Below are 51,293 nucleotides of genomic sequence, written 5' to 3'. Positions count from 1 at the left end.
GCCTTATAAAAAATGGTGCTTATTATCTGCCAAGAAATACAACCCGGATGTGAATTTTACCTTTACCTAAGCTACCAATAATGTAATGCTGTAGTCAGACTAACGTAGTAGGTGTTTTATAAAGCACCGTTAAGGTTTTGTACACGGTTTAACTGGAAAAGGGGACGTTGAGGACACCCTGTTGCACACTATGCAGAACTATCGACGAGGAAGAAAATAAAGCAGTTCAATTAAGGCTGCAAGAATATTGGGAGGTGTAAGATGAATAGACTCACTAAACTATTGCAGTTCCAGCATATAATTCGGAGGTTTAACGAGAGAGGAAGATATCTTGTGAAAAAAAAGGTCTTTATCGCTCTGCCGGTTCTTGGCTTAGTGTTCTTCCTGGCAGGGTGTGTTGATCCGAACGAATCGGGCGTCCCCGACGGCATTGACTTCAAAAGCTCAACCGTTACTCACAATCGCGTTAATGTAATAACCGATATCGTCTTCTACAGTAACTACTCATCAATGGACTTCTTCTACTATTTCGATCATGACAGTGATGGGGATGCGGATTTTTTAGTTCGCTGCGGAGCCGGATCCTTTACAGTTTCCAAAGAATCCAGCCCCGGTCTGTACGACATCCTGAAGTACTCGGGGACACCCGTTGTAAGTGGTGCTACTTACCATATCGAGTTCCCGCTTGCGGCACTGGAGCTCAATCCCGCGGTTGAGTTCAATACACGTTACTGGTTCTTCGAGATGACCAAGGGAGACCGGATGCCAGACTCTGGCTCCAAATTGCTGGCTAACATTCTCTAACTATCGGGGCCTTTGAAGGGGACGAACTTTGCGTGACATTCTACTGACGAAGAAGTATGGTGTTAAAGATGTGTTCGAATTTGATTCGAAGGTAAAAGAGGGTTTTATAAGTGAAGAGGCTGCTTATGATGACTATTTTACTTTTGACAACAAAAGAAGATAGCAAAAATGGGATGATTGTTTGGAGTGGAAAGGATATGAGAAGGTTCTGCAAGGGCTGCTCCAAATGAAGGAGTTGAGAGTGTTGACATAACCCTGATGATATGTCATAGTAGCTATAAATGTAGCTACATAGAGGTGAAAGATGAAGTTTGCAAATGTAAGGGAACTTAAGAATAAGACGTCCGAGATACTCAGAACAGCTGAGAAGGAGGCAGTGATTATTACATCAAAGGGTAAGCCAAGGGCAATAATAACAGCAATTTCGGAGGAGGATTTCGATGATTATTTGCTCGAACAAAGCCCGGAACTTCTTGATGTCCTTGAGGAGGCACGGCAAGAGTATAAACGTAAAGATGGTATAAAACTAAAAGACTACCTTGCCAACAGAAAAAAGAGGCATGGATAATTTCGAAATTATCCTTTCTCTCAGGGCTGTAAAAGACCTTGATGGTTTCAGCGACCGCATTTGTACACAAATTACAAATGGCATGAACGTTCTTAAGGAAAACCCTTTTCCGAAGGGCAAATTAATCAGGAAGATTAAGGGAACAAATGCAGATTTTTACAGGTTGAGAATTGATAAGTACAGGGTATTTTATATGATTGACGGTAACGAGATTGTTGTTTTAAGAGTTCTAAGCAAGAAAGACGTTGCGAAATTTATCAAGAAGCTGAGCTAATTTGAGCAACTTCCGTTGATACCCACTATGCAAACCAATTGACGGGTCAGAAAAAATAAAATTAATAAAATTCCATGAGATTATCTCTCAGATTACCTGAAACCAAGATGTGGATAGATTATGACAAAGAGGCAGATTTCCTGTATATCAGCTTCAAACGGCATCAGAAGGCAACCGATTCTGAGATGCTGACAATGGTGTATTGCTAAGGCTCAAAGGGGGATGAACTTGTGGGCATAACAATACCGTAGGCCTCAAAGAGAGTGGTTCAAAATTAGAGAGTTTATTTCAAAAGAACGCCTGATGTTGTCAATATTAATGTGGTGCATCCGGGGTCACTCAGTTCAAGTATGATTTGACGTTTTTATTAATCTTCGTTAAACTATATATGAATAGGAGGATTATATCTTGCTGATTAAATTCCTGAGAATAAGAACTCTAAGAAAATCCCGCCTTGGTCTCATGCCATGAGACAGATAAAGATCTGTCCTGATTGCTCCACCGAGTACTTTGCGCATATCGAGAAGTGCGCCGACTGCGGCACTCTTCTTCTAAGCCCTGAAGAGAACAAGGCGGCTCAGGAGGCAAGGGCGCGGCTCATGGCGCAGACCGTTCAGAATTCCGTAGCAATCAGGAAGGGCGACCTGAAATGGATTGATGAGCTCTATCATGTTGTCATCGATTCGGGTATCTCCTGCACCGTTCATGCTGAGGACTCATGCAACAAGGGTTGCTGCGGTGATACCTGGGAGTTGCTGGTCTCTGAGGAGGATGCCGAGCGGGCACAGGAGTGCATTGAGGAATACTTTGCCGAGGTCCATCCGGAGATCAGGGAGTCACAGGAACTGGTCAGCGAGGGGAAATGTCCTGCATGCAGTTCTCCCGTGGGCGCCAATGCGGTTGAGTGCGGTGATTGCGGGTTGACACTGCTCATTGTGGAAGAATAAAAACTGTGCAAGGTGCGAAGGTATTTGGTATCAGGTTTTTTGGCCCTTGAATCGTGACAGAATAGTGATTCTTTTTGGGGGAGAAGATTTAATAGAGGAATCGACAGGGATTATGTTGAACAGGTGAATGATTTTGTCAAAAAAAACCGTCCTGCTCTCGATGAACTTGCAAAAAGCGAGATATCTCTTTCATACATGGCAGGCCGATTGATGGAAAAGGGGGTAAAGTATGCTCATTTTTATCAGTGACCTTCATTTTGTTGATGGAAGTGCCGGAGAGCATAACGTTCCGGCAGATGCCTTTCGAATCTTCTTTGAAGATATTAAAGGTGCAGTTGATTGGATGACTAAAAAAGGAAGGCCGGTAGAAGAGATTAAAATTGTCTTCCTGGGAGATATCTTTGACTTGCTCAGGACGGAAATGTGGTTTAAACATAAGGGCAGAAAGATTCCTGTCAGTAAGAGGCCCTGGGGAAATGATGAAAAAGGGATTGAAACCCATGCAAATACTATATTTGATGAAATAATAAAGAAAAATCAGCAAACCTTTAATCTTTTGAAGGGTGAATTAAAAGAGGAGTTTGATCTTCCGGTTGAACCGGAGAGAATCTATATTCCCGGAAATCACGATAGACTGTGTAACAAATATAAAAGCCTGAGGAAAAAGGTAAGCAAGTGGCTTCGAATCCCCTCTCGCAATATCCCGTTTGAGCACTGCTTTGAAGATATCTCCTATGGTGTCTTTGCCAGACATGGTCATGAATATGACAAATTTAATTATGAGGGAGGGGTTTCTTATAATCATGAAGATTACATGAGGATGCCCATTGGTGATCCTATAACTACAGAACTGATAGCAAAGCTTCCGTGGAAGATAATGAACAGGAAAGAAATCAAAAAATTACCGAAAAAGGAGCAACATGCCTTAAAAAGAAACCTGCAAGAGATTGAAAATGTCAGGCCGTTTTCAGCTACCCTGGAATGGCTGCTCTACCAGGTAAAGAGGAACCTTTCTTTAAAGGAAGTTATTGAGGATGCAGTTGATGAAGTGATACGGGAATTTAATGATTTGGAGTTCGTAAAGAAATGGTATGACCATCATGATAAATGGTATGACTTTCTGGATGAGGCGGATAAAATCCAGTCTGCACTATATCTTCTTGAAAAATTCAAGATATTTCCTCTTGAAAAACTAATGCCCCTTTTAGAGAAAGTGAAAAACAGTCTTGTCGGGGATGACCTTTTAGAGGCCGCACCAAAGGAGTATCTACACCTGGATAGTCAGATAAGATATATTGTCTATGGTCACACCCATGAACCCCTCCAGGCACCTATACGTGTTATAGAAGGGCCTGCTCCAAAGGAACAGGTCTATTTAAATACAGGCACATGGCGTACCAGATACCGCAAAAGCAAAGAAGGCTTGGGTTTCATTGGCTGGAAAACCCTTACCTACACTATTTTTTATAGAAAAGAGGAAAGAAAAAAAGATTTTCCTGCCTTTGAAACCTGGACGGGGACATTGAAGTCAGTTTGAATAGGGGGCAGGTCTCAACATTCAACATAACTAACTGCTTTCACACCTCCTTCCTGTCTTCATCCCTCTTACATGCCTGAGATACAGCAGCATGGTCCAGCCGGAACATTTCTTCCCCTCTCTATTTGAGACCAGGAGATGAATATCTTTTCAGTAAAGGGTAAAATAGAAACATGATTCATATCACTGAAGGCATCTCGATTGACGAGAGCGAAATTCATCTGAAGTTCATCCGTGCTTCAGGGCCGGGTGGGCAAAAAGTTAACAAGACCGCTACGGCCGTTCAACTTCGGTTTGATGTTAAAAACTCTTCCTTGCCCGTTGATGTTCGGGAGCGTCTTATCCGTCTTGCCGGAAGGAGGATTACCGCAGACGGCACCCTGGTCATTGATGCCCGGCGGTTCCGTTTACAGGAGCAGAACCGCCAGGACGCAATCGACAGGCTGGTTGAATTGATCCGCAAGGCAGCAGAGAGGCCAAAAGTCCGTCGCAAGACAAGGCCGACGCTTCAATCAAAAAAACGCCGTCTGGAGGCCAAACAGCGCCGCAGCAAGAACAAACTCCTGAGAAGGGCAGTTAGACGTTTTGAAGAATAGCAGCGCAGTTGGGTGTTGCCGGGTCATGGCCAAAATCCAGCCATGAGACAGATAAAACTGATATAATAAAACCATTCCTACGTTTACAACGTAGGGGTATGACAAGGAGACCATGTGAATAAATCCAGCATTGATATAGCCTCATTCAGGGAGAAATTACTCAAAATCCGCAATGAACTGCAGGAGATAGAACGAATGGGCAATGAGGGGGCCCAGACAGTAGAACTCGATCAAACCAGGGTTGGCCGTCTATCAAGAATGGACGCTTTACAGGCACAAGCTATGTCCATTGAATCCAGGCGCCGGAGGAGTATTAAACTGCAACGGATAGAGGCTGCTTTAAAAAGAATTGATAAAGACGAGTTCGGCTATTGCCTTCAATGCGGGGAAGAAATTGCCCTTAAACGCCTTGAATTCGATCCAACATCTTTTTTGTGTATTTATTGTGCAAATAAGGCAACGAAATAATTTATGGCTCTTCTGGTTTTGAAGGTCATGCCGGGTCCGTTGACATTTGGATTAAAGCCTGATATCCTGAATATATGGAACAAAAACACGGGACGGGATGCGGCAGGGTATTTTGCCACCTGAATTCCTTATGTAACCAGGGGCAGGAAATATACTGAAATGCAAAGCAAAAGAAATAAAACATACAAAAAACAAAGGCCTGAAAAGATAAAGAGCAACAAGTCTGCTGCTGATATTGTCAGGGAATTAAAGGAGAAGAGCTCCCCTGCCACCAGTTACAGGGAACGTTCACTGAAGATTCACGGGCTTATCTGCGCCAAATGTGCAAGAGAGTTTGATTATAAAGACAGGCATCTCCTGACCGTCCACCATAGGGACGGAAATCCCAGGAATAATCCACCGAATGGTTCCAACTGGGAAAATCTCTGTGTTTACTGCCATGAGGACGAACACTCCAGGGGACTGCTTGGTGATTATTTCAGTGATAAAAGATAGGCCGGAATCTGCATTATCAAAAAAGCATGTTCTGTCCCTTAATCTCTTCCCTCTCGACCTTCTCAAAAATCCTTATTTTCCCGAACTCGCCATCAAATCCGGGAGCAATATAAACATCTCCCGAGCGTACTCTCGAGATTGCCTCCCGAAGAAGGGGTGAGCCAGCCATTCCGATATCCTCAAGAGATGTCTCCATAAGGATCCTGAATTCATTGCCGAGGCTCTCCAGGATGCTGAAATATTCCTTATTCACCCTCTTGCTGTTAACACCGACCTTTACGGTCTCGGATATAATCTCCGGCAGGGGGATGATGGAGTGGAAGCCCGGTGAGCCTGACAGGCCAAAACCGTCTTCCCTGTCTGCAAGTTTTTCAACCCTGTGCATTACCCCTACCGTCACCCTTTTACCGCATACAGGGCAGAGGTAGTTATACTTTATTGTCTCCTTCGGGGAGAGACTCACACGGCAAACCCTGTGACCGTCATAATGATATTTCCCCTCTTCAGGAAAGAACTCTATGGTTCCTGAAAACCCCTTTTTTGTTCTGATGGCTTCCATTATGGATTTGTAGGAGACGTCTGTGTCGAAGATATTGGCCTCACGACCGATTTTCGCGGGTGAATGGGCATCGGAATTGGATATGAGGGTTATACCGTCAAGCTGTGAAAGCCGCCGGTTCATCCGGGGGTCTGAGGAAAGCCCGGTCTCTATGGCATGAATATGCGGGGTCAACTCCTCAAAGCATTCTTCGAGAGAGTCAAAGCCGGACATTGCGCCGAAGACTGAGAAGTGGGGGGTCCATGCATGGGCAGGGACGAGCATGGCATCAGCGGATGCATCCATTACGATCTTCAGGAGTTTTCTTGCATCCAGCCCGAGTATCGGTCTTCCATCGGCATTAAGGTTTCCTATCTTTGACAGGGCGGTGTTTATTCTTGCTGCAGCACTAAAGTCAGGGACAAATATAATGGAATGTATCTTCCGTGTCCTGCCGCCTTTACCGTAAATGCAGCTTATCTCGGCAGAGAGGAGAAACAGGACGTCTGCCCTGCAGGAGTCAGGAACGTCATCTGTCCTGAACTCCTCTTTAAGCCTGAAGAGGCCGTTTTCTGCCGGTTCAAGCTTCTCCTGCAGCTCGTCAAGCCATTTTGGATGCGTAAAATCACCTGTGCCGATAACGGTGATACCCTTTAATTGCGCCCACTTCCAGAGCCTCTCAGGGGACATCTCCCTGCTGGTTGCCCTCGAATGTTTTGAATGAATATGCAGGTCTGCAACAAAACGCATGTAATACTATAACATGAATATCGGGGGGATTTCGCCTGGAAAACAGCCGGGGTTCCGGATTCCCCCCAATGCACGGTGCATAACAAACTATTTTATTGCCGGGACTAACAAAGTATCCACTACATGTAAATCTGCAGGCCTGCCCCTTCACCTTCCTGCATACTAAATCCTGCAAGGGGGCAGACCCGTTCAGACTCCGTACTCAGTCTTTTTCCTGCTTTATATACTTTTCAGGATTCTTTTCGAACTCTGCCTGACACAAGGGGCAGCAGAGATAATATTTCCTGCCCCCGTGCTCAATTGTGATGTGGGCCTTGTTGGGATTCATCTTCCTTCCACAAACCGGGTCTCTATGCATAATGTATTACCTCCTTTGTTATTCTTCAACTATGAGTTTACCTCTGATCATACCCATCTGACAGGAGAAGTCATACTCTCCGGGCTTCTCCGGCAACAACTCTACCGCTACCTCCTTATAAGGGGGTAGTTTTGCTGACTTGTTAAAAGCCCCGAAAACAACCATCTCCGTACAGGATGCCTCTTCCTCCCGTGTAAAGAGCAGCCTGAGGGGTTTTCCTGCCTTTGCAACTATCAAGTCCGGGGTGTACCCTCCTTTCACTTTTATGCTTACTTCCTGAACACCTGATGATACTGCTGCCCTGTACTCCTTTTTTTTGGAAAACAGAAAGAACCAGATGACCCATCCTATGGTAAAAATACCTGCTGCTGTTACAATTATTTTATCCATATCTCACCTCACCTTCAAAAATCTGAGTCTGTTTGCATTAGTCACAACAGTCAGAGAACTCATGGCCATGGCTGCACCTGCAAGGATGGGATTCATGGTAATACCCCACAGGGGGTAAAGAATTCCCGCAGCTACGGGAATGAGCGCTGTGTTGTAGAAAAAGGCGCCAAAGAGGTTTTCCCTTACGTTCTTCATCGTGGCCTTTGAGATACTGAATGCCGCCTGTATTCCCAGGAGCGAGCCCTTGATAAGGGTTATGTCTGATGCTTCTATCGCCACATCCGTACCGGTACCGATCGCCATTCCCACATCCGCACGGGCAAGTGCGGGGGCATCATTGATCCCGTCACCTACAAAGGCGACCTTTCTGCCTTCCAGTTGCAGTTTCTGTACCTCCCTTGCCTTGTCTTCAGGCAGGACTTCTGCAAGCACCCGCTCAATCCCCACTCTCTTGGCTATGGCCTCTGCGGTCCGCCTGTTGTCACCTGTTATCATGACCACATCTACCCCCAGCTTTTTCAACCCCTGTATTGCCTCGATGGAATCCTCCTTCAGGGGATCAGAGACTGCTATGACGCCGGCAGCCTTGCCGTCAATGGAAATAAAGATAGGGGTTTTTCCTTCATCGGCAAGCGTATGAGAATCTTTTTCAAGAACACCGAGGTCAGCCCCGATCCTGTCCATAAGTTTTCTGTTGCCAAGGTTTATCCGGTGCCCGTCCACAATGCCTTCTACCCCGTGTCCGGGTATGGCCTTGAAGTCTTCCGGATCAGAGGGGACAATGTCCCGGATTTTGGCCCCCTGAAGTATCGCCTCTGCCAGTGGATGCTCGGAGTTCTTCTCAAGGGCTGCCGCAAACCTGACAACATCCTTCTCATTGGCTTCTCCTGTAACTATCACATCCGTAAGCGCCGGCTTCCCGATGGTGATGGTGCCTGTCTTGTCAAGCACCACGGTGTCAAGTGCGGAAGCAACCTGTATGGCCTCACCGTTTCTTATCAGTATCCCGTTTTCTGCAGCCTTTCCGACCCCTATCATCAACGAAGTCGGTGTTGCAAGACCGAGTGCGCATGGACATGCCACTATCAATGTAGTCACCGCCCCGAGCAATGCCAGGATGATACGCGGTTCGGGGCCAAGGTCATACCATAAAACAAAACTCGTCACTGCTATAACCATCACCGCAGGAACAAAGTATCCGCTGACTGTATCGGCCAGTTTCTGTATAGGGGCCTTGGAGCCCTGTGCCTCCTGCACCATCTTGATAATCTGGGCAAGGGCCGTGTCTTTTCCGACTTTTGTGGCCTTAAACTTAAATGCCCCTGTCTTGTTGATTGTTCCGCCTATAACCTCATCCCCCTCCTGCTTCTCAGCAGGCAGGGGCTCCCCGGTGAGCATGGATTCATCCACGCTTGATCGTCCCTCAACAAGCACTCCGTCTACGGGTATCTTCTCCCCTGGACGTACTATCACCTTGTCACCAACCAGGACTTCCTCTATCGGAATGTCCATCTCGTTGCCGTTCCTTACTACCCGTGCTGTCTTGGCCTGGAGTCCCATTAATTTCTTTATGGCCTCTGATGTCCTGCCCTTGGCCCTCAGCTCCAAAGCCTGGCCCAGCACTACCAGGGCGATAACCACAGAGACAACGTCGAAATAAGGCTCCCGGGCATTCTCGGGAAAGAGCCTGGGAAAGAGGACCACAACGGTCGAAAAGAGCCAGGCCATTCCTGTGCCGAGAGCGATTAATGTATTCATGTCAGCAGAGCGGTGTCTGAAGGCTGCAACTGCACCCTTGAAAAAACTGCTTCCGGAATAGATAAGGGCAGGTACGGTAAGAATACTCGCACCTATCCAGAGCAGCCTCAAAGTATCCATGTCCATATCCTTGAGCACCGGGAAGAATTTGGGGTAGCTGACCACGATTACGGGCAGGGATATAATAGCGGCAACCATGAACCGCCTGATAAGTGACCTGTATTCCCGTGCTTTTGAGTCCTCCTCTTTAGACTGCGACTCTTCAGTCCCAGTCTTGTACCCAACGGATTCTATGGTTTTTTTCAGTGATTTCATATCCGTCATTGAAGGCAGATATTCGATAGCAGCACTTTCGGAGCCAAGGTTTACCTCTGCCCAAATGACCCCGCGCGACCCCTTTAAGGCATCCTCGATCTTCCTGACACAGGAGGCACATGTCATCCCGCTGATCTTCAGGGTGACCTTTTCCGAGCCGACATCGTACCCGCTATCCTTGATTACCTTGATAATCTGCCTTATCCGGACACGGTCGGGATCATATGAGACAAATGCCTTCTGAGAGGCAAAATTGACATTTGCCTGACTGACGCCGGTTATTAAGGCCAGCGCTTTCTCTATCGTTGCCGTACAGGAGGCACACGTCATTCCTGTTATAGGCAGCTCAATCCTGACCTCTCCTTTATGTTCTCCACTTACCCCGGTTGTAGCTGACGGGACAATTGCCTGTTTCATCTCTCTAACCTCCTGCTCCCCACCTGCGGTTAATAAAATTATATACCGGTACAAAGACAACTCCGGTATATATTCCGTAAAGAAAGCTCTCAACAAGACCGAGAATGAATCCACCAAAAGTCAGCCACTTGAAAGCAGGAAGCATTGCCTCAAGAAACATCGCCATTCCGTGCAGGCTTTTGGGAACTATCAATCCGTAAAGGACACAGAGGGTGAATGAAATTGCCGTAAAGATACCCAGAGACCAGCTGACCACTCTTATATTTAATGGCATCCTCCACCCCCTTCCTTTTTTGCCTGTGAACCGGCGGCATGTCCTTTGTGTTCATCCCCCTCTTTTTTCCCTCCATGGCCCCCATGCGCACCTCCGTGACCAAAGAGGTGTATTCCGATAAATACCGCAAAGAGTATTATCCAGAACCAGTTTGCCCTGACCCATTCCATAACTTACCCTCCTTTATTCCCGCTTTCCATCTCTACAAGGGAAAACCAACCTTTTGGATCTGAAAACCATTTACTGACATTCAGCCCGGCATTGAAGGCCATCCGGTCCACACTGCCTTTAGTGAATTTCCTGCAAACCTCGGTGAGAATGCGTTCACCCTCCTCCAGCTTGACAGTTAAGCCGAGGGAACCTATCTCTGCAGCCACATCAACGTTAGCCTGCAGATACATCTCTATCCGTTCTTTTTCTGTATTAAAGACTGCACGGTGATCAAAGTGGTCTAAATCAAAATCAGCCCCCAGCTCCCTGTTTAAAACATTAAGAATGTTTTTGTTGAATTCTGCCGTAACGCCCGAGGAGTCGTTATAGGCGCGTTCCAATATGTCCCGAGGCTTCAACATGTCAATCCCGAGCAGAAAACGGTCCCCCTCCCCCATGGAGCCGGCAACATTTTTCAGGAAAAGGTCTCGCTCATCTTCCTTGAAATTACCTATGGTGCTGCCAAAAAAGACGAACAGTTTCTCCCGGCCATGAGGTATCATCTCCATATGTCTGGTAAAATCGGCAACTATACCGAGCAGATTCAGTTCGGGATACATCCTCAGTAATTCTTCAGTTGACGCCTCCAGGGCTGCCTCACTGACATCCACAGGCACATACCGCATGTTTGATAATTTGTTTTTCGGGACAATATCCAGCAGCGTCCTGATCTTCCAGTTTGCGCCTGCCCCCAACTCAACAATATCACCATCCGTGAAATAATGCATTATAGACGGAGCAGCGCTCTTTAATATAGACAGCTCCGTACGTGTTGGATAGTACTCGGGCAAACAGCAAATCTTTTCAAAGAGGTCTGAGCCCCGGGCATCGTAAAAGTATTTGCTGGGAATAAACTTTTGTGGTGCTGTCAAGCCGGACAGGACATCCTCTTTTAAATCGTCATGATATGTAGGATTTATATAATTTACAGTCTCCATTATGGACACACCTTTTTTGTTCCGCACCTGCACCATACACATGTGCAGTCTTTACGGCTGCAGCTCAGGTCCCTGACCCTGCTTTCATATCTCCTTTTTGCAAGTGGAAGCAGAAGATTCTTTAAAAAAGAAGGGTTGTAATGTTTTTTGAGAACTTTTGCGGGATCACCCCGGCCAAAACATTTAATCAGATACCTGTAACCGGCATGGCCAATCCTTTCAAAGAGATAGCGGTTAACGAGGGATGTTTCAAGCATGGGCCTAAGTTCCTTTTGCCAGAGCAGGTCGTAATCCGAGTCCTCTATAAAGCTTTTTGCAGCTATATAGCCTGACAACATCGAGTATCTCATCCCAAATCCCCAGAGACAGTCCTGAAAACCGGCAGCCTCACCAATATAAATTTTTTCATTACGTGTCTGCTTGTCACGAATAAAGAAGTTTCCATAACCTCCAAACTTTTTCCTGTTTTTGATACCCAGATCCATCTTGTCCCCGAAAAAAACCAGCATCTTTTCAAAGTAATCATCTGCTTTTTTAAACTCCCTGTAAAGGACGGTGGCCATTGTTGCATACCCCTGCTTTACAAGAAGATAGGCATAGCCCTTTGGGGCTATATTGTCATCAAGTACCACAACTGCCTTATCCGGCATCTTTGTGTTAAAGGTTATACCAACAGCAACGGCATCAGCCCCCTTGGGTCCGGTTCCCACTATGGCCTTTCCTTCAAGGTTATCGAGGCGGTGGTTGAATATAATCTCTACCCCCAGCGACAATGCCTGTTCCTTTAATCCCCAGTCAAGTGTTCCGGGCATGCTGCCCCTCCTGACAAGATAGAAGATTGGCCTGCCTGATTTTACTTCAACGGGGTTCATTTCAGGCGCATATACTGTTCCCTCGTGATAGGGCATCCACAGGAAATTTATCCCGATTCCAATCTCCCCGAGTATTTCCGTAACGTCTTTTTCAGAACTCCAGTTTTCAACACCCTGAAAATCCCCGCTCAGACGGTGTCCGACATCAGGCGACATCTCAAAAACCTTCACGGCAAACCCGTGCCTGCGAAGGACAATAGCTGCCACCAGTGATCCGGGACCGGCGCCGATGATGTTTACACTCTCTTTATCCTTCATTCCAACAACCCCGAATCTTTAACCTCGAAATCTCTGATGAATGCTGCGGTCTCCTCCGGCAGCGCAACGTTGATAGATATACCTGAACCCAGCTCAAACCCTGCTGCCAGGGTGAGGCGCGGGATTATCTGAATGTGCCAGAGAAAATACGATTTATGTTCGTCATCCACAGGGGCCGTATGAATAACCAGGTTGTAATCCGGGTTTTCAAGGCTGGCATAGAGTTTCATCAGAACGTCTTTCAGGACACGTGAGAGGTCTTTTATTTCCTCGTCCGAGATGTTCCCGAAAGATGAGTTATGCACCTTTGGCATAAGCCATGTCTCAAAAGGATAACGTGACGCAAAGGGGTGTATTACAACAAAATAATCTGTTTCAGCCACAATCCTCTCTGATGCCTCAAGCTCATTCTCCCGCAGATCGCAATAGATGCAACGCCCTGTGTTGTCGTAATGCTGTATGGCTATCTCATACCGCCTGCGAACAAATGGCGGGACTATCGGGGATGCAACAACCTGAGAGTGTGGATGCTCAAGGGATGTTCCCGCCCCCCGGCCATGGTTTTTAAGGATAATAACCGTTCTGATCGCAGGGTCTTTTTTCAGGGCATGGTACCTGTCCCTGTATACCCTGATGAGTCCTTCTACGTCTATATCATTCATGAAAGGGATAAAATTGTCATGCCGCGGTGTTTCGATAATGACCTCATGGTTGCCGTATCCAGGGCTCTTTCTGAAAAGTTTCCACTCCTCTCTTACAGCATTACCCTCATGCGTTAATGCTGCAAACTTGTTTGGTACAACACGCGTTTTCCACTTGCCGGGTTCTCCATAAACAACCTTTGCTTCAGGTGTCCTGTGTTCATTTCCCGGACAGAATGGACAGCTCTCGCTGTGGGCCGGAAAGTAAGGCCTGGTTATATTGTCTTTTTTAAACTCATGGGGCCGTTTTGCCCGTTCTTTAGCTATGATAACCCAGTCGTTGGTAGTCGGATCCTGCCGTAATTCTGACATAAGAGTATCTCCTTGGTTGTCTTCCTTTGCTTTTACCTGCTATTTGCAAGCAGGGTACATCATAGGGATGCCCGGCATCACTTTAGCCGGCCTTCCTGAGGTCAAGTATGTACTGCCTTGCTGCCAGGGCCGCCTTTGCCCCTTCGCCGGAGGCAATAATTATCCGCTTGCCAAAGGCATTTGTAATATCTCCGGCGGCAAATATACCCGGACAGGAAGTTGAGCAGTCAGGCTTTATTTCAATCTCGCCCCTGTTATTAAGTTCAACAAGATCAGAGACGATCGAGGAATTTGGCTGTAACCCTATCGCAATAAATACGCCCTTGACAGGCAAATCAAGCGTTTCCTTCTCGGCTATCTTTCTGATCGTTATGTTGGATAGTGTCTTCTTTCCTGAAAATTCAACAACCTTGTATCCCTCGTAATAACGGATTGGATAAATGGCGGAGAAGGGTCCCTTTTTATGGGCGTTTCTGTAACGGTTAATCCTTTCGATTATCACAGGGTCTGCCGAGAGCTTGGTATCGGAAATAATATATATATTCCTGGCAACGGTATGCAGGTTTTCAACGATCTGCATTGCCGAGTTTCCACCACCGATTACTGCCACGTCTTCTCCCTGTACAAGCGAGATATCCTGGACATTCCCGTAAAAGACGCCTTTTCTCTGAAACTCCTCCTCACCCGGCACTTTCAGACTCCTTCTTGTCATCCCCGTAGCAATAAGCAGGGTCTTTGTGAAGTACTTCTTGAGCTCTGATGTAGTAACATTAAACCCGCCTTCAACAGGCTCTATCTCCTCAACATCACTCATGAGATGGTCAATATAGTGGGAATCGATAAGCTGATCCCTGAACTTTTTTATAAGTTCGGGACCTGTTATAAAGTCAAAACCCATATAATTTTCAATCTTTGTGCTGTCAACGGCCTGCCCGCCAAGGTCCCGGGTGATAAGAAATGCCTCCATCTTCAGTGTTGCTGCATATACTGCCGCTGTCAGGCCCGCAGGCCCGCCTCCAATAATTATGAGGTCATAGGATGTACGCGGAAGCTTGCAAACCCTTTCATTCAGAAACCTCTCCCTGCACCCTTCGGAACAGAAATAGTAGATCACACCGTCACATTCCGTTGTAATGGCATTCTTTGCATTGACGTCCATATTACATATAGGATCTTTTTTGATGTTCTTTTTTTTCATTTACTTCTCCTCCTTATTTTCTTCTGTCTGCAATACACGTGTTAATTGACTATGTGTTATGATACTGCTGAAGTTTGAACAGACTATGAAGAAAAAATGATGTTTTCGTGAAGACGGGGTCTCATGAAAGCTGTCTGAAGATACGATATGGATGGAATTGAGTAACAATTACAGCAGTAAAGGCATATTAAACGGGGGATTACCGGCAAACGGTGACTGGCTGTCATTCTTGAATATGTAAGGAAGAGACCCTTGTTTTCAGCTTACTTTTTCCTGAACGCCTCATAAAAGGGGTTATTTGAAAAGCGGCTTGGACTTTTTTCCTTTTTCTCACGCTTTGACACGGCCTTTGGAGCCGCCTTTACCTCTTCTTTTTTACGCAAAGCTTTTGTTCCGGGCTCTCCGTTCTTCATCGAGAGGGATATCCGTTTCCGCTGCAGGTCTATGTTCAGTACCGTAACAGTAACCTTCTGATGGACCTTCACTACATCCCCGGGGCTCTTCACAAACCTGCCGGAGAGCTCGCTGATGTGGACAAGTCCGTCCTGATGGACCCCGATATCCACGAAACAGCCAAATGCAGTGATGTTGGTAACTATTCCGGGAAGCTTCATTCCGGGCTTCACGTCATCGATCTTTTCCACACCTTCGGCAAACCTGAAGGACTCAAACTGCTCTCTGGGATCCCGGCCCGGCTTGGCCAGCTCGTCCATGATATCGAGCAGGGTCGGCATACCCACCTTGTCAGTCACATAGAGTGAAAGGTCGATCTTTTTCCTGAGCTCCTCGTCCCTCATAAGGTCGGATACCGAGCATCCCAGATCCCGTGCCATGGCATCAACGATATGATAGCTTTCGGGGTGGACAGCAGAGGCGTCAAGAGGGTTTTCGCCGTCCCGTATGCGGAGGAATCCTGCCGCCTGCTCAAAGGCCTTTGGCCCAAGGCGGGGGATCTTCACAAGTTCATTCCGTGCCCTGAATGGTCCGTGTTCGTTCCTGTAATCCACAATGCCCTTTGCAAGTTGTGGTCCCAATCCGGATACATAAGTGAGGAGCTGTTTACTTGCCGTATTCACCTCTACCCCCACCCGGTTGACACAGCTGACAACCACGTCATCAAGGCTTTTTTTCAGTGCAGCCTGGTCCACATCATGCTGGTATTGCCCGACCCCGATGGACTTGGCATCTATCTTTACCAGTTCGGCAAGGGGATCCATGAGCCTCCGTCCGATCGAGACCGAACCGCGGACGGTCACGTCGTGGTCGGGAAATTCTTCCCGTGCCGCCTCTGACGCCGAATAGATGGATGCCCCGCTCTCGTTCACCATCACCACGTTAATCTCCCCGGAAAGGCCAATGCCCCTGATAATAGACTCGGTCTCCCTTCCGGCAGTGCCGTTTCCAATGGCTATCGCCTCGATACCGAAGCGGCTGCAGAGGTCCCTGATCTTTTCGGCAGCCTCAAAAGACCCCTTATCGGAAAAATGGGGATAGATTGTATCGTTATGCAGCAGTTTTCCCTGCCGGTCAAGGCAGACCACTTTGCACCCGGTTCTGAAACCAGGGTCAATGGCGAGCAGGTTCTTTTTGGCAAGGGGCGGGGCAAGCAGAAGCTGTCTAAGGTTTTCAACAAAGACACGTATCGCTTCCTCATCCGCCTTTTTCTTGACTTCAAGGCGTGTCTCGGCCTCCATGGAGGAAGAGAGCAGCCGTTTAAAACTGTCGCGGACAGCGGATTTCACCTGCTCTGATGCCGGCCCGCTGCCTTTTACAAAGAGCTCCTCGAGTATGCTCAGGGCCTCATCTTCAGACGGTGTTATCCGGAAGCTGAGAAACCCCTCGCTCTCACCGCGCCGGATGGCCAGGACCCTGTGTGAAGGGGCCTTTGACACAGGCTCCTCCCATTCATAATAGTCTTTATACTTTATCCCCGCTTCCTCTTTCCCTTTGATCACCTTCGACCGCATGATGCCTTTAGCCCAAAAGAGTCCGCGCATCCTCTCCCGCGCCCTTTGGTCCTCGCTTACCCATTCGGCAATGATGTCCCGGGCACCGGCAAGGGCCTCGTCAACAGAGGCAACCCCCTTTTCAGCGTCCAGGAAAGCCACTGCTTCGGCTTCCGGGTCCATTTCAGCCTGTTCAAAAATCCTTAAGGCAAGAGGCTCAAGCCCCTTCTCCTTCGCTATAGTGGCACGTGTGCGGCGTTTGGGGCGGAATGGAAGATAAATATCTTCAAGTACGGCCATGGATTCCGCCCCTTCAATCCTTGCCTTTAAATCATCTGTGAGCAGTTTCCGCTCTTCAAGGGATTTTATAATGGATTCACGCCGCTTGTCCAGTTCCCTCAGCTTTTCAAGCCTGTCCCTGATGGCGGCAATTGCGACTTCGTCAAGGCTCCCGGTAGCCTCCTTCCGGTAACGGGAGATAAACGGCACCGACGCACCTTCATCAAGCAGCGCGGCTGTTGACTTGACCTGAGATGGTTTTACGGCAAGTTCTTTTGCGATTATCTGAATATGCGATGGGTTCAGTAGCTCCATTATTTGGGTCTTTGGACCTTTCGTCCTGTTACCCTTCCTCGCGTTGGCGCCTTTGCCCTTTTCCTCTGTGGCTGGGTTTCTTTCTTCCTGGCCCGCCCTGCTACTTTCCGGTAATCGGTGACGATCATTTCATCCGTCAGCGGCATGAGCGGTATCTTCTGCCTGATGTATTTTTCAACGTCAGCAAGGGAATGGACGTATTTCTCACAGGCAAGGGTTATCGCCATGCCGTCTGCTCCTGCCCTGGCGGTCCTGCCGATACGATGCACATAGTCCTCCGGGTTCTGGGGAAGGTCGTAATTGATCACATGCGTCACCCCGTCAATGTGCAGTCCCCGGCTCGCCACGTCAGTTGCCACAAGGATCGGCAGGGTGCCATCCCTGAACTGGGTGAGCACCTTCATCCGTTTCTTCTGGGGAAGGTCTCCTGTAATAGCGGCAGTTGGCAAACCATTGGCGTTAAGTACCCTTTCAAGGCGTTCGGTTGCCGCCCTGGTATTGCAGAAGATCAGATAGCGGCCATTGGGGTCACGCCTGAGGATTCCGATGAGAAGGCCGATCTTCTCGGACGCACCAACGTGATAAATCTCCTGTTTGATCAGTTCCACCGTGACATTTTCAGGCGTCACAGAGACCTTTTCCGGCATGTTCATGTGTTCATAGCACAGCTCAAGCACACGGGTGGTAAGAGTTGCGGAAAAGAGCATGGACTGCCGTTTGTCGTATGGAGACATCCTCCTGAGCATGAACCGGAGGTCGCTGATGAAGCCCATGTCAAAGAGGCGGTCAGCCTCATCTATTACAAGGAATTGTGTCTTTTTCAGACTATAGACCCGCTGCTTCAGATAATCTATAAGCCGGCCCGGCGTGCCTATCAGCACATCAACGCCTTTTGCGAGTTCCTCACGCTGCTTATGATAGTCGATGCCACCGAAGACAGAGACAATCCTGAACCCGGACGGACCTCCCAGCAGTTTCGCCTCTGCCTCTATCTGAATAACGAGTTCCCTTGTCGGTGCAATGATGAGTACACGGGGGGATGAGCCTCGTGCCTGAGGCGGCACTTCAAGCATGCGCGAGAATACAGGAATCAGGAAGGCTGCGGTCTTGCCTGTGCCCGTCTGGGCCTGTGCCGCAATGTCCTTGCCCTGCAGTGCCAGGGGCAGTGTCTGCGCCTGAACAGGGGTGCATTCGGTAAATCCCGCGGCCCTGATTCCCTCAAGGACCTTTTCATGGATGCTCAGTTCTTCGAATTTCACTACCTATACTATACCTTAAGCTCGACCATTTCATAAAGCGGCAACAAGAGAGATTGTTTTTATGTGTGAAAAAACCGTACCGTTCAGTCTCTATCATATCGCTTCCTTTCCAACTTCTGTGCTTTTGGCCGCACTTTCTCCTGCAAGATATCCCGTGCTCCAGCAAACCTGCAGATTATAGCCTCCGGTAGGTCCGTCCAGGTTCAGGATTTCACCGGCAAAGTACAGATTCTTTATTATTCTTGACCTCATGGTTTTTGGATCAATCTCTTTTAAACTTACACCCCCGGCAGTGATGATTGCCTTGCTGAATCCTGACAGGCCTTCTATTGTCAATGGGAATTCCTTTAAAAGTAACCTCAGTTTTTTACGTTCCTCCCTTGTTATGGAGTGACCCTTCTTTTCGGGTTCTATCCCTGCCAGTTCAAGAATTACAGGGATCAGCTTTTTGGGAAGCAGTTCGGGAAGTATATTCTTTATTGACCTGTTGCCGTACTTTTCCAGATCGTGCAGGATTCTCTTATCCAGGACCTTAAAATCCAGGGCCGGCTTGAAATCAATGAATAAATCCGCCTTGCCGTTGACGAGTATCTTTCCTGTTGACTTGCTCATATCCAGGATTATCGGCCCGCTCAGGCCGGAACCGGTAAACAGGGCCTCGCCAAAGCGTTCATCCTGTTTTTTATTACCCTGATAAACAGAGACCCGCACATTCTTCAGGCTTAACCCTTCCAGTTCTTTTACCCATTTTTCCTTTACTGATATCGGGGTAAGTGCAGGTTCGGGCTTTATTATCGTATGCCCCATCTGCCTTGCCCAGGTATAACCGTCCCCGGTAGAGCCTGTCCGGGGATAGGAAAGGCCCCCTGTGCAGAGGAGATAATTCTCTGCCTTAATCCCGGAATTATCAAGAATAATCTTTTCTATTCTGTTCTGTCTTTGAGATATTTTTTTAATCCTGCAGCTGGTAAGCAGGGTAATCCTGTTTTCTTTGATGAGTCTGAGAAAAAGCCCATGCACGTCCTTTGCCTTATCACTTTCAGGAAATACCCGGCCGCCGCGTTCGATCTTTGTTTTCAGATTGTTTTTATGAAAAAAATCAATCGTCTCCTCTATACCGAAATGATAGAGGGCGCTCAGGAGAAACCTGCCGTTTTTCCCTAAATTATCTGCAAATTTTCGAACATCGGGTTCGGCATTGGTTATGTTGCATCTTTCTTTGCCGGTCATTAACAGTTTTATCCCGGGGATACTGTTTTTCTCTAAAAGAACAACATTAGCTCCGCATTCAGATGCACGTAATGCGGCCATCATACCCGCAGGTCCAGCCCCGATTATTGCAAGATCATATTTTTCCGTCTGCATGGCCGTTATTTTTATTTATTGTTATTATGTCCATAGATTGTCTATTATTTTACCATTAATTAGGTTAATATACCTGTCATGAGAAAGATCATACTTGCATCAGCCTCGCCGAGGAGAAGGGAGATACTGGGAATAACAGGCCTGAAATTCGCCGTCAGTGAGGGTGATTACGAAGAGGACCTTGATCTGTCGCTGAGACCCCGTGAGCTTGCAAGATTTCTGTCGCGCAAAAAGGCGGAATCTGTTGCGCATAGATACAAAAACGCGATAATCATAGCGGCAGACACGTTTATCGTCTTCAGGGACAGGTTTTTAGGCAAGCCCCATACTGCAAAAGAAGCAGAAAAGATGCTGGGGGCGCTGAGCGGAAAGGCACATTCGGTAATCACCGGCTTTACCATCATGGATACAGGTGACGGCGGTAAAAGATTGTCAAAATCAGTGGAGACAAAGGTCTATTTCAAGAAACTCGACAGGAAAGAGATAATCGCATATGTGAGATCAAAAGAACCCCTTGATAAGGCCGGTGCATACGCAATTCAGGGTCTTGGAGCGGTTTTTGTCAGGAAAATCGACGGGGATTTTTTCAACGTAATGGGCCTTCCCTTGTATGCCCTGACTGAAAGCCTCAAAAAGTTCGGGGTTTATGTTCTGAAGCAGTGATGGATTGCCTTATTAAAGGAAAAACCTTAATATAGACCGTCCGATGTCTTGCTCCGGTATTCCTGCCGGGCATGGGAAAACCTGCCGGGCATTGAAAAAACAGAGAGGGCAGACAGAAAAACAAAGAGAAAAACAAAGAGGGCAGACACAGGGGTCTGCCCCTACAGGAAAAGGAAATATAAACATCCATGGATATATACACAAAACTGTCACGTCTCAATCCCAGGCAAAAGGAGGCGGTCATGCATACCGATGGCCCGCTTCTAATCCTTGCCGGAGCAGGCTCCGGCAAGACAAGGGTAATAACCATGAGGACCGCTTACCTGATACACACGGGTGTGAGGGCCGGGTCCGTTCTGGCTGTCACCTTTACCAACAAGGCTGCAAGGGAGATGAAGCAAAGGGTGAAGTCCATGGTAAGCGGCAGAAATGCCACACCCGTTATCTCAACATTTCATTCCCTCTGCCTCAGGATCCTTAGGCGGGAGATCGAACACATAGGATACAGAAAGGATTTTACCATCTACAACACCTCGGAGCAGGTTTCTCTGCTGAGAAGCATACTGTCGGACATTAAATTCTACGACAAGAGTTTTAAGGCCGAATCCTTCCTGGAGAGGATCAGCAGGATAAAGAATGATTTCGCCCCCCCGGATGCCGCTGTATCCGGAGATCCGATAGAAGAGGCCATGGCAATGATTTATCCCCGGTATATTGAGGCACTGAAGTCCATGAACGTCCTCGACTTTGATGACCTGCTCCTGCTCACCCTGAGACTCTTCAGAGAGCATCCAGACGTCCTCGAACGTTACAGGGAGCGGTTCAGGTATCTGATGGTCGATGAGTATCAGGATACGAACCGCGTTCAGTATGACTTTATCAAACTCCTCGCTGGAGAGAGAAAAAACCTCTGCGTAGTCGGGGACGACGACCAGTCCATATACGGCTGGAGAGGCGCTGACATCAGTAATATCCTCAATTTCGAAAAAGACTTCCCGGGCACTGTAACGGTAAGGCTCGAACAGAATTACCGCTCCGTCGGCCATATCCTCAAGGCGGCAAACGGGGTGATAGGGAACAACAGCAGGAGGATGGAGAAATCCCTCTGGACAGACAGGGGCGACGGCCCGAAGGTCAATATATTCAAAGCCGTTGATACAGAGGACGAGGCAGACTGGATAGTCAACAAGATCTCGATAATAATGTGTGAAAAGAATATGCCGGCAGAGGATATCGCTGTCATCTACAGGGCAAATATCTTCTCAAGACCTTTTGAAGAGGCCCTGAGGCGGCAGAGAATCCCCTACTCTGTAGTTGGCGGGACGAGCTATTTCGAACGTAAGGAGATCAGGGACCTCACGGCCTGGCTCAAGATTATAGCAAACCCCACAGACGACCAGAGCCTCCTGAGGGCAGCCGGCGCACCAAAGAGGGGAATCGGGCCGGCAGCCCTTGTACTGCTTCTGGATCACGCGCGGGCCGATTCCACAGGTCTTCTTGATGCCTTCGGGAAGGCAGCCGGAGTTGATGGCCTGAGCCAAAAGGCGGCCACCTCGGCTGAACTCCTTTTTGAACTTATCAGCCGTTACCGGGATATCTTCAGTAAGGGCAGTGAGATGGGCAAGACCCTCAAGGCCCTGATCGATGAGATTGATTACAGGGATTATATCATCAAGCTCTATAAAACCCCTGAAACGGCTTTCAGAAAGATAGAAAACCTCAATGGATTAGTCGATTCCATAACCCACTATGAATCGGGGGAGGACTCGCCCTCCCTTCACGGGTTTCTTGAGACAATGGCACTCACAGACCTGATTAAAGAGAAGGAGGAAAAGGGGGGTCGGGGTGTAACCCTGATATCTTTCCACTCTTCAAAGGGACTGGAGTTCCCCGTGATATTTATCGCAGGCACGGAGGAAGATATACTGCCGCACAGGAAATCAGCGGATAAAGGGATAGAGGAAGAAAGAAGGCTCTTCTATGTGGGAATAACCAGGGCAATGGACGAGCTCTACATTACGTATACAGCGCAGAGGTTGAAGTATGGAAAGAAGACGCGTTCTGAGCCCTCCAGGTTTTTAGAGGAGATACCTGAAGAGGTAATCAGCCGGATTGACAGGTTTGAGGAACTCGACCCCGAAGAGGAGAAGGCCTACGTGAAGAAGTTATATGCCAACCTGATGGCGAAACTCGAAGACTGAGGGCGGCAATAAAAACCCTTGCCAGAGATAGTGAGGACTCTGTCATATCGCTTCTTTTCCTGATGATAGCTTTTTATAAAAGTAACAACGTAAGAATGTGTGGTTCAAGGGGGGATTGAAATAGGTGAGGTGCTGGGAGTAGACTATAGTACAGCAGGACACAACAGCGGTTAATATATGACTGACATCAAGGAAACCATAACTGACAAGCTTAAAAGGCCGGAATGGAGATTCGGCATTGCCCTTTTACTCATTGTCGTCTTTTTATTCTTCTGGGGACAATTCTATCACCCGGAAGTCCCGGAACAGTATGAGATCAGTTACAGCCGCTTTATTGAACAACTCAATGCAGGGAACATAAAATCCGTAACCATCAAGGATCTGCAGGTCAGCGGGGAGTTTGTCAAGGGAATCAAGATACCTTTGCCGGGCCAAAAAGAATCTGCAGATGCAAAATACTTCCGTACCTTTCTCCCCTCCTTTCAGGGCGAGGGACTCCTTTCAGAACTTGAAAACAAGGGTGTGGTTATAAATGTTAAACCTCCGGAGGAGGTCTCTTTTTTCGGGAAGTTCCTGCTCGGGATCCTGCCGTGGGTCCTGATCATCGGCATCTGGGTCTTCATAATGAAGAAAGCACAACAGGGTCCGGGAGGTCCAGGCGGGCTCTTCTCCTTTGGTTCAAGCAAGGCCAAACTCTATGATGTCACAAAACCCATGGTAACTTTTAAGGATGTGGCCGGGATGGAGAATGTAAAACAGGAGCTGAAGGAAACGGTAGAATTCCTGAAGAATCCCTCTGAATACAAAAAACTTGGGGCAAGAGTCCCCAAGGGCGTGCTTTTAGTCGGCCCCCCCGGCACAGGAAAAACCCTCCTTGCACGCTCGGTAGCAGGTGAAGCAGGTGTTCCTTTTTACAGCAGCAGTGCATCCGAGTTTATAGAGATGTTTGTAGGCGTAGGGGCCGCCCGTGTCAGGGATATGTTCCATAAGGCAAAGGCCTCACAGCCAAGCATAATTTTTATTGACGAGATTGATGCCGTCGGGCGCACCCGTGGAACAGGCCTTGGGGGAGGGCATGATGAAAGGGAGCAGACGCTGAATCAGCTTTTAAGTGAAATGGATGGATTTGAGTCTCACGAAGAGGTAATTGTTATTGCGGCGACAAACAGGCCGGATGTCCTTGACCCTGCCCTTCTCAGGCCGGGCCGCTTTGACAGGCATATCGTTATTGACAGGCCCGGGTGGAGGGATCGTAAGGCCATTCTTGAGATTCATATCAGGGATAAGGTACCGGCGGACGATATTGACCTTGAAAGCATTGCAAAAGGAACTCCGGGCATGACGGGCGCAGACCTCGAAAACCTTGTGAATGAGGCTGCCCTTATTGCGGTACGAAAGAAAAAAGATAAAATAGATGCAAGTGATTTTGACGAGGCAAGGGATAAAATACTTATGGGAACTGTAAGGGAAGAACCTATCAGCAAAATGGAAAGACGGATAACCGCATACCATGAGGCAGGACATGCACTTGTTGCCTATGAGCTTCCGAATACCGATCCAATTTACAAAGTCAGCATCCTGCCTCGCGGAATGGCTATGGGTGTAACTCAGCTCCTGCCCGAAGAAGACAGGCATTATTATCCCAGGACATACCTTATGAGCAAACTGAGCGTAGCCCTTGCCGGAAGGGTTGCCGAAAAGACGGTCTTTAATGATGTGAGCACGGGTGCACAGAATGACCTGAAAGAAGCAACTTCCCTTGCAGAGAAGATGGTTGCCCAGTGGGGTATGAGTGATAAGGTTGGTCCCCTGAATCTTGGAAGGGGAGAAGAACATCCGTTTTTAGGAAGAGAGCTTGCCCAGCCTAAACGTTTCAGTGAAGAGATGACATGGCTTATGGACCAGGAGATACGAAGGTTCATAACTGATGCAGAATTAAAGGCCGAAGAAATATTACTGAAGAACAGGCAGGTCCTTGATGATTTAGCAAAGGCGCTTATAAAGGATGAAGTTCTGGACAGAGAGGATGTGGATCGCATAATAATGGAGTCAAAAGGATAAGAAACGGTGAATGGCCGGAGATTAAAAAAATGGCCCCCTCAGCGGGGGGGGGCCTGCAAGGATTTGGAGGGGAGATAACTCTATTCCTGCAGGTAAAAACCTGTTTCTGCAGGGTAAAACTTATATAAACAGCGTTATATCCGCATCAAGGGCAAAGTTTAAAAACTCGGCAGCCCCGGCAACTTCAACACCCTCAATAAGGTTGTCCTTGCTCACCCCTGTCATCTCAAGCGTGGGGGCGCAGGCTATCATCCTGACCCCGATATCCTTGCACGCATCAATAAGTTCAGGGATGTTTGGCCAGTTAATCTTCTTTATCATTCCCTTCATCATGGTTGTTCCAATCGAGGTCATGCCGGGCAATATGCCGAGTATATTAGGCACAGGTATTGGTGAAGGCATTGCGGGGTTTGCTATAGGGGCCACCTGGAGCTTGCCGTTTTTTTTCCTGTTCACTATATCCACACCATAGAGAGTAAAGAATATTGCTGTTTCAACATCCATAGCTGCAGCAGTGGAAGCAAGTATAAGTGGCGGATAGGCCATATCCATTGTCCCCTTGCTGGCAATTATCGCCATCCTTTTCTTCTTTTTTTCTTCAGACATTTCTGCCTCCTTAAAGTTTTATTCGATCGGGAAATCCCTTGACTATCCTGTAAGGGCACGCTTCTGCCACATTAAGGACAGCCCTTCTTTCAGGGTCATACTTTAATTATACTTCCGGAGAGTTAAAATGTCAATAGAATTATTAATTAAGAAACTATGCAATGAAGGGCGGGGTCTTGTTACATCTCAAAAAAGTTCTTAACAAGCGGGGATTCTTTTCTGACTATTGTTCCAATGTGTTCCATGTCTTCTTTTTTAAGACCGCTTTTATAAAAGAGCCTTTCCTTGTCCTTGCTCCAGAAACCGTCAGCCTCGTTTCTCGGACTAAGAAGAGATGAGAGCGCCTCGGCAAGATGCACAGTGATGGCTATCCCCTTGTGTCTTTCGCATCCCTTCAGGCTATGGTGATGCCTCACTGCAGAGATTATCTCCTCTGGAAAGAGGGAATACTCCAGAAACCATCCCCCGGCAGCGCTGTGGTCAGCGTCAAAGAGCCCTGTTTCTTTTTCGGTGACCGCTTCATCAAACATTATAGGCCTGTATTCAGGGGCATAAAGGGTATAAAAGATAACCCTTCCGATATCATGCAAAAGTCCACCAAGGAAGCATACAGCCCCTGAGGTAACAGGCACCTTATCGCAGAGGAGCCCGGCGATGATGCCGACTTCATAGCTGTGAGCCCATAGTTCCCTCATCCTTCTGGCCTCGTCCTTGTCAAGGAGATCGAAGACGGATATGCTGATAGCGATACTCCTGACGAGGTCGTAACCTAAAAGCAGGGTTGCCTGCTCAAGGTTATTTATCAAACCTGAATGCCAGAAATACGGGGCATTGGCTATTGCCACCACCCTCTCGGAAAGGCTCTGGTCATGTTGTATTATCTCGGAAAGTTCAACGAATGATGAATTCTCGTCACTGATAGTCTCCAAAAGCCTTTTCATTACAACAGGTATGGTTGAAAGGGTCTTCAGACCGCTGATATCTTTTTGTATATCTCTCACTGGGCATCTCCCGGCGAATTGTCAAACAGGGTTTTAAACCTTTCAATGCTTACCGGTTTTTCTAGTATCCTTATATTGCCTCTCTTCTTCAGCAACTCCACTTCAAATGAAAGAATATCACCGGTCAGCAGCCAAAGTCTGTCCTTATCAATAAATTCCTCTGCCTTTTGCATAAAGGTTATCCCGTTCATCTCCGGCATCCTGAAATCAACAAGAACAAAATCAAACCTTTCTTTAACCAGCAGATCAAGTGCCTTCAGAGGTGAGCACATAACCGTAGCTTCATGTCCCAGGAGTTCCAGAAACTCCCTGAATACATCAACAACAATTGCATCGTCGTCAACAACGAGGATCTTCAACGAGCCGTTCACCTTTGTGACAGGGCGGGTCTTGAATAACGGGAGTTCGATGCGAAAACTTCGGCCTTTCCCTGAGAGCTTTAAGGCCATCGCTCCCCCGTGAATTTTTATAATCCTGTGGGCAAGCGGAGTGCCGAGGCCTCTCATCTTTCCGGGAATATCGTGTGATTTAAAAATATCGAACAATTCGTCCGGGGAGTCAAGAATGGAGTCACTGAGGTTTAATACGGCTTTTCCCTCATGTTTGACAGTTGAGACCATAAGCTGTTTTTCTCCCTCATAGGTTTCAAAGGACTTTATGATACCCAGCAGCATATGGAGCAGGGCCTGCGATAAGAGATGGAAGTCACCTTTAACGAAAAGTGGATCCTTGTGCAGGCATACAGAGACGGGAATATTCCTGGCCCTCATCTGATACTCCAACAAAGAAACAGCCTTCCTGACCAGACCATTAAGGTCCAGGGTAACAGCTCCGGCGAGTTCCTTTTGAGGGCTAAATATCTTTAAGGGATTGCTCTTTTCCATCATTCTTACCATTATGCGCAATACAGTTACCATTTTAGCAGAAAATTGGAAAAATTAAAATTTCCGGGGTGGAGCAATTCTTTATTTCAGGATTAAAGGTTAAAGTTTATAGGAACTTTGTCCGATAGTAGCTGGGGTATAGACGGTATTCATACCTGGCACAATACCAAAAACTTTTCCACAAGGCTTGAAGTCAATATAATTATGAGGGTTTTGATATTTTTCATCTTGTTCCTTTCATGCCTGGCATTTCCTCTGATTGCCCGTGGCACAGGACCGCATAATGAGATTATATTGAATACAGCAATACGGTGTTCGGAATGTCACCAGACTCTTTTCCTCAACGAGATATCTCCGGAATTTAATGATGCCACTGACAGCATATGTTTGAGGTGCCATCAGGGAGAGAGAACGCTCTTTTCCCATCCGGTGGGAGTTAAAGTAATGCCTGCTTTGTCCGAAGACATGCCCTTAAGCAGTGATGGCAGGCTGATGTGCATTACGTGTCACACCTTTCACTCCACTATTTATATGCCCATCCTCAAGAAGAAGGTTTATTTAAGAAGGATTGTTATGGAGAAAAACTTCTGCCTCAGGTGTCACAGACAGGACCTTCCGGATAAAACTCTCGTCTCATATTGATATCTGTTGTGCCCCCGGTTGATTGAACAGCCACAATATAAATACCTTAAGAGTTTATGATATTATAGTATATTGAATAAGGTTCAGTACGACACATACAGTCGCTTTTTGGGCGGTTAGCTCAGCTGGGAGAGCGCCAGAATCGCACTCTGGAGGTCGGGGGTTCGACCCCCCTACCGTCCACCAGGCAAAAACCTGCTGTTTCAACAAACATCCCTGTAACTCTTGACCATATTTCCATCCGGACAACAACCTGCAAAAAACTACAGCATTGGAAGATAGGTCTCGATCTCGTACGGGAAGACCCTGACACGGTAGTCATCCCATTCTATCTTTTTGCTCAGGATAAGTTCATTAAAGACGTGCTCTCCAAGGGTCTCCCTGAGAAGATCACTCTTTTCGGCATGCTCGATGGCCTCTATCAGGCTTCCCGGGAGCTGCTCAATCCCCAACCCGAGCCTTTCTGTATCTGTAAGGTGGTATACATCCAGCTCTGCCGGTTCCCGCAGGGAATATCCCCGCTCTATCCCCTTAAGAGGGACTGGTGCGTATGCATGCCGCTGCCGTTCTGACCGAATAGCGGTTTTGGCATAAACGTGGCGTATACTCCGTACTTCCTTGCAATCTCCTTGACCGTTACTCTGTAGGTCATCACCGTATCCGCCATGGTGAGAGCGTCACTATATCTGAGGTCTATCTCATGCTGCGAATGGGCCACCTCGTGATGCGAATACTCGACCCTGATATCCATCGCCTCAAGGGCCAGGATGGTCTCCCGTCTCAGGTCCTCGGCAGCATCCATCGGATAGTCAAAATAACCGCCTGCATCAAGGATCTCGGGTGATTTCTCCGTTCTGAAATAGAAGAACTCAAGCTCGGGACCGAGATAAAACGTGTAACCCTTTTCACTTGCCTTCTCGATATTCCTTCTAAGGACATACCTGGGGTCTCCCTTGTATGGAGTTCCGTCCGGCTCATAAATGTCACAGAACATACGGGCAACGGCCTTTTCCTTAGGCCTCCATGGCAGGAGGACAAAAGTCGCAGGGTCCGGACGGGCAATCATGTCGCTCTCATCAATACGGGCAAAACCCTTGATTGACGAGCCATCAAACCCCATGCCTTCCTCAAAGGCATATTCAAGCTCCTCAACAGGCATTGCAAAACTCTTGAGCATACCGTGGATATCAGAAAACCAGAGCCTTATAAATTTCACGTTATGTTTCTTTACAAGCTCCAGTACGTCCTTACTGTCTCGTGGTCTCTCCATGGACTGACCTCCTTTGTCTTTAATCGGTCAGATCGGTCAGATCAGACCGATTCGACCGATCTCCTTTCGCTCCTGACCCTGCCTTATCACTGAGTCGTGATTTTCAGGACTGAGCTTCTGAGCTCTCCCAAACGGGTCAAAAAATCTTCCCTGCTCCTGTGCCCCATAAATATCCCTGCCAGCGCTGCAATCCCCGTATCCCTTACAATCACATTCTCCTCGTTTAATCTCAGGAAGGTCTCAAGCCTCCTGTAATACTCATATGCATTAAAGAGGGTCTCTCTCTCTTTGGCATTCAGTATCCCCTTTTTGGCCAGCCTGTTAATCGCCACAGGGGTGTTTTGAACCAGTATCTCCGGGCTTTCGCTCACATGCTGAAGCTGTAGAAACTGGACATGAAACTCTATCTCCTCAATCCCCCCCGGCCCGAGCTTGATATCCATGCCCGCTGCCTCCTGTGACAACTCGCGTACTATCCGCTCTCTCATTGCATGGATATCCTCCCTCTTTACCTCTTTTCCCCGCTGCATCAACACTTCCCTTCCCATCTCCATAAATGCCCTTCCTGCCCTCAGATCCCCTGCAACAGGTCTTGCCCTCAGGAGTGCCTGCAGCTCCCAGGGGTGGGCGCTCCTGAGATAGTAGTTCCTGTACCCCCCGAGATCCTTGATAAGGGCCCCCTTTGAACCATCCGGCCGCAACCTCACGTCCACATTGTAAAGCATCCCCTTGTCAGTGTATGTGGTGAGGGTCTTTATTACACTCTCTGCAGTCCTTACTCCACCCGGAATATCCGAGAGGAAGATTATATCGAGGTCAGAGCCAAAGGTTAACTCCCTTCCGCCGAGTTTTCCCAGGCCAATTATTGAAAAACCTTGATCATTATTTATTCTCTCAAGGATTATCCCTATGACAGCGTCTGCAAGGTGTGAGAGGTACCTCAGCAGGTCATGTATTGTCAGGACATCCATGAGGAAAAAAAGACCCAGACGGATATCTTCAGCCCTCCTGTACTCCCCGATAGCCTCCATAACCCCTTCTCCAAACCGGACATTCCTCCTTAGCTCTTCCTCCACCTGCTTCTTTGACTTCCTTATAATTAATCCCTCAACCAGCGTATCAAGGTACCGGTTACTGCTCAAAAAGACCCTTGTAAGGTATGAACTGAGGGAGAATAGCTTGACCATTGCATCAATCAGCCCCTTATGTTCTGCCACCCCTGTAAGGTACGCCTCTTTTTCTCCAAGCACTGCAATGAAACTCTCAAGTCCCTTTAAAACCCTGTCAGGACTCTCTGCATTAAAAGCCTTCTCCAGAAATTGCGGGACAACCCTTCTCAGGACGGCCCTTTCCTTCTGTGTTTTAAACGTCCTCATCTGCTCCCTCACCTTCCGCAGGTGTATAATGCCTGCCTGCGGAGCCTTTACTCCCCTGAATGACAGATACCCCATAAGCTCATCATCGGCAAGGTCACCCTCGAGCAATGCAAGGGCCTCGGCATGAAGGTCTTCTTCCGTGCCGAGCAGGGAGTTATACATATTCTTTACCTGCATACGCCTCAAACGCAGGTCTGCAAGAAATTCAGCGGCTGAGGGAAACCCCATCTTCCTCGCAAGCACCTCCGTCTCCTGCCCGGATGCCGGGAGGGTATGGGTCTGGAGGTCTTCTTTCATCTGGAGATAATGCTCAAGCCTCCTCAGGTACAGGTAATTGTCCCAGAGTATTGTAAGGTCCTCCTGCGGCACCAACTTCAACCATCTCAGCACCTGTATGGCGTTAAATAGCCGGTGGGTCCTGAGCCCCCTGTTGTCACCTCCATAGATAAGCTGAAAGGTCTGCACAAAGAACTCTATCTCCCGGATACCGCCATAGCCGCGCTTTATGTCATCCCTTGAAAATGTTGAATCTATCCTCTTCTTGAGCCCGCGTATCTCCTCTATCTCGGAAAAATCGAGGCTTTTTCTCCAGACAAAGGGAGTGATTGCCTCCATGAATTTCCGCCCAAGCCCCAGGTCTCCGGCTATTGGCCTGGCCCTGATAAGTACCATGCGCTCCCATGTACGGCCCCACGATTCATAATATGTCCTGTAGGAGTCAAGCGGCAGTGTCAGCTCCCCCTTCTGTCCCTGTGGCCTGAGCCTCAGGTCAACCCTGTAAGCAATCCCATCGTCTGTAGGGAGTGAGAGCATCCTGTTGAGGAGTTCTACAACCCTGCAATAGAATTCATGGTTGCTTATCCTGTTTACCCTTACCCCCGAAGGGTTCAGGATACCTGAGGTCTGATCATCTCCTTGGCTGTAGACAGCAATCAAGTCAACGTCAGAGCTGTAGTTGAGCTCAGCGCCCCCTAATTTCCCAAGCCCGATAACCGTGATTACTGCGTTTGCAGGCTCGCCAAATCTTTGGTGGTTAATCCTGAGGGACCACTGAAGGGATAGGGAGATAAGTGCCTCTGCAAGTGATGTGAGCTCATCCATTGAGGAGAGGATGCCGGTTTCACCTGCGAGATCCCTGAGGGTAATCCTGAGCAGGTAACGCTTCTTAAAACCTCGCAAGGCCTTCATCATGGCCTCAATATCCCGCTGCTCATCAGGTGCAATCTCCTCACCTATCCTTTCAAGAAGCAGGTCCCTTGAAATGGGCCGCTTTGTCTCCTTAAGAGCGGAAAGTAGCTCCTCCGGGTTGGCAATGCTATAAATTGCAAGAAACTGGCTTACAGCAAAGAGCCTGCAAATATCCGCAAGATATGGAAGAAAGGGCCCTGCCGGGGCACGTTCAAGGAGACTGAGGGCATTCCTCTCCGCCCTTGCCGGGTCAGGCGTATCAAGGGCGAGTGCCTCTATCCTTTTATGCAATCCTTCATCAATCGGCATGGCCTCTTATCCTTAACTATACATGAAGTGATAACGTCTGCATGAAGCGATAAAACCGGTATACCGGAATCGTCTTCCTCCATCTCTCCAACACTCCATTCCTCCAATCTTTTTTTTGCTCCTGATTGAATTTAGATTTCCTTAAATGCTAACATATTCAGTCTCTAATTGATAATTTAGATGAATCAGGAATTTTTTCCTGATACCGAAGAACAAGGAATTGATGCCATGACAGAAATTTTACCATTCAGAGGAGTCCTCTACGATACCAGCAGGGTCAAGGGTGAAGATGTTGTCTCACCCCCTTATGACGTCATCACCCCTGAATTAAAGGATGCACTTTATTCCAAAAGTCCCTATAACATTGTAAAAATCGACTTCGGAAAAGACCTTGAGGGAGATAATGATTCAGAAAATCGTTATACCCGGGCCGGCAAATACCTCAACGACTGGTTATCCGAGGGGATTTTGAAGGAGACCGAAACCCCCTCCTTCTATCTTTACGAGGCAGAGTACACTGTGGGGAATGAAAAAAAGGTAATGAGAGGGCTCTTTGGCAGGGTCAGGATAACAGAGCTTTGTGACGGTATATACCCCCATGAGGCCACCCACTCAAAGCCAAAGGCAGACAGGCTAACCCTCATGCACCACTGTAATGCCAACCTGAGCCCTATCTTCTCCATCTATAACAGCCAAAGGAGGGGATACCTCGATATCTTTGACAAGTGCCTTTCAACATCCCCCTACATAGCAGCCACGGACCTCACGGGTGCAGAGCACAGGATGTGGATAATTGACGACCCTGATGACGTAAGGATAATCTGTAAGGAGCTGAAAGGAAACGCCATATATATAGCTGACGGACATCACAGATATGAGACGGCCCTTACGTATCAGAAGGAGATGAAGGCAAAAAATCCTGCACATACAGGCACAGAGCCCTATAATTATGTCATGATGTACCTTGTAAACATGGCTGATGGGGGGCTTACAGTACTGCCGACCCACAGGCTTGTCGGGAATTTGGCTGATACCGGGACAGCCGGATTTCTGAGCCCCCTAGAGAAATTCTTTGAAATCAGGTCAATAGATGCTGACAGGGACATCAGCGCAGAAATAGCAGGGCTTGAGCATGCCATAGGGCTTGCAGTTCACGGTGTGGACAAACACTTTATCCTCCTTTACAGGGGTGAAGACCTTACGGACGTACCGGAACCTCTGAGAGGGCTTGACGTAACGCTTCTGCATGAATTAATCTTTAAAAAGTTGTATAATGTTGAGGGGGTTGACTATGAAATGGAGCCCGGAGTCTGTCTTTCGAAGGTAAGGGACGGCAGCTATCAGGCGGCTTTCTTTCTTAATCCCACAAGGGTGGAGGATGTGGAGAGAGTGGCGCTTGCCTGTCTGAGAATGCCTCCAAAGTCAACATACTTTTTTCCAAAAATACTAACTGGTTTTGTTATAAACAGGCTTCAGTAGCGGTAGGCAACAGGCAGTCTCATTTACTGCAGTTATTCCTGACCGCTTGTTAAATAACGGAGGCTTTGTCTCCTTAAAAGTTCATTTTCCTTGATACAAGGAGGGGAGTATGGCGGTTAAAATTGGAATTAACGGGTTCGGAAGGATAGGACGGAATTTCTTGAGGGCATCCATAGCCCAGTCAGACTTTGAAATTGTTGCCATCAATGACCTTACTGATGCTGCAACACTGGCGCACCTTCTCAAATACGACTCTGTTCACGGGATATTCTCAGCCGATGTCTCTGCAACTGATAACTCCCTGATTGTCAACGGACGAGAGATAAAGGTAACAGCAATAACAGATCCGTCAAAGCTTCCATGGAAAGAAGACGGTGTGGAGATAGTGATTGAGTCAACCGGCAGGTTTACTGACAGGGCATCGGCTTCAAAGCACCTTGATGCAGGTGCCGGCTGGGTCCTTATATCCGCCCCCGCGAAAGAGCCTGACATAACCGTATGCCTGGGGGTCAATGAAGAAAGCATTGATGTTAAGAACCACAGGATAATATCAAACGCCTCCTGTACAACCAACTGCCTTGCCCCTGTGGCAAAGATATTGAATAATGAGTTCGGGATTATCCGGGGCCTGATGACCACAATCCATTCATACACCAATGACCAGAGAATCCTGGACCTGCCACACAAAGACCTCAGAAGGGCAAGGGCTGCAGCCATTAACCTGATACCAACCACAACAGGTGCAGCCAAGGCAGTCGGCCTTGTGCTTCCCGAGTTAAAGGGCAGGCTTGACGGTATGGCCATAAGGGTCCCAACCCCCAATGTCTCACTGATTGATCTTGTTGTTGAGATATCAAAGGATACCACCGCAGAGGAGGTCAACGGGGCACTGAAAAATGCAGCTGAAGGCCCTTTAAAGGGAATCCTCATGTACTCGGAGGCACCCCTTGTCTCAATAGACCTCAACGGCAATAACCATTCATCCATCCTTGACGCAACTCTGACGAAGGTTATGGAAAACAGGATGGTAAAAGTCCTTGCCTGGTATGATAACGAGTGGGGTTACAGCAGCCGGTTAAGGGATCTGGCACAATATATCATTAAAAACCGGTAAAGATATTGTTGTACATTAATGCTGTAAATTAATATAGTCTGCAGTTGACAACGGGAGGCAATAATGGCAACTGGAATCAGTCCTGCACCAATAAGGGACATCCTCAGCAAACTTACCATACAGGACTTTGACCTCAAAGGCAAGAGGGTATTTGTTCGTGTTGATTTTAACGTCCCACTTGATGAAAATCTCAACATTACAGATGACCGGCGGATCCGCTCAGCCCTTGCAACCATCAACTATGCCATTGACGAGGGGGCAAAGGTTATACTCGCCTCACATCTTGGCAGACCAAAGGGCAAGGCCGACCCTCGTTACAGCCTTGCACCTGTTGCAAAAAGGCTCAAAAGGCTTCTTAACAAGGATGTTATCTTTGCCCCTGACTGTATCGGACCACAGGTCAAAAACATTATTGACAAGATGCAGCCAGGAGATGTGGTTGTAATTGAAAACCTGAGGTTTCATCCGGGTGAAGAGAAGAACGACGAAGAGTTTGCAAAGGCCCTTGCCTCCCTGGCAGACTTCTACGTTAACGACGCCTTTGGGACTGCCCACAGAAACCACGCATCCATTGTTGGCGTCCCGAAATTCCTCCCTGCTGCAGCAGGTTTTCTCCTTAAAAAAGAGATAGAATACCTCAAGGGTGTAGTAAACAATCCGGTCAGACCCTTTGTGGCCATTCTTGGCGGTGCAAAGGTATCCGGAAAGATAGGGGTGCTCGAAAACCTTGAGTCAAATGTAGACAAGGTACTGATCGGCGGCGGCATGGCATTTACATTTATCAAGGCAATGGGATACGAGGTTGGTGATTCGCTTGTTGAAGAGGATATGGTGGAGATGGCCCAGAGAATCAGGATCAAACTGAAAGACAGGGGTGTGAAATTCTATCTTCCCGTGGATTGTGTAATAGCACAGAGCCTTGACCCCGGGGCTGAGACGAAGACGGTTCCTACCCTTGAGATTCCAAAGGGGTGGAAGGCCCTTGACATTGGACCCGCCACTGCAAAGCTCTTCTCCGAGGCCATTCAGAATGCAAAGACCATCCTCTGGAACGGACCGATGGGTGTCTTTGAGATTGATGCCTTCTCCCGCGGAACGTTTGCCGTGGCCCGCGCAATAGCAGATGCCTATGCCCTCACCATTGTGGGCGGAGGAGATACAGACCTTGCAGTTCACAGGGCCGGGGTATCAGACAGCATATCATTTATCTCAACCGGCGGCGGTGCAACCCTGCAGCTCCTCGAAGGCAAGGAACTCCCGGGGATTGCCGTACTTACCGACAAGAAGAGCGAGTGACGCTTAGCTACCTCACGACCTGATATTCGTGGAAGTGTGCTCATACCACTACCTATACAATTTCTTCATCTATAGACGGAGGAATAGGTTCATTGTGTTCTTTCAGACTTTCAATATACACTTCAGTAGCCTCTTGAATATTCTTTAAGCCCTTGTGTAGTCTTCTGAACTTGATTCAGGATCTATCCGTTTCTGTATCATAGAGATTTCCCGAACCTGATCTGGGATTCAGAATGACATATAACGTTTTTTTCTGTTTGTGGAACAATCTTTTAACAAGCTAAATCCTCCTCATTTATTTGCCGGTTTATTAACACCCAAGCAACCATCTTTACGCTGACTATGACTCCTCCTCTCCAACTGGCTCCTGCTGTGCAGTCGCTATGATTCCAATGAGATTGTCCAGGTTCAGGAAAAGATAAAGGGGCTTTTCATAGCGCAGAATTGAAATGATGTCATTGAACCGACTAAGTGGATAGTGGATTGATGGCCCACTTGAGTAGTTCGCATTCGGAGGAATCGGAGAGGCTTCCTTAAAAAAGACTACCCTTCCAACATAGTGGCCCCCCTGGTAGCAATATATTAGCGCTTCGTACGGATGTCCGCTGTAATACCAGACCTTGTAGGAATCAAAATCCTTTCTCACTGTAGCCATCTTACACCCTCCTTTCCTTATGCCATTTAGAAGTTAATAATTCGATGAGCTTTTCTTTGATGGTTCCGGTTCCCTCTTTCTGTAAATATACCAAAATTAATGCCAATTGACAAGCTTTATTTTATTTTCTTGTCAATTGCCTGTCGGGACAACTGCGAATATTGCAAGTGCCTCCAGAATTACAGATTTGTTACAATAGTATAAATGCAATTCCTCCCTCTTTATTAACGTACGTTGGAGCATCTGCTTTGAATGGCGGGACAAAGATGTTTACAACGTAGAACCGGGAATAACTCAGAGGAACAATCTGTAAATTCACCAGTATGCTTTCTGCTTTATGTTGACCTCAGGGATTCGTTGCCGGTGCTCCAGAGTCATGTCCTGAAATTCCCCGTTTATCGCGATGCCGGCATTGTTGAATAAATAATCAATTCAGCCATAGTCCCTGAGAGGTATGGAACAGGCCCTTTCAAGCGGTTTATCACTTGAAATGTCTTCCGCTTACGGGCTGTTTAACGGTTGAGACTCTTTTTTATGGTATAATTTACAAGAAAGAACTCGGGGTAAGACCCCGACAAAGGACATTAACTAATGCTGGATAAGAGATTGTTGTGAGTTATATTAACATTGAAGATGGAGCCGGGCTACGGTCGTACCTGGAGAAGTTTGAGGAGAAAGAGTTTCACATTATCGCTTTGGATATAGAAGCGGAGTGTAATTGTCATGCCTACGGAGAAAAGCTGTGCCTGGCGCAGATCTTTGATGGAGTGAACCATGTAATCATTGATCCGTTCAATATAAGCAATAATACCCTTAAGCTTCTCTTTGAGAATCCAAACGTTCTGAAAGTAATGTATGATGCTGGAAGCGATTTGTCGCTGCTGAAAAACTCTGCCGGGATAGAGATAAAATCAATACTGGATTTAAGACCCGCAGTCGAGCTTCTTAAATATGAAAAGAAGGACCTTCATTCCATAATTGCATCTGAGCTCGGGATAATCCTGGGGAAGAAGAGGAAATATCAGCAGTATAACTGGACGAAAAGGCCTATTGCCGAAGAGGCGATTGATTACGCGCTCAATGATGTAAGGCATCTGCTTGAACTGAAAGACATCATTCTGGCAAAACTGTACGTAAAGAAATTGATGGAGATCTATCTCCTGAAGAACCTGCAGATACAGAACAAGGATTATACGAGGGCCCCGGAAGATAAATACAAAAAGATAAGTGGATACAACAGCCTTCAGAATGACGAGAAAAAATTCTTCCGGAAGGTTTTCGATATCAGGGATAAGTATGCAAAACAGTGCAACCTTCCGCCTCATAATGTAATTCACAAGACCGATATAATCAGGATTACAAAGGATTCAGGATATATTGATCAGATGCGTTTTTCAAAAAGACTCGGGAAAGATCTGGTCCAGAATATGCTGCGGGAGCTCAGAAAAGCCGCTAAAACTTACTCCGTCGGACGACAAAGGGCCGCTCGTTGACCTCCTCATTTAATAATGCGGCGGTTTTTCGTCTTTCAGGTCTCCTCCGGAGGATATAGTGGATGAGACCCTGAACCGGTCAATGAGCTGTTTCAGGGTCTCGTGCAGGGCATCTATCTGTTTCTGCTGATTGTAGACGGTATCGCTCAGGTCTTTTATCGTGTTTTCCTGAAAGGCTATCCTTGTTTCAATCTCCAATAAACGGTCTTCATTCATCTGTTCACACTCCGGCTTTTATTTTTCTTCTTTGCTGTCTTCGGGGATTTTTTCTTTTTTTTCTTCCTGTCTGCTTCCCATTGCTCATGTTTATCGATCAACTCCTGCAGGTTGAGCTCCTCTGCGGGTGAGCTGACAATGTCTTCATAGTCTGCTTTGTGGAGCGTTATGACCTCGATATCTTTATTGATGAGCTGCTGTATATCCTCAAGAAGTCCCTTTTCTTCCTTGCTGCAGAAAGAGATCGCTACCCCCAGATTGACGCCGCGGCCGGTCCTTCCAACCCTGTGCACGTAATTTTCGGGCTTGTCCGGAAGATCATAGTTGATTACGTAATCGACATCAGGCACATCAATCCCGCGGGCACTGATATCCGTGGCAATCATGATGCGGTAGCTGCCCTCCTTGAACTTTTTCATCACCTCGGACCGGTCGTCCTGTTTCTTGTCTCCGTGGAGAGTAACCGTCTCTATTTGCACCCTCTCCATGGCCTTTGCTACCCGTTCGGCACGGACCCGTGTCCTCACAAATACGATTATCTTGCTTTCCGGATTATCCTTGACAAACCTCTCAAGGAAGAACCTCTTGTCATCCATCTCCACAAACATGACAAAGTGCGAGACATTCTTTGAGACAGGGTTCTCAGGCGCTATCTGGATGCGTATTGCAGAGCTCCTGACCTGCGAGAAGGCGAGTTTTTTAATCTCCTTGTTGATCGTGGCCGAGAAGAAGAGTGTCTGATGCTTGTTCGTAAGCTTCCTCTTTACATACTTGATGTCATCAATAAACCCGATGTCAAGCATATGGTCGGCCTCATCAAGCACAAGGGTCCTGATTCGTGAAAGGTCAACGAAGCCCTGCTTGATGAGATCAAACATCCGTCCAGGGGTCGCAATAAGTATGTCTATTCCGTCCTGAAGTCTTTTGACCTGCCGGTCCTGCTCGACCCCGCCGTACAGGGCAAAGGACTTGACCTTTGTATGCCGCGCAAGCTTTTCAAAGACCTCCCCGATCTGCATTGCCAGTTCACGCGTGGGAACCATGACAATGCACTTGATCCCAAGGGACCGCTTGCTGCTCTTCTCCCTGTGGATCGTGTCAATAATGGGAATAGCAAAGGCAGCCGTCTTCCCGGTCCCGGTCTGTGCAATCGCCAGGACATCCTCGCCTTTCAGGATCGAGGGTATGGACTTGAACTGTATATTAGTAGGGTTTTTAAAACCCATCAGGTCAAGATTCTTCTTAATTGTCTCTGATATCCGGTACTTTTCAAATTTCATGTATTCACCTTACTGCCCTTTTTAAGTTGTTTCCAAGCTAAAAGCTACTCTTAATTATACCGGATTTGGATGGTAGATGTGTGACGCCGCCTACGAGATGAATTAAATTTCTGAAATATGTAGACACCGCTCACTGCTCTTCACCCATGTCTTTTATTATCTTTATCTTTCAGCTTCATGTAAGGTTGAATATACGACTCAGGTTACCGGATATCTATCCTGACACGGGGGGTAATGGAAGCCTTTAGAAAAATCAAAATAAATAGTGGAAAATTGAAGTATTATTCAAGTTTTGCTTTTTGGGGTGGATATAAGCCAATATATTTTTATTAAGATGGGATGATTTTATATAATACCGGTAGGCAATGAAAACTAAAGAAATAATAAATCGGAAATACTTGCCAGCAGTAAGCCGGATATTTTCGTCCATTGTGATGGATAGCCTTTCTCACAAAGGATATTCCGCTTACTTGTATGAGGTATGCACAAACAGTGGCATTCTTGAACAAATAGATCATTCCATGTCACTTTCTCAGTTTTTTGACTGGATTTACAACATTCTCTTCAAAAACTACAGAAATGAATATATTTATAAGAATGCAATAGCCAATAAAATCCTACTCGGCAAGCATTCCTTGAACACTTCACATATGCTAACAGAATTCCGTGTTGGCAAATGTAAGGCTGACGCAGTAGTGATAAATGGGACATCAACAGTCTACGAGATAAAATCTGAATTCGATTCTTTTGCACGTCTCGAAAACCAGGTAAAAGCTTACTATCAGATTTTTGACCATATTAATGTCATAACCTCTAATTCCCAGGCAACAAAACTTAAATCAATACTACCCGACGCAGTCGGCATCCAGGTATTAACCGATAGAAACACTATATCAACAATCAGAAAATCAAAATCAAATAAGAAAAACATACACATGGACACATTGTTCGATTCTCTCAGAAAAAAAGAATATCTAAAAATTGTCGAAGAATTCTATGAAATAGCACCGAATGTCCCGAACACTCAAATATACCGGGAGTGCAAAAAACTTTTCTGTAAAATTCCTCCCGAAACAGCACATTATTTAACGATGAATACTCTTCGAAAACGAAATAATACGAAGGTGCTTAAGGAATTCATTACTAAAGCTCCTGCCTCATTATCTGCCTATGCATTGAGTATTTGTAGTGAAAAGGCAAAAATGCGGGCATTAATGTCTAACTTTACAAGCAACATTGGCTCAGTAATCATTCCGAAGCCGGCTTAGGAGGAAATTACATGTATTATCCATATTTAAGGGGAAAACAGTTTGAACTGATATTGCTTCGGGATAATGCCGAGTTTTTAGCAAATAATAACATCCATCCAATTATCGAACCGGTAAAAAGCGACTTTGCAGCGTTAACACGCTCAATAAAAGCTATGAACGAAAGTAGTGTTGATTGTACTCTTATAGTGAATCCTATAGCTGGACAGAAGCCTGTACCTTCTTCGAGCATTTTAACGGAACTTATCGAAGATAAATTTAAAAAGTTAAAAAATATATCGGTTGGTTACATGCTTCATGCTGAATCAAATATTGACAATTTAGTTGCGCTACTAAAAAAACACCGTAATTTTAACTTTTCTATTCTGCATTATGGGTATACTAATGGCAAAAAGCTTGCTGCCGCAATAGATGGATATGAAAATATTAAAACCCATATTTTTATTGATGGATTTGCCGGAAAGTTATATCAAAGGTATTTGAAAAAAGATGGAATCAAAAGAATTTTAATCAGGGACGGCTTTAAACCACAAAAAAAGAATGCACACTATCCATCTAATGAACATTTTTCTGATTTACATATTACCTTTCCTGATGAAGGAATGGATGGATTCGGTGATTATTTAATTGTTGGTGACGATTACACAGAGACCGGTGGTCCTGCATATGCTGTTGCCATTCATATGACGTACCTTGACAATGATGATGATATGTTTATCTATCACTTTATTTCTGATCAGACAGATTCTCCAACCGACCCTGGAGGAAAGTTTCTTGAGGCTCTTGCAAAATTGGCAAAGAAAGTAAATAAGCCTAAATCCCTAATTTTCAAATCAAGAGCGTGCGCTGAATATCTTAAACTTTTTAAGATGCAGCATTATCCCGGACTTGGATATGTTAAAAAGCTTTCTATGCAGCATCATATTGAATTAATGGCAAACTTCATCAGCAGAGAAAGTTGATATGAATTGTTGCCCTAATTGTTTTTCTGATAATTTTTTGCAGAAGCATATTAACGCAGTTAGTAACAAAAAAGGGAAGTGTTCCTTTTGCAAAACAGATAATGCAACACTGATAAAGCCTGAAGAATTATTTGATCGATTTGAACCTCTCCTGGAGTTGTATGAAAAAGACCGAGAGGGGGTTGCACTTAATGAGCTTTTGCAAATTGATTGGAATGTTTTTACAATCACCGTAAATCGTATGCAGCAAAAGTTATTAAAAGCAATCTCATGCAATAACGATCTGTTCAAAGTTAAATTTAAACCTGTATTTTTAATAGAACAAAAAAATGTTGAGCAATGGGAAAATTTTAGAGAAGAATTAAAACATAGAAATAGATTTTTTCCCAATAATGCCCCTGTCAAGAGTAATTTGGAGCCATTCGGCAAGCATATTGGCGTAATGCTCAATAAAGGCTCCCAAATATTTTTCAGAGCAAGAATTAACACTTCTGATAAACCATACAAAATTTCACAAATGAGCAAGCCACTTAAGAATTTAGTATCAAATGGGCGAGCCAATCCAATTGGAATACCTTACCTCTATTTGGCGTCGTCGGTTGATACAGCAATTTCCGAAATCAGGGGCAATAAAGGAGAATTTGTCACTATTGCTGAATTCATAATGAATAAAGATCTAGAATTGGCAGATTTGCGGGATCCTAAAAACACTATCAGTCCTTTTGAACTAAATGAAGAAAACGAATTAGAACTCATTTATAAAAATATGCCATTTCTTACACTTCTTGGAAATGAACTGTCAAAACCAATAATACCACGGGAAGCAAATTTAGAATATCTTCCAAGTCAATACCTTTGTGAATTGCTTAAAAATATAGGTTTTCATGGAATTATTTATAAAAGTTCAATTGCAAACGGCAATAACTATGTCATTTTTGACGACAAAAAGCTTAAAGCTGTGAGAACATATCAATATCAGATTACCGATATAACAACTAAATCTAAAAAACTAAAATGAAGCAGGAACTCTCTCTAACTGTGGCCTGAGGGGGCCACGCTGAAAAGGTTTCCGAGCTTTAAGAGGTGGCGAATGGGTGGTGTCTTGGTGACGCCGTCCACAAGTGTTTAATTGCAAGGCAACAAACCCTGCTGTTATGCAATACTATTATAACAACAGGGATGAATATTTAATGGAATTTTTTACAGATTTCGGTTATCTTGGCCTTTTTTTAGCCTCATTTTTAGCAGCCACGATACTGCCTTTGAGTTCGGAGGTTGTGCTTGGTTACCTCCTGGCAAATGGTTATAATCCGGCGATGACCGTGGGTGTGGCAACAGTCGGGAATGTCCTGGGGGCATGTCTGAATTATGCGGTCGGACTTTGGGGCAGTGGTTTGTTTATTCGCAGGATTTTAAGAGTATCCGAGGATGAATTTGCAGGGGCAAAAAAGAGATTTGAGAAATACGGCGTTGCCAGCCTGTTGTTTGCGTGGGTCCCGATTATTGGTGACCCGCTGACTTTTGCCGCGGGTGCTCTAAGGATAAACATTGCAGTATTTCTGGTGCTGGTGACAACAGGAAAGCTGATCCGTTATTTTGTTGTCGGGTATGCTGTCTTGTGAGAGGTGTTGAAATGGAAAGATATACCGAAACTCTAATTTGGAACTCGCTGCTTAAAGGGGAAGCTTACGATAGATGACCAAACCGTGGCAAACAATTGACAGCAATGATACCGCTGATGGTTTTCTTGAACTTAGACAAAGGAACGGATCTGATTTTCTTATAACCATTGACGGCCGTGTGCTGATGAACTCCTGGGCCAGCCAATCCGAGGTGCTGCTTTCGAAACTGGCCTGCAAGCTCCTGAACAATAAAAAAGCCCCCAGGGTGCTCATCGGAGGGCTGGGGATGGGCTGTACCCTGAAGGCGGCGCTCGATGAGCTCCCCGAAGGTGCCGGCGTGGTTGTGGCTGAACTTAACCCCGTGGTCGTCAGATGGTGTTGCGGGCCCATGGCCGCACTTACCGGCGGGGCGGTTAATGACCCCAGGGTTACCATAGAGATTGCTGATGTGGCGTCACTGATCCGCAACTGTGCAATGAACGGCGGAGACAACCGGTTTGATGCCATTATCCTTGATCTCTATGAGGGGCCGTTTGAGGCTGCCAAGGAAAGGGGTGACTATTTATACGGAGAGACCGCCCTGGCGATGAGCGGCTCATCCCTGATGCCCGGAGGTGTGTTTGCCGTCTGGTCCGAGGACCCTGATAAGGCATTTGAAAGGCGACTTGTCCGTGCCGGGTTTGCCTTTAAGCGGCATCGAGCGGGCAGAGGGAACAGGCATGTTGTATACATTGCAACAAAATCCGGTTCCTATCCATGATGAGATTAGCTATATTTGGCTGCATTGTAGTAAACTTACGGTCAAGTTTAGCAGATTGATAAAAAAATACAGGAACGAAGGAGTTGAAAATGGCAGAAGCAAAGGGATTGAATAAACCGGTAAAGCTGAAAAATGATTTGGCGGATCTCCTGGGGGCAACCGAGCTTCCAAGAACAGAGATAACCAAGAAACTATGGGAATATATTAAAGCAAATAAACTTCAGACAAAGACTGCAAATGGAAAGCCTGAGAACGCGGGCAAGTTCATAGTGGCTGATGCTAAATTGCTTCCGATCTTCAAAAACACAAAATCCAAAAGCAAATCAGGCAAGGTCACAGACCTTACAAAGCTGAAAGAGGGCCAGACGATCGACATGATGCAGATGGCTGCCATTGTCGGCGCAAATATAGAATAAGCTTAAAGTCTGGTGTCCTGTCATGTGAGATGCGTAAGTTGTTGCATGACAGGACCATAGGTAACCAGGTAGTGAGTCGTTGTGACACAACTACAGTTTAGATCGGAGCATACTTGTGACCAATAACGATATCTTGCGCCGTATCCGCTATACATTTGACTTTGACGATTCGACAATGATTGCTATATTTGGCTTGGCTGGTTGTCAGGTAACGCGGGAGCAGATCAGCGATTGGTTAAAAAAAGATGACGATCCTGCGTATCAGAAATGTAGCGATACTCAGCTGGCGATTTTCCTGAATGGTTTGATTAACTATAAACGGGGCAAAAAAGAAGGGCCGCAACCCGAGCCCGAGCGGCGTTTAACTAACAATATCATTTTCAGAAAATTAAGAATTGCATTAAACCTGAAAGCCGAAGACATATTGGAAATTATGGACCTGGCTGGGTTGCGCATTAGCAAACACGAATTAAGTGCGTTTTTCCGTAAGCCGGGGCATAAACACTACCGTGAATGTAAGGATCAGGTCCTGCGTAATTTTCTAAAAGGTCTACAGCTTAAATATCACGCTAAAGAGTAGTTTGCAGTATTTGTTTTATTCCTCATCCGGAACCGCGCACCGCAATCCAGATTGTATGTCGCCCACCACCGCGGGAACCGCGTGCCCTTACACACATCTCGTCTACATCAAAGCCCGACCTGCGAAGACGCCTTGCAAAGGCACGGTCTGGTGCTGCTGACCATACAGCAAGCACACCCTCGGGCCGAAGCGCTGCAAAGGATGTCTCAAGCCCGGCCTGTGAATATAGCCGGTCATTGCCCTCCCGCGTCAGTCCCTCAGGCCCGTTGTCCACATCCAGCAAAATAGCATCATATACCCTCTTCTTCTGCTTCAGCACATCTCCCACATCAACTTCGCATACAGTGACCCGGCTGTCCTGAAGAGGGTTGCCGGAGAGGCCGGCAAGAGGTCCCCTGTTCCACTTTACTACTGCGGGGACTAATTCGGATACAACTATCCGGGCACCAGGGCCGAGCCCTTTAAGCGACGATGCCAATGTGAATCCCATGCCGAGTCCCCCTATCAGTATCCGGGGACTGCCGCTTCCTGCGATCCTTTCACAGGCAAGCTCTGCCAAGGCTTCCTCTGATCCATGAGTGCGGCTGTTCATAAGCTCATGACCGTTCACCCTTATCGAAAATTCTTTGTCGCGCCTGTACAGGCAAATCTCCCCTCCATTTCCGGGTACCGGTGCGCATTCTATCAGTTCCCAGGGGATCATGAATGCCTCATCTTTCTTTTTCCTTTCTAATCAATCTCTATTACCAGACCGCAGTCTTCACATCTGTATCTCACTTTTTCCGTCTCTTTTGCTGCAACTTCTTCAAAATCAAACCTCTTAATGCCGTTGATTTCATAACATTCAGGACAATAGCCCCCTCCAAGTTCATCGGCCTTTATTGTCAAATGGCAGTGCCGGCAGCGCAGCACGTTCTTCTTGTCAGTCAATAGCTCGAGAATGGTGTGTTTGCAGGAAGACACAATGACTTCTATCCTCTGCTCGTAATTTTAATAAGGTGGTAGCCAAACTGGGTCTTGACCGGGCCGTGCACTTTTCCAACTTCCTCGCTGAATACGACTTCATCAAATTCCTTTACCATCTGTCCAGGTGAAAATTTACCCAGCCCTCCACCCTGTTGTCCCGAAGGGCACTGGGAATGCTCCTTTGCCATCTGGGCAAAATCAGCTCCATCTTCAATCTGTTTCTTGATGTTTGAGCACTCTTCCTCAGTCTTTACCAGAATGTGACTTGCAGCAGCTTTAGCCATTGTTTTCTCCTTTTTACAGTGATTTTATTAATCATATTACCCGTTTTATTTCCCTTATCCCGATTTTGCCTTCTACAAGCAATTCTTTCTTGATCTTTGTAAGCTTTCTTACCCTGTCTTCAACCTTCAGTGCAAGGCCTTTGTCACCTATCTTCTTTTTTAAAACCAGTTCCAGAGGCGCCTTTCCTCTTAAATATTTCGAGCCCCGGCTGCCGCCCCTATGCTCTTCGAACCTCCTCTTCACGTCAGTTGTTATCCCCGTATACAAGCTCCCGTCTTTGCACCTTATTAAATATAAAAACCAGATTTCCATTTTATAAAGCGTCACCGTCAATGCGGAGTGTCATTTACAAATCTCTTTGACTCGTCCCACCTTTCCACTATCTAATTTTACTTTTATGCCATGAGGATGTGAAGGAGAGTTTGTCAGGATATCCTTGACAACTCCTTCAGTTAATTTACCGCTTTTCTGGTCCTGTTTTAGTACTATCCTGACCCTAATGCCCTGCGTTATATTTAATCTTTTTTTCCCGTCCATAACAATATTATATCCTTCACACCATTATAATAGCCATTGATTTTTACAATGTGTGGTGTCACCCATTTATTCAGAGCCTACAGGGGTGGCAAGCACCACAAGGTCTCTTCCCACGAATACTAATGTGTATTTCAGGCGGACTCCTTTAATATCTGCTCAAGCAGCGCCCAGCGTTCATAAGCGTCGGCAATATCCTTTTCCAGCTTCTCGATCTTCGATTTTGCCTCAGCCACCTTGTTCCCGTCACCTCTGTAAAATTCAGGATCTGCGAATTTCCTGTAAAACACCGCATGTTCTGCTTCCATTGATTCGATCATGCCCGGGAGTGCTTCTATCTCCCTGTTTTCTTTAAATGTGAGTTTGCGTGGCCCCTCCTTTTTTTGACGGGGCCTTTTCTTTCCCGACTCCTTCACTTTCTGATTCACTGCCTCAGGCACGCGTTGTCTCAGCCAGTCATCATATCCCCCGACATATTCGCCAATCCTGCCCCCGCCTTCGCAAACGATCGTACTTGTTACAATGTTGTTCAGGAATTCCCGATCGTGGCTCACCAGCAGGACCGTCCCTTTATATTCCATCAGCATCTCTTCAAGGAGCTCAAGAGTGTCTATATCAAGATCGTTTGTCGGTTCGTCCATGACGATTACATTTGAAGGCCGTGTAAAAAGCTTTGCGAGCAGAAGCCGGTTGCGTTCTCCACCGGACAAGACCTTTACAGACATTCTGGCACGATCCGGCGGAAAGAGAAAGTCCTGGAGATAGCCGATTACATGTTTTTTTATGCCGTTTACAGTAACGTACTCACCGTCAGCTACGTTTTCCATTACGGATTTTTCGTCATCCAACTGTGCACGGTGCTGATCAAAGTATGCAACCTCAAGTTTAGTTCCCATGCGGACAGAACCCTCATGCTGTACCATGGTGCCGAGAAGGATGTTTATTAGAGTAGTCTTTCCTGAGCCATTGGGGCCGATAATCCCTATCTTGTCTCCCCGCATAATTACCGTTGAAAAATTATCTATAAGTTTTCGCCCGTCAAATGTACAGCCAATCCCCTCGGCCTCAAGCACGAGTTTTCCTGATCTTTCAGCTTCGTTAAAATTCATTTTAGCGCTTCCGGATAATTCACGCCTCCTGCTCCTCTCTCTTCGCATCTCTTTCAATTCTCTTACACGACCTTCATTCCGGGTGCGGCGTGCCTTTATGCCCTGACGGACCCATGCCTCTTCCTGTGCAAGTTTTTTATCAAAAAGTGCATTATGAGTGGTCTCGGCATCCAGCAGGGCCTGTTTTCTTTTGAGATAGGTTGAGTAGTCACCGGGCCAGTCGGTTATCTTCCCGCGGTCAAGTTCAATTATACGGGTTGCGAGAGACTGGAGAAATTTCCGGTCATGAGTTATGAAGAGGATGGCCCCCTTGTAGGCGCTTAAAAATTCCTCAAGCCACCTGATTGATTCAATATCGAGATGGTTGGTAGGCTCGTCAAGCAGCAGGAGATCCGGCTCGTTTACAAGGGCCCTGGCAAGGAGAACCCTTCTTTTCTGCCCCCCTGACAATTCGGCAACAGATGCATCGGCATCCAGCTTGAGCTTTGAGAGCACGGTCTCTACCCTCTGCTCTGAGTGCCAACCGCCTTCAGACTCTATTTCATGCTGTAGCCGCTCAAGTTTCAAGAGTGCCCCTTCATTATGATCGGATGACAATTGGTGACTTGTCAGGTGGTATTCAGAGATCAAGCCGACTATCTTTCCCAGCCCTTCTGAGACCACGTCAAATACCGTACCACTGAGGTCATGGGGAACTTGCTGGGGAAGAGAGGCAATTCGCAGTCCCTGGGAATATATAACCTCACCCGCATCAGGAAGAATTTCTCCGCTGATTATCCTGACAAGAGTGGATTTACCCGCACCATTCCTGCCGACCAGGCAGACACGCTCCCCTGCCTCCACATTAAGCGTAACTCCATCAATCAATTCAGGGCCGCCAAATGCTATCTTTATATTCTGCAGACTTAGTATTGTCAAGGTTTACCTCAGATTGTAAGTGCTTAGGTTAATAGGCTGAAGACCGAAGGCTAAACCCCTGTATTTTCATTTATATCAGCAAAATCTCTTCTGACCTCTTCGATTCTCTTCCGGTATTCCTCTGCGTCTCCATACTCCAGGAATTTTCTGTAGCGACTGTGAATGCTGCGGATTCTTCTGGCATGCTTGATCGGACACCAATATTGTTCGGTTCTGGCAGCTATTTCCTGTACATAGGCGATCAAGCCGTTAAAATACCCGCAATACATGCAGTTTAGCTTTTCTATTGCATTAAGGTATTTAAGGGCATGACGATCTATCACTATATAGTCGCTCCGTTTTACTTTCGGGATTTTATACACCGGAAAACAAATAAACTGATAAGTTGTGACAAAAGAATCCAGGAGAACTGCTGTAACAATACCAAACCATACTACCGGAACCGTCAGTATGCTTAACCAATCAGCATTGACTATATACTTGTAAGTCTTTGTTGCAAAAGCTTTATGGTATTGTTTGACCTCTTCTTCAAACCTGACCTTCTTCCCATGAATTTCATAGGAGAACTCCTTCTCTTTTTTCTGAATTTCCAAAGATAATCTTTTTTCGAGATTGTTTATCTCTTCAATAATATCCTGTATTTTCTGCATATAACCCCTTTTGAATCCGTATTTGTATCCCGCAATTTTAACATCAATATACAAAGAAAATCTCAGACAAATTAAAGACGCCGGGAATGGAGAAAAACGGATTAAGGGTTTGAGAAAATTTTAAGATGTGCTATACTTTTAATCATTAAGTGGGAAGCCGGAAAATCGTATACTATACGTTAGATCAGGCGTTTATAAAATATGCCTAATGGTGATTATACTACATCAAGAGAAGAATGGGATAAAATCAGGGCATTTTTTGATAGCCGGGCGGAGATTCTTAATAAGTTTGCACAAAAATTCAATTTATACATAGACAAATATTACCATGACACAAAAGGGTGGTGCTTTCGTTTTCGTCATCCTGAGGGAGGCATCGGAGGAGTCGGAATTTACCGGGAAGATGATGCAACAGTGCAATTAGTCAGCTATTGGCAAATATGTGAATATGACACCTTTACAATGTATTCAAAGTGGGGTGATAAAAAAACATTTGCAATTAATCAAATCGATCTTTACGGAGAACTTGAAAAAGAGCTCCGGAATGTGCTGAGCTGGAGGAAAGAAGAACTTATCGCGAACCCCGGTTTTGAAAATCCCTGGGCGAATTATACAAAAGAAGAATGGCAGAAATTATTCCCGGAATACCCCCTTCCGAATTTATGAAATATAACCAACTCTAACAACCCAGCGGATGTGTAATACGCCCTGCAGATTTTGACGTTAAATTCAAAAATTAAAAACAAAGGGCAATCCCATGATTACAAATATTTCCTTGCGATTACTTTTCGGTGCCTGGTCTATAATTATTGGTATGTTTTTATTAAAACTTTATTTTAGCAAACCGGCAAATAAATACAGAGTTTTTAGCTGGTTAAAAGTTTGTTGCACAAACAGAAAAAAAACGATATATGTCATTCTGAATTTATTTCAGAATCTCTAAGAATCAATGACTTATGAGACGCAGTCTATTCGCCTTGCCAAGCCTGAAACAATACTGAAACAAGTTCAGAGCCTGCCCTGAATTTAGTTCGGGGGTGACAAAACAAGAGTTTCACAACAAGTTCTTACGTGGTTGATTTTGACGAATATGTCTCTCTGAATAGTTGCCGGGTTAATAGTAAACATAAAGATGACAAGTGGGGTATGTTGTACAAGAGATTTTCTGAAATTAAAAATCAACCATAGAATTTTATCAATTTTATTGGTTCCTCGCTGATTCATGTGGGTAAACGGAAATCAAGTTTTCCCCCAATGAGGTAAATTATGGTAATAAGATTACGTGTTGTGCGGTAGCCTCGCGCCTTTGCCTTGGCTGCCTGGATCAGGCTGTTAATACCTTCTAAA

General features: G+C 46.4%; 53 protein-coding genes, 1 tRNA gene and 1 pseudogene. 26 read left to right on the top strand and 29 right to left on the bottom strand.

What is annotated here, in order from left to right; all coding sequences use genetic code 11:
• The first annotated feature begins 261 nt into the window (after positions 1-261).
• The 9 genes from VST71_01240 (at position 262) to VST71_01200 (ending at position 5,689) form a co-directional block, all read left to right on the top strand.
• Positions 262-804 carry a hypothetical protein gene (locus VST71_01240; protein MEC4684343.1) on the top strand — a complete coding sequence of 181 codons (543 nt, stop codon included), beginning with the start codon at positions 262-264 and terminating at the stop codon, positions 802-804.
• Between the two features lie 28 nt (positions 805-832).
• The gene (locus tag VST71_01235; protein ID MEC4684342.1) at positions 833-967 is read left to right on the top strand and encodes a hypothetical protein; all 135 of its coding nucleotides are present in this window, start codon (positions 833-835) and stop codon (positions 965-967) included.
• 141 nt (positions 968-1,108) lie between these two features.
• Positions 1,109-1,372 (top strand): type II toxin-antitoxin system Phd/YefM family antitoxin, encoded by a 264-nt coding sequence (locus VST71_01230; GenBank protein ID MEC4684341.1) that lies wholly within the window; start codon positions 1,109-1,111, stop codon positions 1,370-1,372.
• Positions 1,344-1,646, top strand: coding sequence for a type II toxin-antitoxin system RelE/ParE family toxin (locus VST71_01225; protein MEC4684340.1), 303 nt, complete (start codon positions 1,344-1,346; stop codon positions 1,644-1,646). Before VST71_01230 ends, VST71_01225 begins: the two co-directional genes overlap by 29 nt.
• 467 nt (positions 1,647-2,113) lie before the next feature.
• Positions 2,114-2,593 carry a hypothetical protein gene (locus VST71_01220; protein MEC4684339.1) on the top strand — a complete coding sequence of 160 codons (480 nt, stop codon included), beginning with the start codon at positions 2,114-2,116 and terminating at the stop codon, positions 2,591-2,593.
• A gap of 229 nt (positions 2,594-2,822) precedes the next feature.
• On the top strand, positions 2,823-4,130 hold the full coding sequence (locus VST71_01215; protein MEC4684338.1) for a hypothetical protein: 1,308 nt from the start codon (positions 2,823-2,825) through the stop codon (positions 4,128-4,130).
• A gap of 173 nt (positions 4,131-4,303) precedes the next feature.
• A complete protein-coding gene (gene arfB / locus VST71_01210; protein MEC4684337.1) occupies positions 4,304-4,726 on the top strand; it encodes an alternative ribosome rescue aminoacyl-tRNA hydrolase ArfB in 423 nt (140 codons plus the stop codon).
• A gap of 114 nt (positions 4,727-4,840) precedes the next feature.
• Positions 4,841-5,194 carry a TraR/DksA C4-type zinc finger protein gene (locus VST71_01205; GenBank protein ID MEC4684336.1) on the top strand — a complete coding sequence of 118 codons (354 nt, stop codon included), beginning with the start codon at positions 4,841-4,843 and terminating at the stop codon, positions 5,192-5,194.
• 159 nt (positions 5,195-5,353) lie between these two features.
• Positions 5,354-5,689 carry a YajD family HNH nuclease gene (locus VST71_01200; protein ID MEC4684335.1) on the top strand — a complete coding sequence of 112 codons (336 nt, stop codon included), beginning with the start codon at positions 5,354-5,356 and terminating at the stop codon, positions 5,687-5,689.
• Positions 5,690-5,705: 16 nt separating this feature from the next.
• Here VST71_01200 and VST71_01195 read toward each other — a convergent pair whose 3' ends face one another.
• The 13 genes from VST71_01195 to VST71_01135 form a co-directional block, all read right to left on the bottom strand.
• On the bottom strand, positions 5,706-6,977 hold the full coding sequence (locus VST71_01195) for an endonuclease Q family protein (protein MEC4684334.1): 1,272 nt from the start codon (positions 6,975-6,977) through the stop codon (positions 5,706-5,708).
• Between the two features lie 202 nt (positions 6,978-7,179).
• Entirely contained in the window at positions 7,180-7,335 is a 156-nt protein-coding gene (locus VST71_01190; protein ID MEC4684333.1) for a YHS domain-containing protein, read from the bottom strand.
• Positions 7,336-7,353: 18 nt separating this feature from the next.
• A complete protein-coding gene (locus VST71_01185) occupies positions 7,354-7,725 on the bottom strand; it encodes a cupredoxin domain-containing protein (protein ID MEC4684332.1) in 372 nt (123 codons plus the stop codon).
• A 3-nt stretch (positions 7,726-7,728) separates the two neighbouring features.
• Positions 7,729-10,215 (bottom strand): heavy metal translocating P-type ATPase, encoded by a 2,487-nt coding sequence (locus VST71_01180; protein MEC4684331.1) that lies wholly within the window; start codon positions 10,213-10,215, stop codon positions 7,729-7,731.
• A gap of 4 nt (positions 10,216-10,219) precedes the next feature.
• Positions 10,220-10,489 carry a DUF5676 family membrane protein gene (locus VST71_01175; protein MEC4684330.1) on the bottom strand — a complete coding sequence of 90 codons (270 nt, stop codon included), beginning with the start codon at positions 10,487-10,489 and terminating at the stop codon, positions 10,220-10,222.
• Positions 10,480-10,659, bottom strand: coding sequence for a DUF2933 domain-containing protein (locus tag VST71_01170; GenBank protein ID MEC4684329.1), 180 nt, complete (start codon positions 10,657-10,659; stop codon positions 10,480-10,482). The genes VST71_01175 and VST71_01170 overlap by 10 nt, the downstream gene beginning before the upstream one ends.
• 3 nt (positions 10,660-10,662) lie before the next feature.
• Positions 10,663-11,637, bottom strand: a complete 975-nt coding sequence (egtD, locus tag VST71_01165) for an L-histidine N(alpha)-methyltransferase (protein ID MEC4684328.1) — start codon at positions 11,635-11,637, stop codon at positions 10,663-10,665.
• Entirely contained in the window at positions 11,637-12,767 is a 1,131-nt protein-coding gene (locus VST71_01160; GenBank protein MEC4684327.1) for an NAD(P)-binding protein, read from the bottom strand. Before VST71_01160 ends, egtD begins: the two co-directional genes overlap by 1 nt.
• Positions 12,764-13,780, bottom strand: a complete 1,017-nt coding sequence (gene galT / locus VST71_01155; protein MEC4684326.1) for a galactose-1-phosphate uridylyltransferase — start codon at positions 13,778-13,780, stop codon at positions 12,764-12,766. Before galT ends, VST71_01160 begins: the two co-directional genes overlap by 4 nt.
• A gap of 82 nt (positions 13,781-13,862) precedes the next feature.
• Positions 13,863-14,978, bottom strand: a complete 1,116-nt coding sequence (locus tag VST71_01150) for an FAD-dependent oxidoreductase (GenBank protein ID MEC4684325.1) — start codon at positions 14,976-14,978, stop codon at positions 13,863-13,865.
• 263 nt (positions 14,979-15,241) lie between these two features.
• Positions 15,242-17,518: a Tex family protein gene (locus VST71_01145; GenBank protein ID MEC4684324.1), complete on the bottom strand. Its 2,277-nt coding sequence runs from the start codon at positions 17,516-17,518 to the stop codon at positions 15,242-15,244.
• Positions 17,518-18,777: a DEAD/DEAH box helicase gene (locus VST71_01140; GenBank protein MEC4684323.1), complete on the bottom strand. Its 1,260-nt coding sequence runs from the start codon at positions 18,775-18,777 to the stop codon at positions 17,518-17,520. Before VST71_01140 ends, VST71_01145 begins: the two co-directional genes overlap by 1 nt.
• 93 nt (positions 18,778-18,870) lie before the next feature.
• Positions 18,871-20,142 carry an NAD(P)/FAD-dependent oxidoreductase gene (locus VST71_01135; GenBank protein ID MEC4684322.1) on the bottom strand — a complete coding sequence of 424 codons (1,272 nt, stop codon included), beginning with the start codon at positions 20,140-20,142 and terminating at the stop codon, positions 18,871-18,873.
• A gap of 78 nt (positions 20,143-20,220) precedes the next feature.
• On the opposite strand from VST71_01135, the gene VST71_01130 reads away from it, so the two are divergent.
• The 3 genes from VST71_01130 to ftsH all read left to right on the top strand — a co-directional run bounded on the left by VST71_01130 (position 20,221) and on the right by ftsH (position 25,067).
• A complete protein-coding gene (locus VST71_01130; GenBank protein ID MEC4684321.1) occupies positions 20,221-20,805 on the top strand; it encodes a Maf family protein in 585 nt (194 codons plus the stop codon).
• A 188-nt stretch (positions 20,806-20,993) separates the two neighbouring features.
• Positions 20,994-23,006 (top strand): UvrD-helicase domain-containing protein, encoded by a 2,013-nt coding sequence (locus tag VST71_01125; GenBank protein MEC4684320.1) that lies wholly within the window; start codon positions 20,994-20,996, stop codon positions 23,004-23,006.
• 177 nt (positions 23,007-23,183) lie between these two features.
• A complete protein-coding gene (gene ftsH, locus VST71_01120) occupies positions 23,184-25,067 on the top strand; it encodes an ATP-dependent zinc metalloprotease FtsH (GenBank protein ID MEC4684319.1) in 1,884 nt (627 codons plus the stop codon).
• Positions 25,068-25,187: 120 nt separating this feature from the next.
• Here ftsH and VST71_01115 read toward each other — a convergent pair whose 3' ends face one another.
• The 3 genes from VST71_01115 to VST71_01105 all read right to left on the bottom strand — a co-directional run bounded on the left by VST71_01115 (position 25,188) and on the right by VST71_01105 (position 27,561).
• Positions 25,188-25,673 carry a DsrE/DsrF/DrsH-like family protein gene (locus VST71_01115; GenBank protein MEC4684318.1) on the bottom strand — a complete coding sequence of 162 codons (486 nt, stop codon included), beginning with the start codon at positions 25,671-25,673 and terminating at the stop codon, positions 25,188-25,190.
• 179 nt (positions 25,674-25,852) lie between these two features.
• A complete protein-coding gene (locus VST71_01110) occupies positions 25,853-26,674 on the bottom strand; it encodes an HDOD domain-containing protein (protein MEC4684317.1) in 822 nt (273 codons plus the stop codon).
• Positions 26,671-27,561: a response regulator gene (locus VST71_01105; protein MEC4684316.1), complete on the bottom strand. Its 891-nt coding sequence runs from the start codon at positions 27,559-27,561 to the stop codon at positions 26,671-26,673. Before VST71_01105 ends, VST71_01110 begins: the two co-directional genes overlap by 4 nt.
• Positions 27,562-27,852: 291 nt before the next feature.
• Between VST71_01105 and VST71_01100 the strand changes: the two genes are divergently transcribed.
• Together VST71_01100 and VST71_01095 are read left to right on the top strand one after the other, a co-directional pair.
• Positions 27,853-28,200, top strand: coding sequence for a cytochrome c3 family protein (locus VST71_01100; GenBank protein MEC4684315.1), 348 nt, complete (start codon positions 27,853-27,855; stop codon positions 28,198-28,200).
• Between the two features lie 110 nt (positions 28,201-28,310).
• Positions 28,311-28,386: transfer RNA gene (locus VST71_01095), tRNA-Ala, on the top strand.
• A gap of 77 nt (positions 28,387-28,463) precedes the next feature.
• Here VST71_01095 and VST71_01090 read toward each other — a convergent pair.
• Together VST71_01090 and glnE are read right to left on the bottom strand one after the other, a co-directional pair.
• Positions 28,464-29,470 (bottom strand): annotated as a pseudogene (locus tag VST71_01090) (glutamine synthetase family protein).
• An 86-nt stretch (positions 29,471-29,556) separates the two neighbouring features.
• Entirely contained in the window at positions 29,557-32,343 is a 2,787-nt protein-coding gene (gene glnE / locus VST71_01085) for a bifunctional [glutamate--ammonia ligase]-adenylyl-L-tyrosine phosphorylase/[glutamate--ammonia-ligase] adenylyltransferase (protein MEC4684314.1), read from the bottom strand.
• Positions 32,344-32,523: 180 nt separating this feature from the next.
• On the opposite strand from glnE, the gene VST71_01080 reads away from it, so the two are divergent.
• From VST71_01080 to VST71_01070, 3 genes are all read left to right on the top strand, one after another.
• Entirely contained in the window at positions 32,524-33,822 is a 1,299-nt protein-coding gene (locus VST71_01080; GenBank protein MEC4684313.1) for a DUF1015 domain-containing protein, read from the top strand.
• Positions 33,823-33,931: 109 nt separating this feature from the next.
• Positions 33,932-34,936 carry a type I glyceraldehyde-3-phosphate dehydrogenase gene (gap, locus tag VST71_01075; GenBank protein MEC4684312.1) on the top strand — a complete coding sequence of 335 codons (1,005 nt, stop codon included), beginning with the start codon at positions 33,932-33,934 and terminating at the stop codon, positions 34,934-34,936.
• A gap of 63 nt (positions 34,937-34,999) precedes the next feature.
• The gene (locus VST71_01070; protein ID MEC4684311.1) at positions 35,000-36,232 is read left to right on the top strand and encodes a phosphoglycerate kinase; all 1,233 of its coding nucleotides are present in this window, start codon (positions 35,000-35,002) and stop codon (positions 36,230-36,232) included.
• A gap of 340 nt (positions 36,233-36,572) precedes the next feature.
• On the opposite strand, the gene VST71_01065 is transcribed toward VST71_01070, so the two are convergent.
• Positions 36,573-36,887 (bottom strand): hypothetical protein, encoded by a 315-nt coding sequence (locus tag VST71_01065; protein ID MEC4684310.1) that lies wholly within the window; start codon positions 36,885-36,887, stop codon positions 36,573-36,575.
• 611 nt (positions 36,888-37,498) lie between these two features.
• On the opposite strand from VST71_01065, the gene VST71_01060 reads away from it, so the two are divergent.
• The gene (locus VST71_01060; GenBank protein ID MEC4684309.1) at positions 37,499-38,380 is read left to right on the top strand and encodes a hypothetical protein; all 882 of its coding nucleotides are present in this window, start codon (positions 37,499-37,501) and stop codon (positions 38,378-38,380) included.
• Between the two features lie 9 nt (positions 38,381-38,389).
• Here the strand turns inward: VST71_01060 and VST71_01055 are convergent, their stop codons facing one another.
• Together VST71_01055 and VST71_01050 are read right to left on the bottom strand one after the other, a co-directional pair.
• On the bottom strand, positions 38,390-38,596 hold the full coding sequence (locus VST71_01055; protein MEC4684308.1) for a SlyX family protein: 207 nt from the start codon (positions 38,594-38,596) through the stop codon (positions 38,390-38,392).
• Positions 38,593-39,876 carry a DEAD/DEAH box helicase gene (locus VST71_01050; GenBank protein ID MEC4684307.1) on the bottom strand — a complete coding sequence of 428 codons (1,284 nt, stop codon included), beginning with the start codon at positions 39,874-39,876 and terminating at the stop codon, positions 38,593-38,595. The genes VST71_01055 and VST71_01050 overlap by 4 nt, the downstream gene beginning before the upstream one ends.
• A gap of 365 nt (positions 39,877-40,241) precedes the next feature.
• On the opposite strand from VST71_01050, the gene VST71_01045 reads away from it, so the two are divergent.
• The 7 genes from VST71_01045 (at position 40,242) to VST71_01015 (ending at position 45,484) form a co-directional block, all read left to right on the top strand.
• Positions 40,242-41,144 (top strand): sce7726 family protein, encoded by a 903-nt coding sequence (locus tag VST71_01045; protein MEC4684306.1) that lies wholly within the window; start codon positions 40,242-40,244, stop codon positions 41,142-41,144.
• Positions 41,145-41,155: 11 nt separating this feature from the next.
• The gene (locus VST71_01040) at positions 41,156-42,106 is read left to right on the top strand and encodes a sce7725 family protein (GenBank protein MEC4684305.1); all 951 of its coding nucleotides are present in this window, start codon (positions 41,156-41,158) and stop codon (positions 42,104-42,106) included.
• A gap of 37 nt (positions 42,107-42,143) precedes the next feature.
• Positions 42,144-43,124, top strand: a complete 981-nt coding sequence (locus VST71_01035; GenBank protein MEC4684304.1) for an RES domain-containing protein — start codon at positions 42,144-42,146, stop codon at positions 43,122-43,124.
• Positions 43,125-43,296: 172 nt separating this feature from the next.
• Positions 43,297-43,728 (top strand): YqaA family protein, encoded by a 432-nt coding sequence (locus VST71_01030; GenBank protein MEC4684303.1) that lies wholly within the window; start codon positions 43,297-43,299, stop codon positions 43,726-43,728.
• Between the two features lie 73 nt (positions 43,729-43,801).
• On the top strand, positions 43,802-44,488 hold the full coding sequence (locus VST71_01025; protein ID MEC4684302.1) for a spermidine synthase: 687 nt from the start codon (positions 43,802-43,804) through the stop codon (positions 44,486-44,488).
• Between the two features lie 89 nt (positions 44,489-44,577).
• On the top strand, positions 44,578-44,904 hold the full coding sequence (locus VST71_01020; GenBank protein ID MEC4684301.1) for an SWIB/MDM2 domain-containing protein: 327 nt from the start codon (positions 44,578-44,580) through the stop codon (positions 44,902-44,904).
• A 115-nt stretch (positions 44,905-45,019) separates the two neighbouring features.
• Positions 45,020-45,484, top strand: a complete 465-nt coding sequence (locus VST71_01015; GenBank protein MEC4684300.1) for a DUF1456 family protein — start codon at positions 45,020-45,022, stop codon at positions 45,482-45,484.
• A gap of 22 nt (positions 45,485-45,506) precedes the next feature.
• Here the strand turns inward: VST71_01015 and VST71_01010 are convergent, their stop codons facing one another.
• The 7 genes from VST71_01010 to VST71_00980 all read right to left on the bottom strand — a co-directional run bounded on the left by VST71_01010 (position 45,507) and on the right by VST71_00980 (position 49,946).
• Positions 45,507-46,187: a hypothetical protein gene (locus VST71_01010; protein MEC4684299.1), complete on the bottom strand. Its 681-nt coding sequence runs from the start codon at positions 46,185-46,187 to the stop codon at positions 45,507-45,509.
• A gap of 26 nt (positions 46,188-46,213) precedes the next feature.
• Positions 46,214-46,447, bottom strand: coding sequence for a hypothetical protein (locus VST71_01005; protein ID MEC4684298.1), 234 nt, complete (start codon positions 46,445-46,447; stop codon positions 46,214-46,216).
• An 8-nt stretch (positions 46,448-46,455) separates the two neighbouring features.
• Positions 46,456-46,734, bottom strand: coding sequence for a peptidylprolyl isomerase (locus VST71_01000; protein MEC4684297.1), 279 nt, complete (start codon positions 46,732-46,734; stop codon positions 46,456-46,458).
• A gap of 31 nt (positions 46,735-46,765) precedes the next feature.
• Positions 46,766-47,047, bottom strand: coding sequence for a GIY-YIG nuclease family protein (locus VST71_00995; protein MEC4684296.1), 282 nt, complete (start codon positions 47,045-47,047; stop codon positions 46,766-46,768).
• Between the two features lie 30 nt (positions 47,048-47,077).
• Entirely contained in the window at positions 47,078-47,272 is a 195-nt protein-coding gene (locus VST71_00990) for a YwbE family protein (protein MEC4684295.1), read from the bottom strand.
• A gap of 131 nt (positions 47,273-47,403) precedes the next feature.
• Positions 47,404-49,296 carry an ATP-binding cassette domain-containing protein gene (locus VST71_00985; GenBank protein ID MEC4684294.1) on the bottom strand — a complete coding sequence of 631 codons (1,893 nt, stop codon included), beginning with the start codon at positions 49,294-49,296 and terminating at the stop codon, positions 47,404-47,406.
• Between the two features lie 50 nt (positions 49,297-49,346).
• Entirely contained in the window at positions 49,347-49,946 is a 600-nt protein-coding gene (locus VST71_00980; protein ID MEC4684293.1) for a hypothetical protein, read from the bottom strand.
• Positions 49,947-50,147: 201 nt separating this feature from the next.
• Between VST71_00980 and VST71_00975 the strand changes: the two genes are divergently transcribed.
• Positions 50,148-50,612: a hypothetical protein gene (locus tag VST71_00975; GenBank protein ID MEC4684292.1), complete on the top strand. Its 465-nt coding sequence runs from the start codon at positions 50,148-50,150 to the stop codon at positions 50,610-50,612.
• A 554-nt stretch (positions 50,613-51,166) separates the two neighbouring features.
• Here the strand turns inward: VST71_00975 and VST71_00970 are convergent.
• Positions 51,167-51,293, bottom strand: a 127-nt coding sequence (locus VST71_00970) for a transposase (protein MEC4684291.1), incomplete at its 5' end; no start/stop codon positions are given.

This window comes from Nitrospirota bacterium (genome assembly GCA_035873375.1).
Classification (GTDB): domain Bacteria; phylum Nitrospirota; class Thermodesulfovibrionia; order Thermodesulfovibrionales; family JdFR-85; genus BMS3Bbin07.
This window is presented reverse-complemented; position numbering and strand designations above follow the sequence as displayed.

What these genes read in the sequence shown, in the direction of transcription:
- VST71_01240 (MEC4684343.1), top strand. Translation starts at nt 262, where the DNA reads ATGAATAGACTCACTAAACTATTGCAGTTCCAGCATATAATTCGGAGG.
- VST71_01230 (MEC4684341.1), top strand. Translation starts at nt 1,109, where the DNA reads ATGAAGTTTGCAAATGTAAGGGAACTTAAGAATAAGACGTCCGAGATA.
- VST71_01220 (MEC4684339.1), top strand. Translation starts at nt 2,114, where the DNA reads ATGAGACAGATAAAGATCTGTCCTGATTGCTCCACCGAGTACTTTGCG.
- VST71_01215 (MEC4684338.1), top strand. Translation starts at nt 2,823, where the DNA reads ATGCTCATTTTTATCAGTGACCTTCATTTTGTTGATGGAAGTGCCGGA.
- arfB (MEC4684337.1), top strand. Translation starts at nt 4,304, where the DNA reads ATGATTCATATCACTGAAGGCATCTCGATTGACGAGAGCGAAATTCAT.
- VST71_01200 (MEC4684335.1), top strand. Translation starts at nt 5,354, where the DNA reads ATGCAAAGCAAAAGAAATAAAACATACAAAAAACAAAGGCCTGAAAAG.
- VST71_01195 (MEC4684334.1), bottom strand. Translation starts at nt 6,977, where the DNA reads ATGCGTTTTGTTGCAGACCTGCATATTCATTCAAAACATTCGAGGGCA.
- VST71_01190 (MEC4684333.1), bottom strand. Translation starts at nt 7,335, where the DNA reads ATGCATAGAGACCCGGTTTGTGGAAGGAAGATGAATCCCAACAAGGCC.
- VST71_01185 (MEC4684332.1), bottom strand. Translation starts at nt 7,725, where the DNA reads ATGGATAAAATAATTGTAACAGCAGCAGGTATTTTTACCATAGGATGG.
- VST71_01180 (MEC4684331.1), bottom strand. Translation starts at nt 10,215, where the DNA reads ATGAAACAGGCAATTGTCCCGTCAGCTACAACCGGGGTAAGTGGAGAA.
- VST71_01175 (MEC4684330.1), bottom strand. Translation starts at nt 10,489, where the DNA reads ATGCCATTAAATATAAGAGTGGTCAGCTGGTCTCTGGGTATCTTTACG.
- VST71_01170 (MEC4684329.1), bottom strand. Translation starts at nt 10,659, where the DNA reads ATGGAATGGGTCAGGGCAAACTGGTTCTGGATAATACTCTTTGCGGTA.
- egtD (MEC4684328.1), bottom strand. Translation starts at nt 11,637, where the DNA reads ATGGAGACTGTAAATTATATAAATCCTACATATCATGACGATTTAAAA.
- VST71_01160 (MEC4684327.1), bottom strand. Translation starts at nt 12,767, where the DNA reads ATGAAGGATAAAGAGAGTGTAAACATCATCGGCGCCGGTCCCGGATCA.
- galT (MEC4684326.1), bottom strand. Translation starts at nt 13,780, where the DNA reads ATGTCAGAATTACGGCAGGATCCGACTACCAACGACTGGGTTATCATA.
- VST71_01150 (MEC4684325.1), bottom strand. Translation starts at nt 14,978, where the DNA reads ATGAAAAAAAAGAACATCAAAAAAGATCCTATATGTAATATGGACGTC.
- VST71_01145 (MEC4684324.1), bottom strand. Translation starts at nt 17,518, where the DNA reads ATGGAGCTACTGAACCCATCGCATATTCAGATAATCGCAAAAGAACTT.
- VST71_01135 (MEC4684322.1), bottom strand. Translation starts at nt 20,142, where the DNA reads ATGCAGACGGAAAAATATGATCTTGCAATAATCGGGGCTGGACCTGCG.
- VST71_01130 (MEC4684321.1), top strand. Translation starts at nt 20,221, where the DNA reads ATGAGAAAGATCATACTTGCATCAGCCTCGCCGAGGAGAAGGGAGATA.
- VST71_01125 (MEC4684320.1), top strand. Translation starts at nt 20,994, where the DNA reads ATGGATATATACACAAAACTGTCACGTCTCAATCCCAGGCAAAAGGAG.
- ftsH (MEC4684319.1), top strand. Translation starts at nt 23,184, where the DNA reads ATGACTGACATCAAGGAAACCATAACTGACAAGCTTAAAAGGCCGGAA.
- VST71_01115 (MEC4684318.1), bottom strand. Translation starts at nt 25,673, where the DNA reads ATGTCTGAAGAAAAAAAGAAGAAAAGGATGGCGATAATTGCCAGCAAG.
- VST71_01105 (MEC4684316.1), bottom strand. Translation starts at nt 27,561, where the DNA reads ATGATGGAAAAGAGCAATCCCTTAAAGATATTTAGCCCTCAAAAGGAA.
- glnE (MEC4684314.1), bottom strand. Translation starts at nt 32,343, where the DNA reads ATGCCGATTGATGAAGGATTGCATAAAAGGATAGAGGCACTCGCCCTT.
- VST71_01080 (MEC4684313.1), top strand. Translation starts at nt 32,524, where the DNA reads ATGAATCAGGAATTTTTTCCTGATACCGAAGAACAAGGAATTGATGCC.
- gap (MEC4684312.1), top strand. Translation starts at nt 33,932, where the DNA reads ATGGCGGTTAAAATTGGAATTAACGGGTTCGGAAGGATAGGACGGAAT.
- VST71_01070 (MEC4684311.1), top strand. Translation starts at nt 35,000, where the DNA reads ATGGCAACTGGAATCAGTCCTGCACCAATAAGGGACATCCTCAGCAAA.
- VST71_01065 (MEC4684310.1), bottom strand. Translation starts at nt 36,887, where the DNA reads ATGGCTACAGTGAGAAAGGATTTTGATTCCTACAAGGTCTGGTATTAC.
- VST71_01055 (MEC4684308.1), bottom strand. Translation starts at nt 38,596, where the DNA reads ATGAATGAAGACCGTTTATTGGAGATTGAAACAAGGATAGCCTTTCAG.
- VST71_01050 (MEC4684307.1), bottom strand. Translation starts at nt 39,876, where the DNA reads ATGAAATTTGAAAAGTACCGGATATCAGAGACAATTAAGAAGAATCTT.
- VST71_01045 (MEC4684306.1), top strand. Translation starts at nt 40,242, where the DNA reads ATGAAAACTAAAGAAATAATAAATCGGAAATACTTGCCAGCAGTAAGC.
- VST71_01040 (MEC4684305.1), top strand. Translation starts at nt 41,156, where the DNA reads ATGTATTATCCATATTTAAGGGGAAAACAGTTTGAACTGATATTGCTT.
- VST71_01030 (MEC4684303.1), top strand. Translation starts at nt 43,297, where the DNA reads ATGGAATTTTTTACAGATTTCGGTTATCTTGGCCTTTTTTTAGCCTCA.
- VST71_01025 (MEC4684302.1), top strand. Translation starts at nt 43,802, where the DNA reads ATGACCAAACCGTGGCAAACAATTGACAGCAATGATACCGCTGATGGT.
- VST71_01020 (MEC4684301.1), top strand. Translation starts at nt 44,578, where the DNA reads ATGGCAGAAGCAAAGGGATTGAATAAACCGGTAAAGCTGAAAAATGAT.
- VST71_01010 (MEC4684299.1), bottom strand. Translation starts at nt 46,187, where the DNA reads ATGATCCCCTGGGAACTGATAGAATGCGCACCGGTACCCGGAAATGGA.
- VST71_01000 (MEC4684297.1), bottom strand. Translation starts at nt 46,734, where the DNA reads ATGGCTAAAGCTGCTGCAAGTCACATTCTGGTAAAGACTGAGGAAGAG.
- VST71_00995 (MEC4684296.1), bottom strand. Translation starts at nt 47,047, where the DNA reads ATGGAAATCTGGTTTTTATATTTAATAAGGTGCAAAGACGGGAGCTTG.
- VST71_00990 (MEC4684295.1), bottom strand. Translation starts at nt 47,272, where the DNA reads ATGGACGGGAAAAAAAGATTAAATATAACGCAGGGCATTAGGGTCAGG.
- VST71_00980 (MEC4684293.1), bottom strand. Translation starts at nt 49,946, where the DNA reads ATGCAGAAAATACAGGATATTATTGAAGAGATAAACAATCTCGAAAAA.
- VST71_00975 (MEC4684292.1), top strand. Translation starts at nt 50,148, where the DNA reads ATGCCTAATGGTGATTATACTACATCAAGAGAAGAATGGGATAAAATC.